Genomic DNA, 54367 nt, shown 5'->3' with positions numbered 1-54367 from the left:
CACGCGGTCGATATCGAACTCGACGTCGTCCTGCAATTCGAGCCCGAAATCGTGGACCCATGCATTGGGCGCGCCGGTCGGCTCGATCAGATACGGACGCTCTTCATCGACGCGCACGCCGAGATGTTCGAGCATGGGCAGGCTGTGCGACAGCGCGATCGGATCGCCCGCGCGATACACCTTGAAGCGGAACGCGCGCTTGCCCGCTTCGATCGGCCGATACAGGCTCATCGAGAGACCGCCGGGGCGCGTGTGCGTCGCCTCGATCAGTTCGATGTCGCGCACCGCCGTGCGCGCCGGATAATCTTCGCGATAACCCGCCGGGAACGAATCGGCATAACGTTGCAGCAGCCGGTTGCCGGCTTCCTCGCCGTGGCTGTCGATGAGCGCATCGGCGAGATCGTCCTGCCAGCGGCGCGCGACCTGCACGATGCGCGCTTCGAGTTCGCGTGTATCGACTTCGGGCATCGCGCCTCGTTCGGCCCGCACGACGATATGAATGCGCGCGAGCGGCGATTCCGAGAGCAGCGGCGTGAATTCGATGCTCTTGCCGTTGAACGCCTCCATCAAGACCTTGCTGATGCGGCGGCGCAAGTCGGTGTTGAACTTGTCGCGCGGCACGAAGACGAGGCACGACACGAAGCGGTCGAAACGGTCGCGCCGCACGAACAGGCGCGTGCGCTGATGTTCCTGCAGGCGCAGCACGCCGAGCGCGATATCGAAGAGCACATCTTCATCGGCCTGGAAAAGCTCGTCGCGCGGATACTGCTCCAGCACGGAAATGAGCGACTTCGCCAGATGCCCTTTCTCGAGAAAGCCCGCGCGCCGCACGATGTTCGCGCACTTGCGCCGCACGATCGGGATTTCGGAAGTCGGCACGAGATACGCCGTCGACGTATAGAGGCCGAGAAAGCGCCGCTCGCCGGTCACCTTGCCATCGGGCGACGTGCGCTTCACGCCGACATAGTCGAGATAGCCCGGCCGATGTACCGTCGCGCGCGAATTGGCCTTCGTCAGAAAGATGGGCGCCGCGCCTTCGATGATCGCGGCCGCGCCCGGCGGCAGAGGCGTCACGTCGCCTGCCGATGTCGCGCGCAAGGTCTCGCGCAAAATGCCCAGGCCCGAGCCCGGCACGCCGCGCAACGCAAACCCGCCTTCGTGCTCGACCAGTTCGTAATCGCGGCAGCCGAGGAAGGTGAAATGATCCGCGACCATCCATTCGAGGAACGCGCGGGACTCGATGCCATCGGGCGTGGTGTCGCGCGCCTTCAGTTCGCCGATCGCGACGCGCGCCGACTCGGTGACCTTCGGCCAGTCCTCGACCGCCGCGCGCACGTCGCCCAGCACGCGCGCGATGCTGTCGCGCACTTCCTCCAGACGCTCGCCGTCGCTGCAGCGGTCCACTTCGAAATGGATGAACGATTCGAGCTCGGAATGCGTGTCGCCCGCTTCGGCGTGGCCCTGCCCGATGCGCTCGATCTCCCCCGCATGCGCGCCCTTGCCGGCACGCCACACGCGAAACACCGGGTGAATCGCCGAATGCAGCGCGAGGCCGAGCCGGTTGAGTTCCATCGTCACCGAATCGACGAGAAACGGCATGTCGTCGTTGACGATCTCGACCACCGTGTGGTCCGAATGCCAGCCGTGCTGCTCCAGATTCGGGTTGTACACGCGCAGGACTTCGCGCCCGCGCACGAACTTCTGCGCTGTCTGCCAGTGCGCCATCGCGGCGCCGTAGAGATCGGCGACATCGCGGCTCGCGATGTCCTCGACGTCGACCTGCTCGTAGTAATAGCGAAGGAGCGGCTCGATGACCTTGAAGCTGGCTTCCGGTAATCGTGCTTTCGCAAACTCCAGAAGATCGTTGATGAGGTGTTCGACCCGCGCTTCGTTCTTGACCAGCATGGTGTCCTCCCGAGGCTTTCGGTTTCGATGCGGTTGCGGCACGCTCTTCGAATCAAGGAGATTATGCGCCGGCCCGGGGGTTTGTCCGCGAGTCGGCCATGTGCGGTTGCACAACGAGGGTGCGCAGCTTCACGCTACGTTAGCCGTGTCGCGTGACCTTTGCGCGACATCGGCTTTCGGCTATTGTCGAGGGCGACGCATCGAGCCGATGGAGGCATTGCCATGCAGAACAGCACGCAAGAGTCAGCGCAGCAAACGGTCGTCACGGTGCGGCCGCAGCAGGAAATCGCGACGGTTCAGCGCCTGCCTTATTTCATCGGGTTGTCGGCGGCGACAGCGGGCACGCGCGGCCTCGCGATGCATCTCGTCGTCGTCCCGCCGGGCGGGCATGGCGAGCCGCATGTCCATGTGGGCTACGAGACGGGCATCTACATACTGGAAGGACGCATCGAGACGCGCTATGGGCCGGGACTGGCGCAATCGGTCATCAACGAGCCGGGCGACTTCGTGTTCATTCCGCCCGGCGTGCCGCATCAGCCGGTCAATCTGAGCGCAACCGAGCCCGCCCGCGCCGTGATCGCCCGCAACGACGCGAACGAAGCGGATCGCGTCGTGCCGTACGATCCGAAGGAAGTCCCGGCATCTCAGTAGCCGGACGCGCCCATGCCCGGCAGATCGACATAGCCCGAGTCGGAGAAGCGCGCGCCGCCGAACGCGCCGCCCGCGAGCTTGCCGCGCACCGCATACGACACCTTGCTGACGGTGTCGCCGTTCGCGAAGCCGAACGCCTGGCGCGCGACCGAGAACGCCGACACCGTCACCGGCACCGACACGATCGTCTCGCCGAAACGCGGCACCGTGCCGCGTTGATCGCTCACGCCGCTCGCGAACGCACGGCCATTGAGGTCGAGATCGAGCGCGACGCCGTCGAAGTCGATCGGCGCGTCGTTCGGGTTCTGCACGCGCAGTTTCACGGCAAAGCGCATTTCGAGCCCTTGCCCTTCGAGCGGCTCGATGCCCGCGACCGACACGCGCATCGCATCGCGATTGAAGAAGCCTGCGCAGCCGTCGAGCGCGAGCATCGCGAACAGCACGGCGAACAAAAGGATGAAGCGACTGCGCGTGTGATTGGTTTGCATGACGGCGGGTCTCCTCGCGTTATCGTTCAGAAATGCAGCGCGTTCAGCAGCATGCGCCCATACGCATGATGAAACCAGACATCGTCGATGACGAACAGCGCCGCGGCCCACGCAGCCATCACGATGATCAGATCGCAGTGGCCGCTCGTCCACAGTCTGAGCGAGTGACGCCCGGCGATCCACGGCACGCCGAGCGGATTCGGCCAGTCGGCGAGCAGATGCATGATGCCGCCGCACGCGAAGCCGAACGCGACCGGCGCCGCCGGATGCCGCCCGAGAAAATGATACGAAAGCGCGAGCAGCGCCGCCCAGCCCACGCCCCAGTGCGTGAGCGTGCGATGCGTGATCCAGAGCCTGCGCGCCCGCGTCCACCAGGCGACTTCGAGCCAGTCGGGCGCGGTGGCGCCGGCGACGCCCGCCAGCAATGCAAGCACGCCCGACACCATGTCCGCGCCCGCTGTCGTGGCCGGATGCACCACGACCGCCGCCGCGATGATGCCCGCCGCCCATCCGGTCGCGTGATGCGCCTTGCTCGATGCCATGAAAAACCCTGCCTTGTCACCCGTGCCGAAAGAGCGCGCATGTTCGCACGGCGGGCACATCCGGAACCGGGCTGAAACATAAACTTACGGAATTGCGCGCATCGAAACACGCTTGTGATCACAACGGCGGCGAGGCGGCGCGGCGTTGACTAGAATGGTTGCTAGATTGCTGCGCAATTCTCGCTGCGGACGCTGCCCGATGCGTCTCACGCGTGTCCGCGCAGCGCGCATTGAACGTATCCATTCAAATCCAGCCGTCATGCAACAACTGAAATACCTGAGCGCCTACCCGAACACGCTTCAGGACAAGGTGCGCCGACTGATCGCCCAGCAACAATTGGGCGCTTATCTCGACGCACGCTATCCGAACAAGCACGCCGTCCAGTCCGACCGCGCGCTCTACGACTATTGCTCAGACCTGAAGCAGGAATTCCTGCGCGTCGCGCCCGCGATCGACAAGGTCTTCTACGACAGCAAACTCGACGTGCTGCGTCACGCGCTCGGCCTGCACACCGCGATCTCGCGCGTGCAGGGCGCGAAGCTCAAGGCGAAGAAGGAGATCCGCATCGCGTCGCTGTTCAAGGACACCGCGCCGGAGTTTCTTCGGATGATCGTCGTGCACGAACTCGCGCATCTGAAGGAAAGCGATCACAACAAGGCGTTCTATCGGCTATGTGAGTTGATGCAACCGGGCTACCACCAGACCGAGTTCGATCTGCGGCTCTATCTCACGCATCGCGATCTCATCCGCACCAGGGCGGCGTGAGTTGGCGTGAGCGTCGCTGCGCCGCATCAATATGACCACGCGAGCGCGGCGGCGTATCTCGAAGGCGCGTCGAGCGCGATAACGTCGAACGCGCCTGCTTCGCGCGTGATCGAATAGAGAATGCCATCGCGCGGCAGAACCGAAAAACCGCTCATCGTGATCGCACCGCCGCCGATGCCGTGGCCGTGCGCCTTCAGCACCGCTTCCTTGGCCGTCCAGCAGTCGAAGAAAGCGCCGATTCTGGCGACGTCGTCGGCCATTGCTTCGATTTCCTTGCGGTCGATATCCGCGAGCACGGCGGGCGCCAGTTCGCGCCAATGGAACGTCGCGCGTGCCTCCTCGATATCGACGCCCACGCGCCTCGCCCGCGACACCGCGATCAGGCCATGATCGCCCGAATGGGACACGTTGAAGTCCGGCGCGTCCGGATGCGCAAGGAACGGTCTGCCTCTTTCGTCGGCGTCCAGCACGAGGTTCGCGGCATCGCGGCCCGTCTCGATGGCCAGCACATGGCGCAGCGCGCAGCGCACGGAGGCGAAACGGGCGGCGTCCGCGTGACGCAGAAAGCGCGCGGCGCGCGCGCGCTCGCTAGCGTTCATCACGGCGTACGCCGCGTGGTCGAGCGGCATGGCGAAATCGAAATCGATCCGCCACACACGCACGTCACTGGGCGCATCGGCGGGAAGCGGGATGGGCCGGAGGTCGAAGGGAATCGTCGTTTCGGTCATTTGGGCGCGTACTGGGCCTCGCCGTTGCCGAAGGACCAGTTCTCCTTCTTCACTTCGACGAGGCTGATGAACACGTCCTCGCGGCGCAGCTTGAGGCGCTCGTGCAGACCATCGGCGATGGCCTTGTAGAACGCGCTTTTTTTGGCGAGATCGCGGCCTTCATTGAGCGTGACCTGGATCACGACGCAATCGTCGGTGCGGTTGATGCCGAGATACGTGCGGTCGATGATGAAATCCGTCGCGCCATGTTCAGCGACGATCTGAAAGCGGTCGTTCTCGGGCACGTCGAGCGTCGCGCGCATCGCCTCGTAGACCACGTCGCCGATGGTGGCGCGATACGCGCTGTCCTTGCCTTTCTGCAGATCGATTCGAACGAGCGGCATGAGCTTCTCCTCGTAGATGGTTTCAACGATGTTCCGGATGCAGCAGCAATTGCGGCAAGCCCGCGCGATCGACGTACACGACGGCGTTCTGCCCGAATTCCTTCATCAGCGCATCGGCGCTCGCGTGCGTTGCGCCTGGCACGAAGAGACTCGCTTCGGCCAGCCAGATGTTCATCGGATCGAGGCCCTCGCCGCGCAGCGCGCGCAGCCCCAGTTGTCCGACGCGCTCGATCAGCTTGCGCTGCCGCGCCGCGTTTTCTTCGGGCGCGAGCACATGACCGAACGGATTGAACGCCGTGACGAACACAGCGCTCTCGACCTCGTGTTCCGCAAGCAGCGACGCCACCGCGCTATTCGCCACGCCGATCCTCATGTCGATGACCGGCTGCGCTTCGATCCGGTAGATCGCGCTGCGATACGCATCGAGCGTCGCGGCGGGCAGTCCGTGCGCGCGTCCGAGTTCGATCGGCTGGCCGTGCGGCGTGGCGCGCGCGGCCTCGTCCCATTCGACTCGCCTCTGCGCGAGCGTCTCGATGCTCACGCAGCCCTTCTCCGTCGTGAGCCGTTCCAGCGCGCTCAGCCAGTGCGTGTAGTAAGTGTCGCCGTGATCGGGATCGCCGGATGCCTGCGCGTCCCTGATCGCCACGCTCAGCGCGTGCGCCCACTCCTTCCACGTGAACACGCCGCGCTCGTACAGCGCGAGCGTCATCGCGAAAGCCTGCGCTTCCCACGGCTCGCGGAATACCGGGCCGTCATCGTCGAAAGGCAGTTCGGGCAAGGCGGTGCGCAGTTCGTGCAGCTTCGGCTTCGGGTCGTTCGGGGTCATGTCACGCTGCATCGAGATACGGTTCCCAGCAATCGACACACACCGACGACGCCGTCGTGTCCGGTCCCCAGAGTTCAGTCGCATCGAAACGCACTGTGTAGAGCCAGTGCGGATGCTCGCCGTGGCCGAGCGCGTTTTCATCGGGAAACACATGCGTGCCCCGCACCGCGACGATGCGCCCCGCCTTGCCCCGGCAATAGCGCGGCAGACGCGTGTGCGTCGGTGGATTCATCAGCTTCGTGCGAACTTCATCGCCGACGGCAAAGCGCGCGAGCGATGTCGCCGGACGCTCGACCGGCGAGCCGCGCAACAGCGCAGCGCTCACGTCCGCCGCCTTCAGCACGCGCACGTCCGGCTTCGCGGCGGCTTGCGAATGGCCGCTCGCGATTTCATCGGCGCTTGCGAGTCCTTTCGCCATCAGGAGCTTCTTCAAGCCCTCGAACCAGATTTCGTAATAACTGCTGCCGAGATATTGCGCGGGCGGCAGGCTCTCGCGCGCCGCGCGCGAGGTGTCGATATTCCATTGACCCGTTGCGCCCATCGCGAGCGTGACGGCCAGCACGCGCCGCTCCCAGTCCGCATGAAAAGGCGATGCGCCCGGCGCGTCGCACGCGTCGATCTCGACGGGACCGAACGCCTGCATGCCGCCCATGTCGTGCGCCGCGTTCATGCCGATGCTCCCATCGCCTGCGATGGCGAAACCGCGAGGCCCGTGCCGATCATCGAATCGCGCGTGACGAGGTCGGCGAGTGCGTCTTCGTCGAGATGATCCGTGCCGGCGGGACGCTTCGGCACGACGAGGTAGCGGACTTCGGCGGTCGAATCCCACACGCGCAATTCGACCTGCGCGGGCAGTTCGACGCCAAAGTCCTTCAGCACGCCGCGCGGATCGATCACCGCGCGCGAACGATACGGCGCCGACTTGTACCAGACGGGCGGCAGCCCGAGCACCGACCACGGATAGCACGAGCACAGCGTGCACACGACCATGTTATGTACGTTCTCCGTGTTCTCCAGCGCGACCATGTGCTCGCCTTGCCGCCCGCTAAAACCGAGCGATGCGATAGCGGCGGTGGCGTCGTCGAGGAGCCACGCGCGAAACGCCGGATCGCGCCACGCCTTCGCCACGACACGCGCGCCATTGCGCGGCCCGACCTTGTGCTCGTACGTTTGAACGAACACATCGAGCGCCTGGCGGTCGATATAACCTTTCTCGATCAGCAGTGATTCGAGCGCGCGCACGCGCAGATCCATCTCCGGCAGCGCGCTGCCGGCGTGATCGTGATCGTGATCGTGATGATGGGGATGATCGTGGCTCATGAGCGGGCTCGCGAATGGCACAGACGTCACACGTTACCGGAGTGTGCGCGTGCGTGCAAACGCCGTCACGACCCGCTCGCGCGCCGCCTATACTTGGATCAGCGTCTCATGTGAGGAGGATGCCATGACACGCAAATATATCGATTGCCGCGAGTGCCCGAGCGACGTGAAGTGCAGCGTCGCGCTGTGCGCGGACAGCGAGGACGAGTTGATGGAAGCGGCCGTGCAGCACGCAGTCGCCGTGCATCAGCACGCCGACTCGCCCGAACTGCGCTCGCAACTGAAGACCCTCTTCCACGACGGCACGCCGCCGGCCTGATTGCCGCATTTGCGCGGTCAGCCTAGCTCGAAAGTCGTCACGCCGAAGATATTCGCAAGCGGCACGTCCGGCGCCGCTCGCGTGTACATGCGCGCCGTTTCGAAGACGCTTTGCATCGAATGCTCGACGGCGAGCGCGACAGCCGCGGGATTGCTTTCGGGCACGTCGAGATACACGGTTTCGCCCGGCAGGACCGACACGAGCGCGCGGAACAGCGAGCGCGCGGCGGACAGATCGTCGGCGAAGAGCGGACCGATCTTGTGGCCCGTGCCGCAGCGCCGGATCGCGCCGAATCCGCGCAGCGCGTCGCCATCGAGCGCGACGAGTGCGCGCGCGCTCGCAGGCGGCTGCGCCAGCCACGCGCGCAGGAAAGCGGCGCGCTCGCAGGCGAACATGCGCGTGTCGTAATCGAGCAGACGTTCGAAGGGAATCTCGCGCGCGTCGACGATTTTCACGCCGTCGACAGGTTCTTCGTCCGAAGACGCGACGCCTTCATAGCGCACATTGCGATACGCCAGCACGAAGCCTGATTTTCGATAGTTGGGCTGCTGCGCCAGCACGCCGTCCAGCCCGACGTTGCGTGCGCCGAGATACGCCATGCCGTGGTTCCACAGACGCATGCCGAAGCCCTTGCCGCGCCATTCCGGACACACGATATAGAGCCCGATGAAACCGAACGCGTCGCCATACGCGACCGCCGAGATGCAGCCGATCGGCGAGTCATCCCAGGTGCCGACGAAGAAGCCGTGCGGATCGGCGGCAAAGAAAGCGCGGGCATCGTCGAGGCCGGGGTTCCATCCTTCGGTCGCAGCCCACGAAAGCGCGACGTCGACATCGCGCGGCATCATACGGCGCACGGCGAAGCGAGGGTCATCGGGAATCGCGTAGGACGGACACGGAACGGACGACATGGAAAGCGCCTTGTCGAAATGCGAATGCGTTCAGTGTCGCGCGTTTCTGGTGCAGGGGAAAGGTGCTGCGATGGGTGGGAACACGAGGGGAGAAGAACTGCAGAGGAAGATCGGGACGGATGTGCGCCGTCCCGATCAGGAATAGCCCTGACGCCGCTCGCCGCGGCTGAAGCTCTGGCGCGAGCGCCAGTCTTCCGAGCGCAACACCTGTTCGCCGTCCTCGCGGGCTTCTTCTTCGGATTCGAAGCCATCGTCGCTATACGCGACGACCTTCATGCCGCCGCCCGCTGCGCGTTCTACAGTGATGCCCCAATGCCACCCGCCTTCCTGATGAAAGACGTGCAGCGCCGGTTTCGACGATGTGGTCAGTTCCATAAATGCGGCTCCTTCGAGCAAACGCCCGTCACGCTTACCGGCGCCGCCCGATGAGACACTCCCTGCTACCGGCGCTTGAATATTTGTATGGATGCGCCGTTGCATGAATGCTTGGACGTACCCGCCAAGGACAGCATACGCAATGCGATGCTGCGTTGCAACACGAGGTTTCCCTAGGCGTGGTGCGAATGGCACGGGAGTCACAAGAATTAACAGGAAAGTCGTCACTGTTACGCGCAATAGACGCGAGATGTCAGCAACGACCGTTACCTGACATGTTCATGCCCGCTTCATTCGCCATCCCAGTAGCCGAGTGAATCGCTCGCGCGAAACACGGCGCGCAAGCCTTTCACGCCGGGCTCTTCGGCGACGAGCACGGCCTGACGGCCCGTATCCGGATACTCGACCACTTCCGGCGACTGCATCGTACTGACAGCGAGATAGCGCAACGATTGCGCACCCGTATTAACGATCTGATGCGCCGTTGCTGCATCGCCCGGCGGACAGGCGATCACATCGCCCGCGCGGATCGCATGCGACTCCTCGCCGATGCGTACTTCGCCCTCGCCTTCGATGACGAAGAACATCTCCTCGTTCACGCGATGATGATGAAACGGAAACGCCCTCTTGCCCGGTTCGAGCACGATCAGGCTATAGCCCAGCTTCTTCGCGCCGAGCATGCCGCCGATACGCGCGATACGTGGCGCATAGCGTTCGGCGGCGGCGCCTGTCGGCGCGAATTCGGGCGGCAGCGGTTGCGGATCGATTACATCGAGATTGATGATGGGCGGTTTCATGGTGGATGTCGTTATCGATGTCATGCGTTTGTCACTCGAATGTCACGCTTGCGTTCGTGTTCCGCGAGCCATGCGGCGATCGCGTTGCATGTCCAGTCCGCATCGTCGTGCGGCAGATCGTGGCCGGCCCACGGATGCACCGCATGCGCGGCGCGCCATTGTCGCGCGATACGCACGGAGCACACCGGATCGACCATCCGGTCGGCCGCCGACGACAGCAGCAACACCGGACAGCTCGGCGCATCGCGGCCCGCGCGAAAACGCGCTGCCGCCAGGAGTTGCCGCAACGCATTCGCCGCGCTCGCGCCATGCGTGCGCCGTAGCGCCGCCCATTGCGCGATGTCCGCATCGCGCGTGTCATCGCGATTGCAGGTCAGGCGATGAATCAGCGCTTCGCATCGCTCCGGTTGAGTCCAGTACATCGCGATCCTCGCGAGCATCGGCCATGCCGCGGGACGCAGGCGCTCGCGCACGCGCGCGAACGGACGCATGCTCGTGTTGATCAGCACCAGCCGCTCGATCTCATCGGGATGATGCGTGACCCATGCGGTCGCGACCATCGCGCCGAGCGACATCGCGAGTACGCGGCACGGCAGGCGCAGGTTCAGCGCGGCGGCACGGGCGCGCACGAGGTTCATCATCGCGATGACGGATTGCGGCGCGGCATCGGAGCGCTCGATGCCATTGCCCGGCAGATCGATGCAGACGAGACGCTCGCCCGTATCGACCAGCCCGTGCGCGATGAACGCGGCGTCGAACGCGCCCCAGTGACGCGCTTCGCGTGTAAGGCCGCGCAGAAAAACCCAATCGCTCATGATGCGCCCGCGCGGCGCCAGTGTTCGCGCGCGCGCCGCAACAGGTCCTCGCGAAATTCTCCGGCAGGCAGCCAGCGGCGCGACGAAAACGCGGCGCGCGTGAGGAAATCGAAGAAGTTCGGATGACGCCTCAGCACGCGCCGCGTGCGGTGCGCCTTGATCGGATTGAAGATGCCGAGGCGCGAGAACAGCTGCATCGGATTCTTGCGAATCCAGCGCCACGAGCCGAGTTCGAGCGTCATAGGCAGAAAGATGTTCGGTGCGCGCGAGCGGTCATACGCGAAGTCCCACAGATCGCCGTGCAACAGATATTGATGGCTCTGCGGTTCGAATGCATAGCCGTGATGCGGATACGACTCCTCGAACATCGTCTTCAGCAGATACATTTCTGGCAGATGCGCCATTTGCCGCTCGGTGCGCGCATAGGGAAACCAGATGCTGTCGTCCCAGCCGAATCCCGAGTGGCAGTCGAGCGCAAAGCTCAGCGGACGGGACATCAACTGCTCCTCGACCACCGACAGCAGCGCCGCGCTCTCCGTTTCCATGCGGCCGTCGACGGGCCCGCGATACCACGGCAGCCACGGGCCGATGCGCTGCCCGCCCGCGAGAAACGGCACGCGCCCTTCCGCGCTTTGCGGCGCGTTGCGCATCAGGTCGACGCCGTTCGGATTCGCGCGGGTGCGCGCGAACATGCCGCCGGGATTCACGATCGGCATGAAGATGAGGTGGATCGCGCGCAATTGCTGATGCAGCGTGTCGTCCCATTCGAGGCGGCGCAACAGCGCGCGCATGTACTCGAGCACGAGTTGCGTGCCGATGCATTCGAGCCCATGCACGCCGCCGAAAAAGCCGATCGCGGGCGCTTGTGGATCGTCCGAGCCGATCGATGCGGTCAGAAGCGGAAACGCATGCTGGCGCGCCTGCACTTCGCCGATCGTGCGCCACGCGAGACGCGCGCCGCCCGCGACGCGAATCGCGTTCAGTTCGTCCATTTCAGGAAAACTGCTGGTGATGGCAATGCTCGAAGGGCTCATGACCGCGGCCTTTTTTTGTCGTATTCGCTATCCCGGGACGCCTCGCTCGGGACAGTCGAGTATAGGGCGCAACGTCAGTACACGGCACATGGCATGCGATATGCGCTCCAGCCGAAAACGTCTCCTGCTGTTTTGCGTTCTGTCACCTAGAATGAGATGACCGTGCTGCACGGTATGAGGTATTCGTCATGACAACCACTCCCCGTATCATTCTCGGCGCGCTTGCATTGTGCTGCGCGGCTTCCGCGTTCGCACAACCGCAGGCATCGCCCAGCGATCCGAATGCGCCCAAAACCCGCGCGCAAGTCCGGCAGGACTTTCTGCTCTGGCGCTCGGCGGGCTACGATCCGAACGACTGGCTGAACTATCCGGACAACGCGCTGCGCGCGAGCCGCATCATCGCGCAGCGACAGGCTCGCGGCGAGATTACCGTGCAGTGAGCCGGTAATCGGAGCATTCGTCAGGCGGATCCTGCGCGCGTTTTGTCCGCGCGCAGGATCCGCCGTGCGATGCTCCAGCGATGCACTTCCGACGGACCGTCGTAGATCCGGAATGCACGCATGTCCGCGAAAATCCGCGCGACGACCGTTTCATGCGTGACGCCCTGACCGCCGAGCATCTGCACCGAGCGGTCGACGACACGCCACAACGCCTCCGACGACACCACTTTCGCGATGCTCGACTCGTGCTTGCCGAGCACGCCCTGATCGAGCACCCACGCGCAATGCCAGATGGCGAGGCGCGTCACGTGCAGGTCCATTTCATTGTCCGCGAGCATGAAGCCGACGCCTTCGTGCTCGCCCAGCGCGCGGCCGAACGCCTGACGGTCTCGCGCATACGCAGTGGCGATATCGTGCGCGCGTCGCGCGGCGCCGAGCCAGCGCATGCAGTGCGTGAGACGCGCGGGCGATAGCCGCACTTGCGCGTAGCGGAAGCCTTCGCCCGGCTCGCCGAGCACGTTTTCCTTCGGCACGCGCAAGCCCTCGAAGCGCACGACGCCGTGGCCGCCGGGAAAGCACGTGTCGAGCGAATCCATCGCGCGTTCGATGACGATACCTGGACTCGTCATGTCGGCGAGGAACATGGTCGCGGGTCCGTCGACGAACTTTGCCATGATGATCGCGACCGACGCGCCGTCCGCGCCCGTGATGAACCATTTGCGGCCATCGATCACGTATTCGTCGCCATCGGGCACGGCGGTGGTCTGCAGCATCGCGGGATCGGCGCCCGCGCCCGGCGGCGGCTCGGTCATGCAGAAGCACGAGCGGATGTCGCCCGCCGCGAGCGGACGCAGCCAGCGCTCCTTCTGCTGCGGCGTGGCGATCGCTTCGAGCAGATGCATGTTCCCTTCGTCTGGCGCGGCGATGTTCAGCGCGACCGGGCCGAGCGGCGAATAGCCGGCTTCCTCGAACAGAATCGCCTTCGCGACGTGATTCAGTCCGAGACCGCCGAACTCCGGCGAAACGTGACTCGACAGCAAGCCCGCCTTGCGTCCTTTCGCGATCAGTTCGGCGCGCAGCGCCTCGTTCGGACCGTGCGGCGTGCAACGCGGATCACGCTCGAAAGGCACGATCTCCTCGGCGATGAAAGCGCGCACGCGCGCCTGCAGTTCGGTCAACTCCGGCGAAAGCGAAAAGTCCATCGGCAATCCTCTAAGGGAAACGGGCTGAAGGCCAAGCTTAACCGCGCGAGCGCATCGCGCGCCAGTGGCTTTGCTTACTCGTCGTATTCGGTGTATTTGCGCGCATCGCCCTTTACCTTGTGCGCCGGATACTTCGACCGGTTCAGCGCCATCTTTTCGATCAGCGCGCGGTGCAAATCGACGTCGAGCGAATCCGCCAGCATCACCAGATACGCGAGCACGTCGGCCATCTCGTGACTGATGGCACGCAGTCTGGTTTCGTCGAGTTCCGTCCTGTCGCCGGTTTCGAGCCACGTGAACGGCTCCAGCAGTTCGCTCGCCTCGACGGAAAGCGCCGCGGCCAGATTCTTCGGTGAATGAAAGCGGCTCCAGTCGCGCTCGCGCACGAACTCGCGCAGCATGTCGCGCATCTGGATCAGTTCGCTTGCGCCTTCCTGCTGATTCTGTTGCTCCATGAGCTTTCCTCCGACGGTTCGTTGCGTAGCTTAACGCGATGTCTGGTTCCATTCCTCTTCCGATTCGAACTACGCTCCGTCTTATCCCAGATGTCCAGAATTCGCATCCTTCCGTCCGGAATCCGCGAATTCGAGACATTGTGTGCGGCACATCGTAAACTTCTTGCTCTTCTTAACTACGACTCATAGAATCGTAGTTAAGCAATGACGACGACGAACGTCCGTCGAGCGATCCCATATCGAATTCCAAGGAGCATCGAGATGTCCAAGCGTATTCTGGTAGTCGGAGCCGGCTTCGCCGGCATGTGGAGCGCCCTTTCCGCAGCGCGTCTCATCGATCAACACGGCAGGACGGATATCGAAGTCGTGCTGATCGCGCCGGAGCCGCATCTGCATGTGCGTCCGCGTCTTTACGAAGAAAACGCCGCGCGCATGAAGGCGCCGCTGCTGGACATCTTTGCATCCACGGGTGTGCGCTTCATTCAGGGTACGGTTTCGCGCATACACGTCGAACGCAACGAGGTCGACGTGCTCGGCACGGACGGCACGCCGTCGACGCTGAACTACGACCGTCTCGTTCTGGCCACCGGCAGCCGGCTGTTCCGTCCGCAGATTCCGGGGCTCGCGCAACACACGTTCAGCGTGGATCAGGTCGAAGAAGCCGCCGCGCTCGAAGCGCATATCAGGAATCTCGCGACGCGGCCGGATACCCCTGCGCGCAACACGGTGGTCATCGCGGGCGGCGGATTCACGGGCATCGAAACGGCGGCGGAAATGCCGGCGCGCCTGCGCGCGGCGCTCGGTGAGAACGCAGATGTGCGCGTCATCATCGTGGAGCGCAACAAGGAGATCGGGCCGGACCTGGGAGCCGGTCCGCGACCGGTCATCGTCGAGGCGCTCGAATCGCTCGGCGTGCAATGGCGGCTCGGCGCGGCGGTGACGTCCGTCGATGCCAACGGGCTCACCACGTCCGACGGCGAGCGCATCGAAGCGAGCACGGTCATCTGGACCGCCGGCGTGCGCGCGAACGCGCTGACCGCGCAGATTCCCGCCGAGCGCGACGCGCTGAGCCGCCTGCATGTGGATCGCAATCTGCGCGTGCTGGGCGTCGATACGGTCTACGCAACGGGCGATGTCGCCTACGCCGCCACCGACGACGAAGGCAATCACGCGATGATGTCCTGCCAGCACGCGATGAACCTCGGCCGCTCGGCGGGCCATAACGTTGCAGCGGATTTGCTGGGCGATGCGCCGATTCCGTATAGCCAGCCGAAATACGTGACGTGTCTCGATCTCGGCCCGTGGGGCGCGGTCTATACGGAAGGCTGGGAGCGTGAGGTGAAGATGTCGGGCGCGCAGGCGAAGGAGCTGAAGACGCGCATCAACACCGAGTGGATCTATCCGCCGAGCGCGGCGCGGGCCGAGGCGTTCGCCGCCGCGGACCCGCTGCGTATCGTCGTCGCTTGAAGCAGATTCAGGCCGCCGGATAGAGGCCCAGCACGCGCGCATGCAGGCGCGCGAGTCCGAGCAGGGCATCGGTGAACGGCGTCGGCACGCCGGTCATCGTGCCCAGCTCGCGCACCGACGCGACCAGCGCGTCGAGCTCGACTGCCTTGCCCGCCTGGACGTCCTGCAGCATCGACGTTTTCATCGCGCCGAGCTTGAGCGTCACCGCGTGACGGTCTTCCGGCTGCTGCTCGATCGGAACGCCGAAGCGCGCGCCGATGTCCTTCGCCTCCAGCATCACGTTCGTCACGAAACCGCGCACGAGGTCGTCGCTCAGGATGCGGTCGGTGGTGGCGCCGGTGATCGCGCTGATGGGGTTCATCGTCATGTTGCCCCATAGCTTGAACCATACGTCGCGTTGAATCTGCTGCGAAAGCGTGGCGTCGAAGCCCGCCTTCGCGAAAAGCGCCACGAGCGATTCGGTGCGTGCGGTCGGCGCACCCGTCGCCTCACCGAGAATCAGGCCCTTGCCCTGATGATGCCGGATGACGCCCGGCGCTTCGACGAAGCAGCTCGCATGCACGACGCAGCCGACCGTCTGCGCGCCGAGAATCGCAGCCGCGATCGCGCCATGCGGATCGACCGATGTGAGGCGCCTGCCCGTGAACGGCGCGCCGAGGCCGTCGCAGAACCACCAGGGCACGCCGTTCATCGCGGTCAGCACGGTGGTTTCACCGACAAGCAGCGGCGCGATGTGCGCGGCGACCGATTCCATCGCGGGCGCTTTGACCGCGACGACCACGAGATCCTGCGCGCCGAGATCGGCGGGTTCCGCACTTGCCGCGACCTTCACGGTGTGCGTCGCATCCTTCTCGACGAGTCGCAGACCGTCTTGCTTCAACGCGTCGAGCGTCGCGCCGCGCGCGATCACGCTGACATCGCAGCCCGCCTGCGCGAGCTTCACGCCGATCCATCCGCCGATGGCGCCCGCGCCATATACGCATACTTTCATCGTCCCGAACCTCGCTGATGTCGATCATCCGGTCATCATTGTAAGAGCGGGACGCGGCGCGCGTCGCAAATTCAGTGCGCGATGCCCGTGGCGAACTTCGCGACCGCCAGCAGCGTCAATCCGAACGCGCCAGCGAGCATCACCGCGATGACCGGCAAGAGCGGCAGCTTTACCTGCGCGAAGTCGGCGTTGTGCGACGCGCGCTTGCGCACGCCGAAAAAACTCCATAGCACGATGCGAATCATCTTCAAGAGTTCCATGAGCGGCTCCTTTGCGTCGGTGAACGGTTCTTTTACGCGTCCATGATGAGCGCGGCGGCGGGCGAAAAACAGCAGCAGTTGTGGTGTATTTGGCTGTAGCAGCAGGAGGCGCGGGGTTCGCTGCTACCGTCGAAATCATCGCAACTGCTGCTTGTCGGGGTGCCGTTCGCGCTCTATCGTTGGCCCTCTCTCCGCTACGTCGCCACTTCCATGTACCGATACACCGAGTTCGACAAGGCATTCGTGAAGAGCCGTGCCGCGCAATTTCGTGATCAGCTCGAACGCTGGCAGGACGGCCGTCTGAGCGAAGACGCGTTCCGTCCGCTGCGCCTGCAAAACGGCTGGTACGTGCAGCGTCATGCGCCGATGCTGCGCGTGGCCGTGCCCTACGGCGAATTGTCGAGCGCGCAGTTGCGGGTGCTCGCGCGCATCGCGCGTGAATACGACGACCCCGATCCCGAGGTCTACCGCTCGGCGAGCGAGGCGCAAGGCAAGCTCGGCACGCAGCGGCTGCCGACCCATTGCGCGCACTTCACGACGCGCACCAACGTCCAGTTCAACTGGATCCCGCTCGATAAGTCCGCGGACGTGATGGACCTGCTCGCGACCGTCGACATGCACGGCATCCAGACGAGCGGCAATTGCATCCGCAACATTTCCTGCGATGAACGTGCGGGCGTCGCGCCCGATGAAGTGGCCGACCCGCGTCCGTTTGCCGAGATCATGCGTCAATGGACGACGCTGCATCCCGAGTTCGCGTTCCTGCCGCGCAAGTTCAAGATCGCGATCACAGGCGCGAGCGAGGATCGCGCGGCGACCGCGTGGCATGACGTCGGCCTGCAACTCGTGCGCGACGAAAGCGGCGCGCTCGGCTTTCGCGTGAGCGCGGGCGGCGGCATGGGACGCACGCCGGTGATCGCCACGCTGATGCGCGAATTCCTGCCGTGGCCGCACATCATGAATTACATCGAGGCGATCGTGCGCGTGTACAACCGCTACGGCCGCCGCGACAACAAGTACAAGGCGCGCATCAAGATCCTGATGAAGGCCGAAGGCCAGCGCTATATCGATGACGTCAACGAGGAATTCCGGCAGATCGTCGAGCATGACGGCGCGCCGCACCTCATTTCGCAAGCGGAACTTGAGCGCGTGAGCGCGTCGTTCGTGCCGCCGGCATTGCACGCTTCACCTGCGACGTCCGATGGCGTCGTACCGGAGGCGCATCCGCTTTTTGCGCGCTGGCTGCAACGCAACGTCGCACAGCACCGAGACCCCGCGTTGCGCATCGTGACGCTGTCGTTCAAGCGTCTGCTCCAGTCGCCGGGTGACGCGAGCGCCGATCAACTCGACATCGTCGCGGATCTCGCCGATCGCTTCTCGGCGGGCGAAGCGCGTGTCACGCACACGCAGAACATCGTGCTGCCGTGGGTGCGCGCAAGCGAACTCTTCGCGCTGTGGCAGGCGGCGCGCGATGCGGGCCTGGCGAGCGCGAACGTGCATCTTCTCACCGACATGATCGCGTGCCCCGGCGGCGATTTCTGCGCGCTCGCCAATGCGCGCTCGCTGCCGGTGGCGCAAGCCATCTCAGAGCGCTATCAGGATCTCGACGAACTCGACGACATCGGCCCAATCGATCTGCATATCAGCGGCTGCATCAACTCATGCGGGCATCATCACAGCGGACATATCGGCGTGCTGGGCGTCGACAAGGACGGGCGCGAGTGGTATCAGGTCACGCTCGGCGGATCGGACGGCAGCGCGGCGAGCGGCGCGGCGCAGCCGGGCAAGGTGATCGGGCCGTCGTTCAGCGCGGCGGAAGTGCCCGACGTCATCGAGGCGATCATGACGACCTATCGCGACGCGCGCGAGCGTCATGAGCGTTTCATCGATACGGTGCGACGCCTGGGGATCGAACCGTTCAAGCTTGCCGCAAACGCAGCCCGTGCGAATGATGAGGTGACGGCATGAACGAGATTCGAGGCATGTGCATTCTCACGCAGCAGGATCATGACGCGGATACGAATGAACGCGTCGCGATCCTCGCGAACGACGCCGATCCGCACACGCTGAAGGGTCAGCTGGCAGCACTCGATCGTATCGAATTACATTTTCCGCATTTCACCGATGGCCGCGCGTACAGCCAGGCTTATCTGCTGCGCAAGCGTCTGGGTTTCGCGGGAGATCTTCGCGCGACCGGCGATGTGCTGATCGATCAGCTCGTGCAGATAGCGCGAACCGGGTTTTCGAGCGCGGTGCTGAAAGACGGGATGGACGTCGCGGATGCCCAACGGCAGTTCGCGCGTTTCGCTGGCTATTATCAGGGCGATCTGGCGTCACACTGAACCGCCCATTCGAACCGATGTAAGCCCTCTTCAGCGCCTTTCAAGCCCCGCCCCGAGAAAATAAATCGCACTGGAAACATAGCGCTCCGGTATTGAAACGATAGCCTTCGCACCTACTTTGGATGCATAGGCAGCGACACCCCGCGCTGTCGTTTCAACTTCCTGCTGCCGGCCTCGTTGGCCGCATTATCGGAGACTGGACCATGAGCGACTTTTATTTTGGCGGCGACGTTTTCTCGGAACTGGACCGCGTGCAGCGGCAGGTGTCCTCGCTGTTCGGCAATCTTCCTTCCAGCATTCGTTCGAGCCGTGCGGATGCGTTCCCTCGCCTGAATATCGGCAGCACTGACGATGCGATTCACGTCGTCGCGTTCGCGCCCGGTGTCGAGCCTTCTTCGCTCGATGTCACCGTCGACAAGGGCACGCTCACCATCAGCGGCGAGCGCAAGCAGCAAGCCGTCGCGCAAGGCACGCGAAGCTATGCGAAAGAGCGTTTCGCCGGCGGTTTTCGTCGCGTGATCGAGCTGCCGCAGAACGCCGATACCGACAAGGTCGAAGCGCGTTACGAAAACGGCACGCTGTCCATCACCATCGGCAAGCGCGAAGCGTCGAAGCCGCGCGCGATCAACATTCAGTAAGCGAGAGCACATCATGACCGACAACACGCAAGTCGCAGCCAAGGACACGAACGAAGTGACGCGCAAGAACGAAGACACGACGCGCAGCCCGACGGTGACGCCCGCGGTCGATATCGTCGAGGACAGCCACGGCATCACGCTGTGGGCCGATCTTCCCGGCGTGCCGCGCGAGAAGCTCGACGTGAAAGTGCACGATGCGCGCCTCACCATCGAAGCCGAAGCGCAATTGCCCGTGCAGGGCGCCGTTCGCGTGCATCACGCCGAATTGCGCGCGCCGCGTTTCGCACGCGCCTTCACAGTGAGCGACGACTTCGACACGACGAAGATCGATGCCAATCTCACCAACGGTGTGCTCAAGCTCACGATTCCGCGTCGCGAGGAAGCGCGTCCGCGTCGTGTCGACGTGCGGGCGGGCTAAGCACCACAAGCAATTGAAATCAGTTCTGTTCGAACGGCCGCGACTTTTTCGCGGCCGTTTTTTATTGCGCCCAATTCCCGCCTTCTATAATCTTCAACGGCGGCTCGTGCCGCCCATATTCATAACTCATAGATTGAAGGGACTATCGTGAAGAGGCTGTTGACGGTGTTGTTGGGTTCGATGCTGACCGTATCGATCGGAGCGCATGCAAAGGAATGGTCGACGATCCGCTTCGGTGTCGATGCAAGTTATCCGCCTTTCGAATCGAAAGCACCCGACGGCACGCTAGTCGGCTTCGACATCGACGTCGGCAACGAACTGTGCCGGCGTCTCAACGCGAAATGCGTGTGGGTGGAAAACGCATTCGACGGCATGATTCCTGGACTCAAGTCGCGCAAGTTCGACGGCGTGCTCTCCACGATGTCGATGACGCCCGCGCGCGTCAAGCAGATCGCCTTCTCCAGCAAGCTCTTCCACGTACCCACGCGGCTCGTCGCGAAGCGCGATTCGAGCATCCAGCCGACGGCGCAAGCGCTCGCGGGCAAGACGGTCGGCGTCGAACAGGGTTCGATGCAGGAAACCTATGCGAAGGTCCACTGGGGCGCGCAGGGCGTGAAGGTCGTATCGTATGCGGATCAGGATCAGGTCTATCAGGACCTGCTCGCTGGCCGGCTCGACGCCTCTCTGCAAAACGCCGTGCAGGCCGAGCGCGGCTTTCTCGACACGCCGCGCGGCAAGCCCTACGGCTTCGCAGGCGGCGCGCTCGAAGACAGCGCGATCTTCGGACCCGGCACGGCCATCGGCCTGCGGAAGGAAGACACCGACCTGAAAGAGAAGCTCGACGGCGCCATCGCCGCGATGATCAAGGACGGCACGTACAAGCGCATCGAGCAGAAGTATTTCGACTTCGATATCTACGGCGAATAACGAACAACGGCCATGACGCAGCCCGCGAACGATGAATCCGCTGTGCATCGCGCAGCCGCGCAAGGCTACACGGCCAACGCCGACAGCTACGTACGCGGGCGGCCCGATTATCCGCCGCAACTCGCTGGCTGGCTCACGGATACGCTCGGGTTGAAGTCGGGCGCGAGCGTCGTCGATCTCGGCGCGGGCACCGGCAAGTTCACGCCGCGTCTCGTGCAGACGGGCGCGCGCGTGATCGCAATCGAGCCGGTCGATTCGATGCGCGCGAAACTCGCCGCCGCCCTGCCCGGTGTCGAGGCGCTCGCGGGCACGGCGCAATCGATACCGCTCGCGGACGCATCCGTCGATGCGCTCGTGTGCGCGCAGTCGTTTCACTGGTTCGCGAGCCGCGCGGCGCTCGATGAGATTCATCGCGTGCTGAAGCCGGGCGGACGGCTCGGGCTCGTATGGAATCTGCGCGATGCGCGCGTGCCGTGGGTCGCGAAGCTCGACGCCATCGTCAACCGATACGAAGGCGATACGCCGCGCTATTACTCCGGCGCATGGCGCGATGCGTTTCCGCATGAAGGCTTCGGTCCGCTCGTCGAAACGCATTTCTCGCTCGGGCACACGGGCGCGCCCGAAGACGTGATCGTGCATCGCGTGCGCTCGACGAGCTTCATCGCGTCGTTGCCCGAAGCCGCGCGCGCCGCCATCGATGAAGACGTGCGCAAGCTGATCGATGCCGAACCCGAACTGAGCGGCAAACGCGAAGTGACCGTGCCTTACGAGACCGCGGCGTTCGTCGCGATCAGGCAATGAAGTGAAGTTCGTCGACAAAAAAGGAGACGGCGATGGCGACGCTCAAACAGATGCAGGCCAGGTTGAAGAAACTGCGCGCACAGGCCGAAAGCCTGATCGCGGATCGCGCGCAAGCCGTGCTCAACGATATCCGCGCGATGATGGAAAGGCACGGCCTCACGACTGACGATATCGAACGGCACGGCAAGAAGGCCAAACGCGCCGCAAAGCCGCAGGTGGCCTATCCGGCGCCGGCGGGCCGCCATCAGGCGATGACGAAGCTCGCGAAGAAAGGCAAGCTGCCCGCGAAGTACCGCAATCCCAAGACGGGCGAAACGTGGAGCGGCTGGGCGCGGCCGCCTGCGTGGATCGCGAACGTGAAGGATCGCAGCAAGTTTCTGATCGATGCCGAAGGTGCGCCGAGCGCGGCCAAACCGAAGCCGGCGGCCAAGAAAGCGGCGGCGAAGAAGACTGTGGCAAAGAAAGCGGCAACAGCGAAGAAGTCCGCGCCGGCCGCGAAGAAAAAAGCGGCGATACCTGCAGCGAAGAAAACCGGCGCCACGGCCAAGCCAGCGGCGAAGCGCAGCGCGCCGCGCAAACGCGCAACGAAAGCTGCGACCGTGTCCGTGCCGGAGCCCGCGCCGATTATATCGACGCCAACGACGACCGACGAGGCATCCACGTAAGGCTCAGCCTTGCCGTTTTTGCATGAAGGCGCGAAAGAATCGACATGGGTGCGCGAGCGAAAGCCGCGCACCCGCGAGGCGCTTCGGCATCGGCACAATGCTTGCGTGGATATCGACGCACATGCCGAGAACGTCGAGGACATCATGCATCATTCGATCGAATCCAACGAACTGACTCATATCGATCTGGCGCGATTCCAGGTCGTGCAGGTTTCCGACGGCACCTTTACCGTCGTGTTGTGGGAAGCGCCCGGGCGCGACGAGCAAGCCTCCACGCTGACGATTCGTCTATGCGATCCGCTCAATCCGGTGCGTCGGAAAGACGTCTGCGAACACTTGCGAGCGCATCTCGCGGTGTCGCGACGGACAAAGCGGCGCGCGAAGCCGTGATCTGATCGCGCGCGGCGTCATCCCATTGTTTGAGATCGACGAAAACTCAATTGGCATTTGGTGGGATTAAAAATCGGCGAAGGACTTATAGACTGCGTTCACATGTCGGGGCCGTTTCGTAGCAAACAACGCGCTTTCCGATTGCCGCATGTCCCTTTCTCTTCGTCGGAGCATTCTCGTGAACAAGCGATTCGTCGTAGGCTTTGCCATTGCATTGAGTTCTGTTTTCGCCGGTTCGGCATTTGCAAGCGGATATGGTCCGGCGCCGCATTATCGTCCGGATGTCGGTGCGCCTGCCTCGCAGCACGGCGTGAGCGCGCAGACCTTCGCGGCGGAAGAAGCCGCGCAAGGACGCAGCGATTTCAACGCGACTCCGCGCACCGCGCAGACTCAGGACGGGCAGGTTTCGGCGTCCGTCAATTCTCAAGTATCGCAATAATTTTCGAATGAGCGGACATGATGTTCAATCATCGTGTCCGTTTCAATTGGCCTTAATTGTTTTTTCCAGAAAATCCCAGAGCGCATCGTCCACTGAATACGGGACGTTGAATCGAAAGCAATTGCTTTCCGCGTCATTCGGACGGAAATACGAACCCGGCGCGAGCCATACGCCGTGTTGCAGTGCGCGCGTGGCGACCACGCTTCCCGCTGCCGGATCGATCGGCAACGCGCCCCACACGAAAAGCCCAGCGCGCGGTCGTCGAAACAGCTCGACGCCGAGTGCGTCCATGCGTTCCTCGACGAGCGCATGCGCATCCTTCAGCTTCTCCACGACGAATTCGACGTGTCGCGCATAGCGCCCTTCCGTCAGCACTTTCTCGACGATGCGCTCCGTCGCTTCCGATGACGTGAGGCCCACGGCCATCTTCGTACGCGCCAGCTCGCGCAACACGTCGCGCTCCGCCACGACATAACCGCAACGCAGCGCGGGCGTGATCGTCTTCGCGAAACCGCCGACGTACAGCACGCGGCTTAAGCCCTCCATCGCCGCGAGCAAGGGCGCGCCGGGCGGCGCGAGTTCGCGCGTCACATCGTCCTCGACGACCCACAGACCGTGACGCTCCGCGATCTGCATCAGACGGAATGCGGACGCCATGCCGAAGGTCGCGCCCGTCGGATTCTGCAAGGTCGTGTTGAGAAACACCGCTTTCGGCCGATGCTCGATCACGATGCGCTCGAACACATCCGTATCGATGCCCGCCGCGGTGCGCGGCACGCCGTGCACCTGCAGGCCCGCGAGCCGCAGAATCTGCAGCAGATTGCAGTAGCCGGGATCTTCTACGACGACCGCATCGCCCGTCCGCAGCAACGTCCGCACGATCAGATCGAGCGCCTGCGTCGCGCCCGCGGTCAGCAGGACATTGGACGATGCATCGACCGGCAGGCCATGACGGTCGAGCTGTTCGGCGATCCGCTCGCGCAGCGGCGCGAAGCCATACGGATGCCCGTAGTCCGCGATGCGCGCCGCCGGCACGCGACTCACCGCGCGCAGCGCATGTTGCAGGCCGCTTTCATTGATCCATTCGTTCGGCAGCCAGCCGCAGCCGGACTTGATCGGCACGGAGTGATCGGCGAATACATCCGATAAAAGCCAGGTCGCGGTGAGACTCGGCGGCTGCCACTCGACGGCGCGCACCCGCTCGCTGCGCCCCCGCAAAGCCACGCGATAACCCGAGCCGCGCCGCGCGGTGACGAGGCCCATCGATACGAGCCGGCCATAGGCTTCCGTCACCGTGAAGGTGCTGAGGCTCTCCGCTTCGGCGAGACGCCGCACAGACGGCAGCAGCGCGCCCGCGCGCAGCGTCTGCTCCTCGATCGCCATGGAGAACGCGCGTACCAGTTGTTCGACGAGCGTCGGCGCCTGACGGGAGCCGCGCTCCAGCTTGAGTTCGATCATGGATTCGAGAATAGCGCGACAACCACGCGCTGACCAGCACAGTTGGCAGCATTTTGCCAGCACAGTTAGCAGCGCAGTGAAACAACTGTCTATGCCGTGCAATTTTGCCGAGGAATACAGTGCAGTGACCGTTCTTTCCGAGGAGGAGACCCGCCATGAATGCACGCCCCGTCATCGACGACCTTTCATCGTTCTGGATGCCGTTCACCGCCAATCGCCAGTTCAAGGCTGCACCAAGGCTGCTCGAAAGCGCGAAAGGCATGTACTACCGCTCGACCGATGGCCGCGAGGTGCTCGACGGCACGGCGGGTCTGTGGTGCGTGAACGCAGGCCATTGCCGGGAAGAGATCGTCGATGCGGTGACGAGGACGCTCGGCACGCTCGACTTTGCGCCGACCTTCCAGATGGGCCACCCGATTGCGTTCGAAGCCGCGACCAAGGTCGCCAGCCTGATGCCCGAAGGACTCGATCGCATCTTCTTCACCAACTCGGGCTCGGAGTCGGTCGATACGGCGCTGAAGATCGCGCTCGCCTATCATCGCGCACGCGGCGAAGGCCAGCGCACGCGTCTGATCGGCCGCGAGCGCGGCTATCACGGCGTCGGCTTCGGCGGCATTTCGGTCGGCGGGATCGCGCCGAATCGCAAGACGTTCTCGGGCGCGCTGTTGCCGGCGGTCGATCATCTGCCGCATACGCACGATCTCGCGCACAACGCGTTCACGAAGGGGCAGCCCACGTGGGGCGATCATCTCGCCGACGATCTGGAGCGCATCGTCGCGCTGCACGATCCGTCCACGATCGCCGCCGTGATCGTCGAGCCGCTGGCCGGTTCCACGGGCGTGCTGGTGCCGCCGCAGGGCTATCTGCAGAAGCTGCGCGAGATCTGCACGAAGTACGGCATTCTGCTGATTTTCGATGAAGTCATCACCGGCTTCGGACGTCTGGGCAAGGCAACGGCGAGCGAGTACTTCGGCGTCACGCCGGACCTCATCACGATGGCTAAGGCGATCAACAACGCAACCATTCCGATGGGCGCGGTCGCCGCGCATCGCAACGTGCACGACACGGTCGTCAACGCGGGCGCGGCCAACGCGATCGAACTGTTCCACGGCTACACGTATTCGGCGCACCCGGTCGCGACCGCCGCGGCAATCGCGACGCTCGATCTCTATCAACGCGACAAGCTGTTCGAACGCGCGGCCTCGAAGGCCGAAAAGTTCGAAAGCGCCGCCCACGCGCTGCGCGATGCGCCTTACGTGAAGGACATTCGCAATCTCGGTCTCGTCGCGGGCATCGAGCTGGATTCGCGCGACGGCGCGCCGGGCGCGCGTGCGTATGAGGTGTTCGTCAAGTGCTTCGAGGCGGGCGTGCTCGTGCGTTACACCGGCGATATCCTCGCGTTCTCGCCGCCGCTCATCATCGAAGATGATCAGATCGATCAGATCTTCGGCACGGTGAGGAAGGCGCTGGAAAGCGTGAAATAAGCGGTTCTCTTCGCGTCGAAGGCCCGGTTTCCCTGACGAGGAACCGGGCTTTTTTATCGTTCCATGACGAGCAGCGTCGAGGTCGCCGATGCGAACAGCCGGCCGCTCGCGTCCTTGAGCGTCGCTTCGGCGAATGCGGCGCGGCGTCCGATGGACAACACGCGCCCCTCCGCGCGCAGCAGTCCCGAATCGCGCGTGACCGCCTTGTGATACGCGACCTTCAGTTCGAGCGTCGTGTATGCCTGCGTCGCCGTCAGGCATGAATGCACCGCGCATCCGCACGCGGAATCGAGCAGCGTCGCAGCATAACCGCCGTGCACGGTGCCGATCGGGTTATACGCATGATCGCCCGGCACGCCCGCGAATACCGCCCTGCCCGCTTCGACCTCGATGAAATCGAAATCGAGCGACACGAGAATGCCCGGTTTGCGCTTTGATGCGATCAGCTTGCGCAGTTGCGCGAGACCATCGAGGCCGGCGGCCGTTTCTTCGATCAGGCTCATTGGGTCGCCTCCATCTTCGCAGTAGCGGTCTTGATCACATCGTCATCGCCGGTCACGCTCCAGCCGCCGCCGAGCGAGCGATACAGCGCCACCGCCGCGAGCGCATGCTCACGCTTCGACTGATTCAGCGCATCGGCATCGCGCAGATACGATTGCTGCGCGTCGAGGACATCGAGAAAGCTGGCCGCGCCGCCCTTGTACAACTGCGTCGACAGCGTGAGCGATTGATCGGACGCGGCGAGCGCATCGGTCAGGCGCGCGGTCGATTCGGTCGTGCTGACGAGATCGCTGCGCGTATCCTCGACGTCCTTCAGCGCTTCGAGCATGGTCTGACGCAGATGCAATTCCGACTCGCGCATCCGGCTCTCGTTCTGCTCGATCTCCGCCGTAATGCGGCCCGCGTTGAAAATCGGGCTCGTCGCGTTGAGCGCGGCGGAGAAGAGATTGTCGGTGAGCGTCGGCAAACCGAGATACGACGACGCCAGCAAGCCATCCGACAATCGCAGCGAAAACTTCGGATAGCGCTCCGCCCGCGCGACGCCCACTTCCGCCGCGCGCTGCTGCACAGTCGCATACGCAACGAGCACATCGGGGCGGCGCAGCAACGCTTCGGATGGGAGCATCTGCGGCGCGCCGCTCGCCGGCACAGGAATGACGGGAGCCGCGCCCGCATTCGCGAGCATCAGCTTGTCGACGGATTCCGGCGTGCGGCCCGAATACACCGCGATCAGGCTCAACTGATGCTGAATCGTCGCCTGCGTGCGCGGGATGCGCGACAGCAGATCGCTCAGCTGATTCTGCGCGCGCGCGACATCGAGCTTCGTCGACAGGCCGTATTGCAGGCGGCGTTGCGTCAGCTTCAGCGCGCGCTCGCGAATCTCCTGGTTGTCTTGCAGGATCTTCAGTTCGGCCTGCGCCCAGCGCAGATCGACATACGCAGCGGCCGTGTCGGCGGCGAGCGCGAGCCTGATCTGATCGGCGGCGTGTTCGCGGCCGACGAGCTGCGCCTGCGATGCCAGCAACTCCAGACGCTCGCCGCCGAACACATCCGGCGTCCAGCTAAGCGTCAGGCCCACGCCCGCCTGCTTCACATAGCCGAGCGGCGGCGGCGTGTTCTGGCGCGTGTAGGCGCCGCCGGCGTTCGCGTCCAGTTGCGGGAGCAGCGCGGCGCGGCGTTGCGTCGTCAGCGCTTGCGCCTGTTTCACGCGCTCGACGGCGGCCTGAAGATCCAGGTTGTCATCGAGCACCGACGCAACGAGTTCGTGCATGACCGGATCGTTGAACTGATTCCACCATGCTGTGGGATCGACGGCCTGCTTCGGCGCATCGACGCTCCAGTCGGCGGGCGCGGTCGCGTTCACGGTCGCGGGAAGATCGGCGTGCGTGGCGGGCGGCACCGCGCACGCTGCGAGCGTCATGCATGCAAGTATTTCGACGAGAAGTTTTTTCATGATGGTCAATGTGCATCGGACGAAGGCGGCGCGCTCGTGATCGGCTTCGCGAACATCACGGTCATCAGGCCGAACAGGAAGCACAGCGCGAGCACGTAGAAGCAATCGGCGAAGGTCAGCACGAGCGCTTCGCGCATCACGAGCGCATGCAACGATGCGAGGCCCGCTTGCGACGCATTCAGCGCATCGCCCGCGGCGGATGCGAGATGCGCCGAGCTGCGCGCGAGCAGATCGTCGATGACGGGACGGCCCACCGTCACGTTCTCGTTCAGACGCAGATAGTGCAGGTTGAGACGATCGTTGAGCATCGTCGCGCTCACCGCGATACCGATCGCGCCGCCGAGATTGCGCATCAGATTGAACAGTCCGCTCGCCGATTTGAGGCGCGACGGCGGCAGCGAACCGAGCGCCATCGTGACGATGGGCGGCACCGCGAACTGCTGGCCGATGCCGCGCAACGCCTGCGGGAGGAGGAACTGTTGCCAGCCCCAGTCGTGCGTCAACGGCGTATAGAAATAACAGCCCGCGCCGAAGCAGATCAGACCGAATGCGAGCAGCACGCGCATGTCGATGAAGCGCGACGCGAACGCATATACGCCGATCGACAGCAACTGGAAGCAACCGACGGAAAGCAGCACGAGACCCGTATCCAGCGAATCGAAGCCGCGCACGCGCGCGAGAAACACCGGCGTCAGAAACACCGACACGAAGATGCCGATGCCCGTCACGAACGACAGCAGACTGCCTATCGCGAAGTTGCGCACCGCGAGCGCGCGCAGATCGACGATCGGATCCTTCGCCGTGAACGCGTGCACGAAAAACAGAAAGCCGCAGATCGCCGAGATCCATGCACACACGATGATCGCATCGTCGCCGAACCAGTTCTTTCGCGGCCCTTCTTCGAGCACGTATTCCAGGCAGCCGAGAAAGCCCGACATCAGCACGATACCGAGATAATCGCCCTTCTTCAGCAGCGGAAGATTCGGCTCGTCGACGTGCACATACTTCGGCACCAGCAGCGCGACGACGAGGCCCGGCACCACGTTCAGATAAAAGAGCCAGTGCCATGACCATTGATCGGTGATCCATCCGCCGATCACCGGCCCGACCGCCGGCGCGAGCGACGCGAGCGCGCCGATCGTCGTCGATGCAATCAATCGCTGCTTGCCGGGGAACAGCACGAAGGCGGTCGTGAAGACGGTCGGGATCATCGCGGCGCCGGCCGCGCCTTGCAGGCCGCGAAAGAGGATCATCGAATTGATGTCCCACGCGATGCCGCACAGCATGCTCGTGATCGTGAAACCGATCGCCGACGCGACGAACAGCCAGCGCGTGGAGAACACTTTCGAGAGCCAGCCCGACATCGGAATGACGAGGATCTCGGCGATCAGATACGAGGTCTGCACCCAGGACAATTCGTCCTGACTCGCGGACAGGCCGCCGCCGATGTCCTTCAGCGACGACGCCACGATCTGGATATCGAGCGTCGCCATGAAGAAGCCGAGGCACATCAGCGCGAACGCGAACACGCGCTGTTTGATCGGCTGGCTCGTGGGATCGAGGGGAACGGTGTGGGTCATCGCCGCGCCCCTCAACCGTTCGACTGCTTGGCGAGATGAACCTTGACCGTCGCGGAGAGACCCGGACGCAGCACGGCTTCCATGCCCTTCGGCACGTCGAGACGGATTCGCACGGGCACGCGCTGCACGATCTTCGTGAAGTTGCCGGTGGCGTTCTCGGCGGGCAGCACGCTGAAGGTCGCGCCGGTCGCGGGCGCGAGGCTCTCGACATGGCCGGTGAGCGGCACGCTCGATGCATCGAGTTCGACGTCGGCTTCGTCGCCCGCGCGCATCTTCTTCAGTTGATCTTCCTTGAAGTTGGCGTCGACCCAAAGACCGGTGGACGGCACCACGGTCAAGAGCGACGTGCCGACATTCGCGAGCACGCCCACGCGGGCCGTGCGATTGCCGACGTAGCCATCGACGGGCGCGCGGATCGTGGTGTATTCGACATTCAGCTCGGCGACGCGACGCGCGGCCTCGACCGTCGCGACACGCGCCTGCGCATCCGCGATCTGCGCTTCGATGACGCTCAACTGACGCTTCGCGGCAACCAGCGACGCGCCGCTGCGATCCACCGCCGCCTGCGCCTTCGTATAGTCCGCGTCCGCCCGCTCGACGATCTGGTTCGATACGGCGTCGTCCTTCACGAGTTCGCGATAGCGCACCCGGTCCTGCCCGCTGCGCGTCAGCTCCGCCGACGATGCGCGCACTTCCGCCTGCTGCTGATTGATCACGGCCGCCTGCAGCGCATCCTTGGCCTGCAGCTCGACGACCGCCGCGCGGGCGCTCGACAGTTCGGCATCCGCTTGCGCGAGGCGCGCGTCGTAGTCGCGCGAATCGAGGCGGATCAGAACCTGACCCGCCTTGACGCGCTGGTTGTCCTGCACGAGCACATCGGTGACGAAGCCGTTCACCTTTGGCGCGAGCACGGTGACATCGCCGCCGACGTAGGCATCGTCGGTCGTCTGAACGAAGCGCAGCACGAGCGCCCAGTATGTCGCCGCAGCGATCAACGCAATCCCGACCAGGCCGAGCGCGAGCAGCATCCAGGGAATCTTGCGCGCCGGCCGCGCGAGGGCGGGCGCGGCAACCGAGGGGAGATCCGTCACAGGAGTCGTCATTTGTGATTATAGTGCATATGCACAATCTAGATTGAGAGAAAGGGCAAATCCGCTGCCCGTCATAGCCCGGAAGACTAATTGTGCATATGCACCAAGTCAACTGTCACCGGACGCACGAATGAATAACGCTGCCGGAAAGAATCGCGCAGCGCCTTATGCCGTAAGGCTTCGCGTGTCGGATAGCAGGCTGTCGCCGGCGCAAAACTGCACTGCGTGCTCGACGAACGCCCGCACCTTGGCCGGCAACAGCGCGCGCGTGCTGTACGCGATGCGAATCTCGATGGCCGCATCGACGCGTTCATAGGCATCGAGCAGCGTGACGAGCCTGCCTGCCGCCACCTCGTGCGCGACCAGCGCGGTCGGCAGCACGCCGATGCCGAGGCCTTGCAGCACCATCTCGCGATTGAATACGGCGCTGTTCGACGCGATGTCGTGATTGAGCGGCACGCGCACGTCCTCGCCGCCGATGCGAAACGTGAGCGCAGGCTTGCGGATCGACGGAGACATCGGCACGAACTGATGATCGACCAGTTCGGACGGATGGCGCGGCGCGGGACGCTGCGCGAGATATGCCGGGCTCGCGACGAGCACGAGCGGAATGGTTTCGAGCAGACGCGTGACGACGGTATCGGTGGAGAGCATGAAAGGCAGCACGATGGCGAGATCGTAGCCTTCGCCGACGAGATCGATGGGCCGCTCGGTCAGCGTGACGTCGAGGCGCACCTGCGGATGCGCGCGCCTGAAGCTGGCGACGAGCGGCGCGTAACGGCTCGTCATGACCGTCGTATGGGCGACGAGCCGCAGCAGTCCAGTTGCTTCGCTTGCGCGGTTCGACGCGCGTTCTTCCATGGCCTGGAGTTCGTCGAGCAGACGCGAGCAGTCGATGAAAAAACGCTCGGCGGTTTCGGTCAGCGAGATCTGCCGCGTCGTGCGATTGAAGAGCCGGCTGCCGAGCCGCTCTTCGAGGCCCGCGATCGCGCGCGACACGACGGGCGGCGACAAGCCGAGTATGTCGGCCGCACGCGCGAAGCTCTTCGCTTCGACTACCGTGCAAAACACCTTCAGGCTCGTCAGATGATCCATGTGCGTGATCGTGATGCGTGCGGGAGCCTCGATCATGGCATGAAGCGGCGCGCCATGCCCGACACGATGAGACGATCGCGCGGTTTTACGAGCCGCGCGAGCATTCACGCGGGAGCGGCGCGCGCCTAAAGTTCACCCATGCCATCCAGATGGCCAACCAGTGAACCAAGGAGCACACCATGTCACGTCTTTCCCAGATCAATGTCAACGAAGCCACGGGCGTCACCGCCGATCTGTTCGCCGCGATCAAGAAGGCAGTCGGCCGAGTGCCGAACGCCTACGCGACCATCGGCACGCACAGCCCTGCCGCGCTCGGCGCCACGCTCAACGGCGATGCGATTCTCGCGAAGAGCAGCCTGAGCAAGGCCGATGTCGAGGCGATCAAGCTCGCCGTCAGCGAACTCGCGGGTTGTGATTACTGTGCCGCTGCGCATACGGTCGTCGGGAAGATGGTCGGGCTTTCGCAAGAGGAAACGCAACAGATCCGCGCGGGTGAAGCGACTGGCAATGCGAAGCGTGATGCGCTCGTGAAGTTCGTGCGCTACGTTACGGGTTCTACCGGCACGATCGACGCGGCGCGTCTGGGCGAAGTGCGCGAAGCTGGCTACTCGGAAGCGCAAGTGATCGATGCGTTGTTCGCGATGAGCGTCATCAACTTCACGAACCTCGTGAATCGGGTGAACGACACGACGATCGACTTCCCGGCGCTCGTCTAAGTCTTCGCGGTACCCTTGGAAAGCCGGTCGATCACGGAACTCACGAGATCGATCGGTATCGGAAAGACGATCGTCGAGTTCTTGTCGCCGGCAATCGTCGTGAGGGTTTGCAGATACCGCAACTGCATCGCCTGCGGCGCCTGAGCGAGCATCTGCGCCGCCTGCAAGAGTTTTTCGGAAGCCTGCAACTCGCCTTCCGCATGAATGATCTTCGCGCGACGCTCGCGCTCCGCTTCTGCCTGCCGGGCAATCGCACGAATCATCGTCTCGTTGATGTCGACGTCCTTGATCTCCACGTTCGACACCTTGATGCCCCACGCGTCCGTCTGCGAATCGAGCACGCGCTGGATGTCGCTGTTGAGACGCTCGCGCTCGGACAGCAGTTCATCGAGCTCGTGTTTGCCGAGAATCGCGCGCAAGGTGGTTTGCGAGAGCTGGCTGGTCGCCTCGAGAAAGCGCGCGACCTGAATCACCGCCTTCTCCGGATCGACGACACGAAAGTACACGACCGCATTCACCTTCACCGAGACGTTGTCGCGCGTGATGACATCCTGCGGCGGCACGTCGAACACGACGGTGCGAAGGTCCATGCGCACGACCTGCTGCACGACCGGAATGATGAGCACGAGTCCCGGTCCTTTCACTTTCCAGAAGCGCCCGAGCATGAACACGACGCCGCGTTCGTACTCGCGAAAAATCCGCACCGCCGACGCCACGATGAAAATAACGAGCGCGATCAGAATCCCGCTGAAACCAAAAGTAAGCCCCATTTTTCAAGCCTCGTTGTCGATGTGTTCAGGAATGGCCGGCCTCGCGCTCTCCTTCGAGCGGCTCGACGGTCAGCGTGAGACCGTGACGCGAAATCACCCGCACGCGCGCGCCTTCGCCCGGCAATGCCGCCTGCGCGGCCGAGCGCACGCGCCAGCGTTCGCCCTGCACGCGCGCCCAGCCGTTGCCAACATCGGGCGCCGCGCCTTCGTTCGTCAGCATCACGCCGACACTGCCGAGCATCGCTTCGGCGCCGCTCACGACGGGCCGCTTGCGCGCCTTCAACGCGACGCCCGACACGGTGAAGACGAACAGCGCCGTAAAGAGCGCGAGCCCGATGACGACACCGATCGGAACGCCGAAGCCGGGAACATCGGTATCGATCAGCATCAGCGCGCCGATCGCGAACGCGATCACTCCGCCGATGCCGAGCGAGCCGAACGTCGGCAGAAACATTTCCGCGACCAGGAAGCCCAGTCCGAGCACGATCAACCCCAGTCCGACGAAATTGATGGGCAAGAGTTGCAGAGCGAACAATCCGACCAGCAGACAGATCGCGCCCGCGACGCCCGGCAGCACCATGCCGGGATTGGCGAACTCGAAGAAGAGCCCGTACATGCCGATCATCATCAGAATGAGCGCGACGCTCGGGTCCGTGATCGTCGCGAGAAAGCGGCTGCGCCAGTCCGGTTGCAGCGCGAGCAGAGGCGCCTGCTTCGTCGCGAGCACGTGAGCCCCGCTCGCGGTGGTCACGCGCCGGCCGTCGAGTTTCGCGAGCAGATCGGGCACGTCGCTGGCGGTCAGGTCGATCACTTTCTGCTCCAGCGCTTCCGTCGCCGAGAGCGCCACCGCTTCGCGCACCGCGCGCTCGGCCCATTGCACGTTGCGCCCGCGCAATTGCGCGAGGCCGCGTATGTAGGCGGCGGCGTCCTGCATCTGCTTGCGGGTTTCGGTCGACTGTGCGGTCGCGGCCTTGCTCGCACCCGCCGGCTCGCGCTCCGATCCGCCCAGGCCGAGCTGAACCGGCGACGCCGCGCCGAGATTCGTGCCGGGCGCCATCGCCGCGATATGGCTCGCGTAGGTGATGTACGTGCCCGCGCTCGCCGCGCGCGCGCCGCTCGGCGCGATGAACGCGGCGACCGGCACCGGCGACGCGAGAATCGCCTGAATGATCGAGCGCATCGAGAGATCGAGTCCGCCCGGCGTGTCGAGTTCGAGCACGGCAAGTTGCGCGTGTTCGTCGGCGGCGCGGGCGAGCGCGCGCACGACGAAATCCGCGCTCGCCGGGCCGATCGCGCCTTTGAGCGGAATCACGACGACCGGCGCGGCGGCGGCTGCGCTTATCGGCGTGCTTATCGGCGTGATCAGGCACGCGAACAGCAGCAGCGCGCGGCACACGCGCCTCCACAGCCAGTCAGCGAGGTTCGTTCTCATCGGCGAAAACCGCGGGCGCGGGCGCGCCACGGTTCCTCGTGTTCGGTCTCCCTTTCAGCTTAGGCCAATTACGCGATCACGGCCGCCGTGTCGTGCGGTCGATGACCTTTTCGACATCGGCCGTCTCGCCGAGCGCCGATACGAAGCGCGCCTCGTCGAAATCGCGCGACACGCAGCCGTCGAGATAGATGAAGCGGCGCTGCAGCGTGAGCCACAGGCTCGTTTTCTCGCGCCACTGCAGCGACGCGTTCAGCGAATTCAGACGCCGCGTCACGCTTTCGGCGATTTCCTTGTCGTAGTCGTAGCTGTTCGCGAGACGGCAGCGGCCCGCGATCCAGCAACTGTTGCCGCGCTCGATGCGGTAATGCGCTTCGTCGAGCCATTCCTGCGTTGTTTCGAGCGGGCCGAGCGGCGCGGCGCAATCCGCAATCGCGCTCGATACGTGCAGAAAGGGATCGTTGCCGCGGTTCTCCCGCGTGTCGTCGGCGCGCGATGCGAGCGATGATGCGGCCAGCACGGCGAGCGCGAACACCGTTCTGCCTTTTGAAATCCTCTTGTTCATCGTGCGCGCCTCTGAACGAGCCATCGTCCAGACAGCATAACGTTGCGCGGAGAAGCCGGTAAACTCTCCGTGTGGCCACTTCTCGCAGCGAGACCGACATGAAACAGGCACTTCATCATCTGACGGTCGCGACAGGCTCGCGCGGCCTGCACGAAGTCACCCGCGACATCGATCACTGGATCGATCTTCAGGACGTCCGCACCGGCCTGCTCACGCTGTTTTGCCGCCATACGTCGGCATCGCTGCTGATTCAGGAGAACGCCGACCCCGACGTGCGTGCGGACCTCGAGCGCTATTTCGAAACGGTGGCGCCCGAGGCGCCCGGCCGTTACGTGCACGACACTGAAGGTCCGGACGACATGCCCGCGCATCTGCGCACCGCGCTCACCAACGTGCAGTTGTCGATTCCGGTCGAAGCCGGCCGGATGGTGCTCGGTACGTGGCAAGGGATCTACGTATTCGAGCATCGGACGGCGCAGCAAGATCGCGAACTCGTCTTGCATCTGATCGGCGAGTGACCTAGTATACGCACCGCGTATATTCTGGGAGCGGTGACGGTGACTCAAGATCTCCAGCAGCAAACGATTCTTCGCGACGCCATGCGGCGCCTGAACATGACTCGCGACGCGTTCGCAGCGCGCATCGGCGTGACGCGGCGGGCGCTCGATACGTGGCTGCTGCCGGACGAATCGCCGGAATCGCGCGCGATGCCGGAAATCGCGGCGCGCTATGTCGGTGAGATTCTGGGCGGCATGCCGGACGCGTCCGCATATACGCAAAGCGCATATCCGTCGATCGAATTCGAAGGTCGGCCGCAACTGCTCTCGATCGACCAGTTTTCGCGCGAATCGGCTGAAGCGCTGTTCCGCACGGCGGACATGATGCAGCCCATCGCGCGCCGCAAGAAGATCACGCGCGTGCTCGAAGGCGCGGTGCTCGCCAATCTGTTCTTCGAAGCCAGCACCCGCACCCGCGTGAGCTTCGGCGCGGCGTTCGCGCGGCTGGGCGGTTCGGTCTGCGACACGACCGGCTTCACCTTTTCGTCGATGGCGAAGGGCGAGTCGATCTACGACACGAGCCGCGTCATCAGCGGCTATGCGGACGCGATCGTCGTGCGGCATCCGGAGCAAGGCTCGGTCGCCGAATTCGCGCGCGCAACGAATATTCCCGTCATCAATGCCGGCGACGGTCCCGGCGAGCATCCGAGCCAGGCGCTGCTGGATCTGTACACGATCCAGCGCGAGTTCTCGCGGCTCGGAAAAATCGTCGATGGCGCGCATATCGCGATGGTCGGCGATCTCAAATACGGCCGCACCGTGCATTCGCTCGCCAAGCTGCTCTCACTCTACAAGGGGCTGAAGTTCACGCTCGTGTCGCCGCGCTCGCTGGAGATGCCGGCGCATATCGTCGATCGCATCACGCGCGGCGATCACGTGATCGAGCAGACGAGCGACCTGCGCGCGGGACTCGTGGGCGCGGACGTCGTGTACGCGACGCGCATTCAGAAAGAGCGTTTCGCCGATGAGTCCATCGAAGGCTATACGCCGGATTTCCAGATCAATCAGGCGCTCGTCGACGATGCATGCGGTCGCGACACGCTCATCATGCATCCGCTGCCGCGCGACAGCCGCCCCGGCGCGAACGATCTCGCCACCGACCTGAACCACGACTCGCGCCTCGCGATCTTTCGCCAGACCGACAACGGCATTGCGGTGCGAATGGCGATTTTCGCGGTGCTGCTGGGCGTCGAGCATCAGGTGCGCCATTCGATGCGCGACGCGGCGTGGAAATCGCCCGCTTCGATCGGCCCGGACGATGCCGTGTTCCAAGGCTTCGATTGATACGTTTTTTACACGCCGCACCCATCTCTTGGCGTGACGTTTATTAAAGGCGGCCTATGCTTCTACACAAGGAATACGTGAGGGAGCAACAGTCATGGATATGTCGCTTGCATGGGTTGCCAGCCGTGGAAAATTACATGCTGAAGGTTTCAGCGCGTGCCAGCGGGTTCGCATTCTGGCGCTGGCTCGATTCGCGGATAGCGAGGCGTCGCGAGAGCGTATCCGCGCGCTGTTTCATTCGCCGCTCGGAATTTATGTGAGTCAGGCGCAGCGTGAAGGCTGCGAGTTGCGGCTCGAATTCGATACGGCCAGAGAGGACCTCGCGTTCACGCTGCGCACGTTGAAACGTGTGCTGCCGGAAGCGTGTGTCGAGGAAATCGCGCCGCGTGTGTTTGCGCATCGGGCATGCACGCGCGGCGCGGATTGACAGCTCATGCTTTCGATGACTCGATCAGATCCGGATGATGCTCGCGCATGAATTCGGCGTATGGCTTCATCCGTTTGAAGTCTTCGTCGGAAAGTTCCCATGTGTCCGGATCCAGTGCGATCCCTCGATTGATTTCTTCATTCTCCTCGGGCGTGGGAAGGATGAAGCCATTTACGGTTCTTTGCATCTCGATTTACCTCTCGGTCGTTTGCGCGGCGCAGGCTGATGATGCGCCGCGCCTCGTTTCTCCACGTGAAGACCACGCAGAATATTCGGCCGCGGATAGGCGTGTAGCCCACCTCACGGACCTCTCCATAATCCCGACGATCGTCTACCTCCAGCACGACATCGTTCCATGCAATCTCTCTCGCAAGGCCAAGCGATACGCCGTGCTGTATCCGATTGATCGCATCCTTTAACGGGTCAAACGTGATGTCGAAGTGCATTCATTGTGGTTCCCAGAAATAGAAATGACAAGGCGCGAAAGTTCTGATTTGCGGATTGCGATTAATCCGAAGTCCGAACGATTCGCGTCACTTCATTCTTCTGAAAACCTCAATGCTTTTCTATAGACCGATTGGCTAACGAGCACGTATGCTTCTGCAACTTTTCCGACGACGCTCAGTTGCCCGTTTGGAGCGCATGTTGACGAGATCACGCGTGTGTTTGCGCGTCGATCAAGCACGCGCGGCGCGGGTTAAACGTCACGCTGCCGACGGCTCGCTAGCCATCGACCGCTCTTGCTGATAACGGGGGGATATTTTCAGTTTCAGAAAGTCATCGTAGGAAAGATTCCACGTATCCGGATCAAGTTCGATGCCTCGCTGAATCTCGGCCTCTTCTTCAGGCGTGGGAAGGATGTATCCTTTATACGTTTGGCGCATATCGGTTTATCTCTCTTTTGTTGGCACGGCGCAGACTGATGATGCGCCGCTTTTTGCTTCTAAGCGTGTACACCACGCAGAAAATGTGGCCGCGAATCGGCGCGAATCCAACTTCGCGAACCTCTCCGTAATCGCGACGACCGTCCAGCCTCGGCACGACACCATCCCATGCGATTTCTCCCGCAAGGTCAAGCGACACGCCATGCTGTATCCGATTGATCGCGTCCTTCAACGGGTCAAACGTGATGTCGAAGTGCATTCATTGTGGTTCCCAGAAGTAGAAGTGACAAGGCGCGAAAGTTCTTATTTGCGGATTGCGATTAATCTGAAGTCCGAACGATTCGCGTCACTTCATTCTTCTGAAAACCTCAAGGCTTTTCTATAGACCGATTGGCTAACGAGCACGTGTGATCCTGCAGCTCTTCCGACGACGCCCAGTTGCCCGGCTGGACGTGATCGTTGAGCAGAAAGAATGCAGGCGCGCCATCGCCGCGCACGGCGCCTGCGAGCAACAGCGTCTGTTCGCCCATCGTCTGGCCGCGACGGGCGGCATAGGGTGCGACAAGCTTGAAGGGATCGGTATGAGCGAGATCGGCGTCGTCGATGCGGATCGCGCTATAGACATGGCCGCGCAGCCGCACCGGCAGCGGCGCCCACTCGGTGCCGATGCCCGGCCCCACTTCGCGCAGCGTCTGCGCGACATCGGACGCGAGGCAATCGATATGGATATGCAACTGGTTCTGCGTGCGCCCGCTCGCGGAATTGATCGCGAGCGAAACCTCATCGCGCGGCAACGTGCGACGCAGCGCTCGATCCACATACACGCGCGCATGCCACGCATCGCGAAAGTAGTTCGGCGCATTCGGCTGGAGCAATTCGGGGCTTTCGATGCCGCTCACACGCGCCGTCGGAATCAGCAGATACTGCGCGATGCCGACGATATCCTTCAGCACCGCATAGCCGCCCGGAAGATTCACGTCCGCGCATTTCTGCCGCACGTGCGCGCCCTCGGCGGCAGGCTCGCAATAATCGTGGACGATCTCCCATAGCGCGTTCGGATTGGCCGCGCACGCGAGCGGCAGACAGAGGACGCCTAGCGCGGCGAGGAAGCGGAGTGTCGTTTTGCTTTTCATCGGCATGATCGGGCGGCGAAAGATAAACAGCCTGCCGGATTATGCTTGCAAGCGCGTGAAAGCGCTTCGAAACGCGACAAAGCCCCGCGTCACGAGGACGCCGGGGCTTTTTCGGCAAACGCGACTCAGGCCGCTTCGGCGCGATTCACCGGATGCGGTTCCTTCAGCTTGTTCGCGACGCGCGCCGCCTCGAAGTACGACGCGTTCGGCGGACGCTTCAGATACTGCCCGGCGCCGCGCTCCGCGCGCAGATCGCCGTTCGCCCATGCGAGCGCGCCGCGCGTGAGCGTGTGCGTCGCGACGCCTTGCACCGTCATGCCTTCGAAGACGTTGAAGTCCACCTTCTGATGATGCGTCTTCACGGAGATCGTGCGCGTCGCCGCCGGATCCCATACGACGAGGTCCGCGTCCGCGCCCACCTGCACCGCGCCCTTGCGCGGATAAAGATTGAAGATCTGCGCGGCATTGGTCGAGGTCACGCGCACGAACTCGTTCGGCGTGAGACGTCCCATGTTGACGCCGTGATGCCACAGCACCGACATGCGATCCTCCACCCCGCCGCAGCCGTTGGGGATGCGCGTGAAGTCCTCGCGTCCCATCGCCTTCTGCGATGCGCAGAACACGCAGTGATCGGTCGCCGTCGTATGCAGTTGACCCGATTGCAGTCCGCGCCACAACGCCTCGCGATGCTCGCTCGTGCGAAACGGCGGGCTCATCACGTGCGCGGCGGCGCGCGTCCAGTCCGGATCGCGGTACACCGATTCATCGATCACGAGATGTCCCGGCAGCACTTCGCCGAACACGCGCAGCCCATCGTTGCGCGCCTTCGCGATCACATCGACGGCATCTTTCGCCGACACGTGCACGATATAGAGCGGCACGCCGAGCACTTGGGCGATGCGGATCGCTCGATTGGCCGCCTCACCCTCCACTTCGGGCGGACGGGAGAGCGGATGCGCTTCCGGCCCTGTGAAGCCCTTCGCAAGCAGTTGCTTTTGCAACTGAAAGACGAGCTCGCCGTTTTCCGCGTGCACCGTCGGCAGCGCGCCAAGTTCGAGCGAGCGCGTGAAACTGTTCACGAGCACTTCGTCGTCGGCCATGATCGCGTTCTTGTAGGCCATGAAGTGCTTGAAGCTCGACACGCCGTGTTCGTGCACGAGCAGGCCCATGTCGCGATGCACGGACTCGTCCCACCACGTCACCGCAACGTGAAAGCCGTAATCCGCCGATGCCTTTTCGGCCCAGCCGCGCCATTCCTTGAACGCGTCCATGAGCGGCTGCTTCGGGCTCGGAATCACGAAGTCGATGATGCTCGTCGTGCCGCCCGACAGCCCCGCCGCCGTGCCGGTGTAGAAATCGTCGCTTGCTGTCGTGCCCATGAAGGGCAGTTCCATGTGAGTATGCGGATCGATACCGCCGGGCATGATGTACTGGCCACCGGCGTCGATGATCTGTGTATCGGCGGGGAGGTCGAGATCGGCGCCAATGGCGAGGATCGTTCCGCCCGCTTGCGGGTCTGCGCAGAGCACGTCGGCGCGGTAGGTGCGGTCGGCGTCGATGATCGTGCCGCCGCGGATCAGGATAGGCATGAGGGTCTCCTGGGGTTGTTCGGTTGCTTGGTTCGGTTTCTATGGAATCAAAAAAATCTCAGGCACTCAAAACGCCGGCCCGCGGGCTCCCCCGCAACTTCATCCACGACCCATAGACGATAGCGGCAAGCACGAGCCCCACGAACCACGCATACGTGTAGAGCGTATTGAAGAACCCCGGCACGCCCGGAAACGAAGCCGGAAACGCGGTATGCAAAAACCCCGGCAAATTCGGCAACACGCCGACCAGAAGCGCGACGACCGCTGCGATATTCCAGCCGCCGCTATACGAATACTCCCCGTCTTCATCAAAGAGTTCGCGATGATCGAGCTCTGTGCCGCGAATGAAAAAGTAATCGACCATCATGATGCCCGCAACCGGCCCGAGCAGCGCCGAATACCCGACGAGCCAGGTAAAGATATACCCTTGCGTGGTCGCGAGAATCTTCCACGGCATCATGACGATGGCGATCGTCGCCGTGATCATGCCGCCCGCGCGATAGGAAATCCCCTTCGGCCAGAGACTCGAAAAATCATAAGCAGGCCCGACGAGATTTGCAGCAAGATTGCAGCACATCGTATCGAGCGTGAGGATGACGAGCGCGACCCCCACGCCGATGCCCGTCATGCGGCTCGTAAGGTCGATCGGGTCCCAGATCGCCTTGCCATAGATCACGACCGTTGCCGAGGTCACCACGACCGAAATCACCGAAAGCAGCGCCATCGGAAAAGGCAGCCCGATCGATTGCCCGATCACCTGATCGCGCTGCGAACGGGCAAAGCGCGTGAAGTCGGGAATATTGAGCGCAAGCGTCGCCCAGAAGCCGACCATCGCCGTGAGGCCCGGCCAGAACGTCGCCCAGAAAAGGCCTTCCTTCTTGCCGCCAACAACGAACTGCGAAGGCGCCGAAAGCATCGAGCCGATGCCGCCCGCCTTCGTCGTCGCCCACCAGACGAGCGCGACGCACATCACGACCTTGATCGGCGCCGACCAGCTTTCGAGCCAGCGAATCGAATCCGTGCCGTGCCAGATGAAGTAGAGCTGCAGCGCCCAGAACACGAGAAAACACGCGAGCTGACCGAGCGAAATATCGATCAGGGGCAGCGCCGCGCCGTGCATGGCGTTGCCGGTGAGGATATTCAGGAGCGTATAGATCGCACTGCCGCCCAGCCACGTTTGAATGCCGTACCATCCGCACGCGACGATCGCGCGCAGCAACGCCGGCAGCTTCGCGCCCTGCGTGCCGAACGACGACCGCACGAGCACCGCATACGGAATGCCGTGCTTCGCCCCCGCGTGGCCGATCAGCAACATCGGCACCAGCACGATCACGTTGCCGAGCAATACCGTCGCGACCGCCTGCCACGGCGACATGCCCTGATCGGTGAGACCCGCAGCCAGCATGTACGACGCGATGTTCATCACCATGCCGACCCATAGCGCCGCGAAGTGATACCACTTCCAGGTGCGCTGCGCGGGGCCGGTCGGTGCGAGATCCTCGTTGTACAGACTGCTCGTCTCGACGTTATGCGCTGTCTGATTCATCGGATGCACTCCGCTTGAGTGTGCTGTTGATCATGGAAAATTCAACGACGACGAGCGCTGCTTATGATCACGCCGCTTTCGCGGGCTCCTCTGCCACGACGCGAGCCGGATTGTTCGGATGCGTGGTCCAGTTCGCGTATTCGCCGGCATCGACGCGTTCCATCGTGATGCACTGCTCGACCGGGCACACATGCATGCACAGATTGCAGCCGACGCATTCCGAATCCACCACTTCGAAACGCCGCTTGCCGTCCTTCTCCTTCAGGATCGCCTGATGCGACGTGTCCTCGCAGGCGATATGACACAGCCCGCACTGGATGCACTTGTCCTGATCGATGCGCGCCTTGATGTCGTACTTGAGATTGAGATACTTCCAGTCCGTCACGTTCGCCACCGCGCGGCCGCGAATGTCGTCGAGCGTCGCGTAGCCTTTCTCGTCCATCCAGTTCGAGAGGCCATCGGCGAGATCGGAGACGATGCGAAAGCCGTAGTGCATCGCCGCCGTGCATACCTGTACGCTGCCCGCGCCGAGCACCATGAACTCGGCCGCATCGCGCCACGATGAAATTCCGCCGATGCCCGAGATCGGCAGATTCGGCGTCTCGGGATCGCGCGCGATTTCCGCGACCATGTTAAGCGCGATCGGCTTCACAGCCGGACCGCAATAACCGCCGTGCGTGCCCTTGCCATCGACGGTCGGCATCGGCGCCATCTGATCGAGATCGACCGCGACGATCGAGTTGATCGTGTTGATCAGCGACACGCCATCCGCCCCGCCCTTGAATGCCGCGCGCGAGCCCATGCGGATATCGCTGATGTTCGGTGTGAGCTTCACGAGGCACGGCAGCTTCGTGCCTTCCTTCACCCAGCGCGTGACCATCTCGATGTATTCGGGCACCTGTCCCACTGCCGCGCCCATGCCGCGCTCGCTCATCCCGTGCGGGCAGCCGAAGTTCAGTTCGACCGCGTCCGCGCCCGTATCCTCTACCTGCGTGAGAATCCACTTCCAGTCACGTTCGTTGCACGGCACCATCAGCGAGACGATCAACGCGCGGTCGGGCCAGTCGCGCTTCACCTGCTCGATCTCGCGAAGGTTCACGTCGAGCGGACGGTCGGTGATCAGTTCGATGTTGTTCAGCCCCGCGATGCGCTGCCCGTTCCATTGCACCGCGCCGTAGCGCGAACTCACGTTGACTACGTGCGGATCGAGCCCGAGCGTCTTCCACACGACGCCGCCCCAACCCGCCTCGAACGCGCGGTTGACGTTGTAGGCCTTGTCGGTCGGCGGCGCGGACGCGAGCCAGAAAGGATTCGGCGACGTGATGCCGGCGATGTTGCAAGTCAGATCGGCCATGTTTTTTCGCTCCTTTATCGGTCAGGCGGCTTTGATCGCAGTCAGCTCGAACGAGGCGTCGATGGACGCCGCCGCGAGCTTGCCGTCCTGCACGGCCTGCACGGTGAGATCGAGTCCTTCATGGGTCGCGCAATCGCCGCCGGCCCACACTTTCGCGAGCGTCGTCTGACGGTTTTCATCGGTCACGATGCGCCCTTCGTCGAGCGTCAGAAGCGCCCGATCGACGCCGATCGGCACGAGCGTCTGACCGATCGCCTTCAGCACCATGTCCGCTTCGATCACGAAGCGTTGCGCGTCACGCTCGAACTCGACGCCGGTCACGACACCGTTATCGCCGATCAATCGCACGGGCTTCGCGTGCGTGACGATGCTCACGCCGTTGGTCTGCGCGAACTCGCGCTCGGCCCACGTCGCGCTCATGTTCTCGACGCCGCGCCGGTACGCCATCGTCACGTTGGTCGCGCCGAGCTTCCGGCTCTGTACGCACGCATCGACCGCGGTATTGCCACCGCCGATCACGACCACGCGCCGTCCGACCGCCACGCTCGCGAGGTCATCGGCCTGACGCACTTGTTCGATGAAATCGACCGCGTCCATCACGCCATCGAGCGATGCGCCTTCGAGCGCGAGCTCACGCACGCCCGCGAGACCGAACGCGATGAACACCGCGTCGTACTGCTTGCGCAACTCGTCGAGCGTGAAGTCGCGGCCGAGGGACTGCCCCGCTTTGATCTCGATACCGCCGATCGAATATAGCCATTCGATCTCGCGCTGCGCATAGTCCTCGACCGTCTTGTACGCGGCGATGCCGTATTCGTTGAGGCCGCCGGGTTTTTCCCGTGCATCGAAAATCACCGCGTGATGTCCGGCCAATGCAAGCCGGTACGCGCACGCGAGCCCCGCCGGTCCCGCGCCGACGATCGCGATGCGTCGTCCGGTCTCCGGCGCGCGCTTGAACAACGCGACGCCCTTCTCCATCGCCCAGTCGGTCGCATGACGTTGCAGCGCGCCGATCTTCACCGGTTCGTCGCCAGGATGATTGCGCACGCAACTACCTTCGCAAAGAATCTCGGTCGGGCACACGCGCGCGCACATGCCGCCGAGCGGATTCGCCGACAGAATATCGACGGCCGCGCCCTTCAGGTTGCCGTTGCCGATCTTGCGGATGAAGCCAGGAATGTCGATGCTCGTCGGGCACGCCTGCACGCATGGCGCGTCGTAGCAGTAGTGGCAGCGGCTCGCGGCGGCTGCCGCGGCAGTGGCGTCGAGCAGCGGCGCGACGTCCGCGAATTCGCATGCGAGCTGCTCGTGCGTGAGGCGATGGCTCGCGATATCGCCGGTCTGTTTCAGGGTCATGCGCGTTCCTTGTGAAGACGTACGACTACCCGCCGTCCGCGTGTCGTGACGCGGACGGTGCTGAACGTAAAAGAGAAAAGCGCTGCCTACGAAGCCGGTTCCGACGCGCGCTCCAGCATCGCGTGCAGCAGCACGTTCGCGCCCGCCTCGATCCACTCCTGCGACGCGTCTTCGATTTCGTTATGGCTGATGCCGTCGACGCAAGGCACGAACACCATCGACGTCGGCGCGACCTGCGAGAGATAGCACGCGTCGTGGCCCGCGCCCGACACCATGTCGCGATGCGAATAGCCGAAGCGCTGCGCCGCCGCGCGCACGGAAGCCACGCAAGCGGCATCGAACTTCACGGGCTCGTAGTAGAAGATCTGTTCGAGTTCGGTCGACAGGCCGATCGCGCCCGCGATGCGCTCGACGCCTTCACGCAGCGCGGCGTCCATGCGCGCGAGCACGGCATCGTCGGGATGACGGAAATCGACGGTGAAGAACACGCGGCCGGGAATCACGTTGCGCGAGTTCGGATGCACCTGCATCATGCCGACCGTCGCACACGCGAGCGGCGCATGGTCGAGGCCGATGCGGTTCACGAGATCCACCACGCGCGACGCGCCGAGCAGCGCGTCCTTGCGGCGCGGCATCGGCGTGGGGCCTGCGTGCGCTTCCTGGCCCGTCAGCGTGATCTCGTACCAGCGCTGGCCTTGCGCATCGGTCACGACGCCGATCGTCTTGTCCTCGGCTTCGAGAATCGGCCCTTGCTCGATATGCAGTTCGAACGCCGCATGCAGCTTGCGGCCGCCGCACGGCAGATCGCCCGCATAGCCGATGCGCTTCAGTTCCTCGCCGATCGTCTTGCCATCGACATCCTTGCGCGAGAGGCCGTAGTCGAGCGAGAACACGCCCGCGAACACGCCCGATGCGACCATCGCCGGGGCGAAGCGCGAACCTTCTTCGTTGGTCCAGATGACGACTTCGATCGGATGTTCGGTTTCGATGCCGCGATCGTTGAGCGTGCGGATCACTTCGAGCCCGCCGAGCACGCCGTAGATGCCGTCGAAGCGTCCGCCGGTCGGTTGGGAATCGGCGTGTGAGCCGGTCATCACGGGCAGTGCTTCGAGGTTGCGCCCCGCGCGGCGCATGAACACGTTGCCCATCTGATCGACGCTCACCGTGCAGCCCGCTTCCTTCGCCCAACTAACGATGAGGTCGCGCCCCTCCTTGTCGAGATCGGTCAGCGCGAGACGGCAGACGCCGCCTTTCGGTGTCGCGCCGATTTTGGCCATCGTCATCAGGCTGTCCCATAGACGTTGACCGTTGACCCTGATGGACGTATCGAGACCAGCCTCTCTGATTGCATCCGTTACAGCGTTCATTCGCCTCGCTCCTTACGATCTGACTTCGTATGTGAGTGACTTCGTTTCGTGCATGCCGGGCGTTCGCGGTGCAATGCCGCACGCGCCCGGTGCACGGTTTCTGTTATGCGATGAATGTTGCCGGCGACGCTTTTTCCACTGCTTCGAGCGCTCTTCAAATCCTGTCCAGTTGGACAGGTTGTAGCCGATTAAAATAAGCAAATCAACGTCTTTCGTGCGCGGGCAAACACGAAACCGTTTAAGCGATAAGCGTGCCATTGCAATGCAGCATCGGCTGGTACTGGTTCCGACGAAGATTTCGTCGCGATGCAGCGCGGCGTGCACGAACGGCGCGATTCAGGCACGATGCGGCACACACGGGACAAGAATTCGACGATGAGACACGACGACACGGCGGGCCACGTCCGGGAAAACGCGGACACTGCGCCACCCTTGCGACGGCGCAAGGCGCAGATTCGCGAGAGCAACGAAGCGCAGCTTCTGGCCTGCGCCGAAGAAGTTTTCGCGGAGAAAGGGCTGGAAGGCGCAAGCACGGCGATGATCGCCGAACGCGCCGGCTTGCCGAAGGCCAACCTGCACTACTACTTTCCGACGAAGCTCGCGCTCTATCGTCGCGTGCTGGAAGACCTGTTCGAGGACTGGCATCGCGCGGCGGACACTTTCGAATGCAGCGACGATCCCGTCGACGCGATCGGCGGCTATGTGCGCGCGAAGATGGAGTTGTCGAGGAGACGACCGCTCGGCTCTAAAGTGTGGGCGAGCGAGATCATCCACGGCGCGCATCACATGCAGGACATCCTCAACGAGCGCGTGAAGCCGTGGCTCGATACGCGTGTGACGGTGATCGAAAGCTGGATCGCGCGCGGCTTGCTCGCGCCGGTCGAGCCGGACACGTTCATGTTCATGATCTGGGCGATCACGCAGCACTATGCCGACTTCGACGCGCAGATTCGTGCGCTCAAGGGCAAGCGCGCGCTCACGCGCAAAGCCTTCGATGAACAGACGGAGGAAGTCGTGCGCCTCGTGATTCGCGCGTGCGGGGCGGTGTCTCCGCGCGTCGAAGAAAAACACGACGCGCAATGAAAAACGCCGGTCGCTCGATAGCGGCCGGCGTTCGACTTGCTGCTTACTGCGTTACTGCTCTACAACTTCACTGCGGTACTGCAACTGCATTTCTCGCAAGGTATTGCTACTGCCAACGCTTTGCTGCACATCTACCGCTACTGCCTGCTGCTACTGCCTGGTTGAGCGCCAAGTGGCGCTCCGATCAATGACCGAAGTAGACCGAGTTGCGATCCGACATCGACACGTTAGCGCGCGCCACCGGAGCCGCCGCACCCGATTGCGACGTGCCGGCCGTCGAAGGACCGTAAGCCGAAACGCCGTTTTCAGCGTTCACACGCGCTTGCGCGGCCTGAAGATTCTGCGGGTAGTTCACGCGATCTTCCGACGGGTTGTAGCCGGCCTTTTCCAGTTGAACCAGTTCGGCGCGGACTTGAGCGCGGGTCAGCGGCGCGTTGTCCTGTGCGAATGCGAAAGTCGGAGCGGCCAGAGCGCTGGCGATGACGAGTGCGGGAACGAAAGCCTTGATCATGATGAACCTCCAATAGTCTTGTTTTGAAATCGAAACCGAATCGGAAGCTTTTTAAGTAGTTTCTGATTTCGTTTCGCTTGAAAACAGTGTAGGAGGCATCGACCTTAGGGGAAACCCCAATTTTAACGAAACATAATTGTCCGGACCGCAACAATGCGTTTCGCGGCGTGATTCGCGCGATCCGCCGATCCGGACGCAAAAGCGCGGTCTAAGTTGTTGTTTTTAATGGATATACACTTTTATCGGCAGATGTGCTCAATCGTTTCCAGCGCATACCGTCATTACAGCTTCGCCAGCAATTCGCCATTCACGCGCCAGCCGCCGCGGTCGTCATATAGGCAAGCGCGGCCGTTACCAGCTCGCGCAACAGCGGCTGAACCCGACTCGCGCGCGCTTCGTCGTAAGCGAACGGCGCCGATTCTTCCATATAGCTGACTTGCGTCAGTTCGAGTTGAAGCGCGTGAACGCCCTCTCCGGGCCGGCCATACCGCCGCGTGATGTAGCCGCCCTTGAAGCGCCCGTTGGCCACCGTCGAATAACGGCCGTCGCGCTCGACGATCCCTGCGAGATGCTCGGCCAGCCCCGGCGCCGCCGACGCGCCGTCCGCCGTGCCGAAGTTGAAATCGGGCAGGCGTCCGTCGAAGAAGCGCGGCACCACCGAGCGGATCGAATGCGCTTCCCACAACAGCACGCGGCCATGCGCCTGGCGCAAGGCGTCGAGTTCGCGAGCGAGCGCATCGTGATACGGCTGCCAGTACATCGCGCGGCGCGCATCGATCTGTTCGCGCGACGGCTCGCGGCCCGGCTTGTAGAGCGGCGCCTTGTCGAAGGTATCGACCGGACACAGTCCCGTGGTGTCGCGGCCGGGATAGAGGTTGGCGTCGTCGGGCGGGCGGTTCAAATCGATCACATAGCGCGAATACGCCGGCGTCAGGATCGATGCGCCCAGATCGCGCGCGAATGCATAAAGCCGTTCGAGATGCCAGTCGCAATCCTCGACGCGCTGCGCAATCGGCGTCATCTCGGCGGCGAGCGCGCAAGGAATCTGCGTGCCCCGGTGCGGAATCGAAATCAGCAGCGGCGCGCTGCCGTGTTCCAGCGTGAAAATCGAAGATTCGTTCATGAGATGACCTTAGGGTTCAACCCAGCAAGTCGCGCAACGCGGCGCGATAGCGCGTGAGCGCCTCGTCTTCCTGCGCGTGGCGGCGCGCATCGATCACCTTGCGGCCCGACACGAAGACATCGCGGATCGGCGTCTCGCCATGCTCGCAGAACACCGCGCTCGACAGCCAGGTGTCGCGCGCATGGCCGCCGATGCCCGGATGCGCGTCGTCGAGCACGAGCCAGTCGGCGCGTTTTCCCTGCGCGAGCGCGCCGACAGGCCGCCCGGTCGCGTGCGCGCCGCCATCGAGCGCGGCGTCGAAAAGACGGTCGGCGGGACGGCTCTGCGTCGGCGATGCCAGCACGTTGCGCTGGCGACGGCACAGCCGCTGGCCGTATTCGAGCAAACGCAGTTCCGAGCGCCAGTCGACACCGACATGACTATCCGAGCCAATGCCGATGCGCCCGCCCGCATCGAGATAATCGCGCGACGGAAACACGCCGTCGCCGAGATTCGCTTCGGTCGTGAGACACAGTCCCGCGACCGCGCCGCTCGCCGCGAGCCGCGCGCATTCGTGTGCATCGACGTGCGTCGCGTGCACGAGGCACCAGCGCTCGTCGACGTTGAAGCGTTCGAGAAGCCATTCGACCGGACGATGCCCCGTCGCGGCCACGCACGCCTCCACTTCGGCGACCTGTTCCGCCACGTGGATATGCACCGGCGCATGATCGAAGCGCGCATCGAGCTCTTCGAGGACCGCCGCGAGCGATTCGCCTCCGACGGCCCGCAGCGAATGCGGCGCGACACCGTATCGGCGCGCGCCGTTTTCGGGCCGCGCGCGGGCGAGCGCGTCGATCAATGCAAGCAGCGTGTCGGGCGTGTTCAGAAAGCGCCGCTGATCCTCGCGCGGCGCGCTCTTGTTGAAGCCGCTGTATTCGTACAGCACCGGCAACATCGTGATGCCGATGCCCGCGCGCTCGGCTGCATCGACGACGCGCTCGGCGAGTTCGGCGCGGTTCGCGTAGGGCGCGCCATCGGGTGCGTGATGCACGTAATGGAACTCGCACACCGACGTATAGCCCGCCTTCAGCATCTCGATGTAGAGCCAGTGCGCGATATCCGCGAGCGATTCGGGACCGATTCTCGCGGCGAAGCGGTACATGAGATCGCGCCAGCTCCAGAACGTATCGGCGACGCTCGCGCGATATTCGGTGAGGCCTGCCATCGCACGCTGGAAGGCGTGCGAGTGGAGATTCGGCATGCCGGGCACGACCGGCCCTTTCGCACGTTCGACGCCCGCCGGCGGCGCGCTGTCCGGCGCGACGCGCACGAGCGTGCCGCCGTCGTCCCATTCGAGCAGCACGTCGCGCCGCCAGCCTTCGGCGAGGCGCGCGTGGTCCGCGAAGAATGCGTTCATCCTGTCTCCTTCTTATGTCGATGCGCGGCTGTTCGCCGTCTTTACACCCTGTCGATACCGACGTGCAGCCACGATGCGCCCTTTTTCACCTCGCAGTCCAGCGCGGTCGCACGGTCGAGACACAGCGTGTCGCCTGCTTCGAGCGTATGGCGTGCGTCGTCGTCGGCTTTGACATCGATCCTGCCGCGCGCGCAGTGGATGAACGTCAGCTCGTGAGCGGGCGTGAGCGCGCAGGAAGCGTGGTGGACATCGACCGTCGCGCGGGCGCGGTCGCGCCGCACCATCACGTTGAAATCGCGCGTCGGGCCGTCGATGAGCGTCGCGTGGATCGGCGTTTCGCCGGCGAAGCGCGCGCTCGCAAGCGATGTGTCGAGCGTGTGCGCGCGGCCATCGGCTTCGGTCAGACGCATGCCCGCGCCATCGAGCAGTACGAGCACGCGATCGACGCCCGCGAAGGTCGAGAACGCGCCGTCGGACGCCACGTCGGCGAGCGACAGACGCCACGCGAAGGCATCGAACGACGCGCCTTGCGGCCCCGCCGCGATCTCGCGCGTGACGCCGCCGCCGTTCTTCCACGGCGCGGGCGTGAGCGAAGCGGCGCGAATGATCGTCATGTTCAGAAGTGCCCGGTGAATTGATAGCGGTCGCCCGGATGCCAGAGATTCGCGACCGATGCGACCGCATCGCGCGACCACGTGCGCCGATGCAGCAGCAGACACGGCTCGTGCTCCGCCATCGCGAGCGCGGCGCGAATCTCCGCCGACGGCACCGACGCCTCGATCCGGTACTCCACGCGTTGCAGCGGCGCGGCGGCCATCAGATACTGATTTGGCGTGATCGTCGTGAAATCCTGGCGCGCGTATTCGGGTGCGAGTGCGGGATTCACATAGCGCTCTTCCATCTGCACGGGTTCGTCGTTCTCGAAGTGCAGCACGCGCGAATGAAACACCGGGCTGCCGAGCGCGAGATGCATTTCGGCGGCGAGCGCTTCATCGACGATCGATGCGCCCAGATGCAGCACCTGCGCGCGATACGCATGACCGCGCGCGACGATTTCATCGGAAATGCTGCGAATCTCGACGAGCGTCGACGCATATTTCGGCTGTGCGACGAAGGTGCCCGCGCCCTGCACGCGCGTGAGAACCTGTTCCGAGGTCAGCTCGCGCAGCGCGCGGTTCACGGTCATGCGCGCGACCTTGAACTCGCGCGCGAGCTCGTTCTCGGAGGGCACCTGATCGCCCTCCTTCCACTCGCCGATGTGAATGCGCTGGAGAATGTAATCCTTGATCTCCTGATACGCGGGCGTGTTCATGCAGGCTGTTCCGACGCGAACGAGAACGGGCTGTGCCGCGCGATCGCGCCGTCCTGCACGAGTGTCGCGATCGCGGCGATATCCGGCGCGAAGTAGTGATCGAGGTCGTAATGCGCCACTTGCGCGCGCAGCGTTTTCATGACTTCGGAGAGCGGAGCGCTGGTCTGATGCGGCGCGCGCAGATCGACGCCCTGCGCCGCCGCGAGCAGTTCGATCGCAAGGATGTTCGCCGTGTTGCTCGCGATGTCGCCGAGCTTGCGCGCGGCGAAGGTCGCCATCGACACATGGTCTTCCTGATTCGCCGACGTGGGAAGCGAATCCACCGACGCCGGATGCGCGAGCGTCTTGTTTTCGGATGCGAGCGCGGCCGCCGTGACGTGCGCGATCATGAAGCCCGAGTTGACGCCGCCGTCGCGCACCAGGAAAGGCGGCAGGCCGGAGAGCGTCGCGTCGATCAGGAGCGCGATGCGGCGTTCCGCCAGCGCGCCGATTTCGGCAGCGGCGAGCGCGAGGTTGTCGGCGGCGAACGCAACCGGCTCCGCGTGGAAATTGCCGCCGGACAGCACTTCGCCGGTGTCGGGGAAGATCAGCGGGTTGTCGGAGACGGCGTTCGATTCGATCAGCAGAACTTCGGCGGCGTGGCGCATCTGGTCGAGACACGCGCCCATCACCTGCGGCTGGCAACGCAGGCTGTACGGGTCCTGCACCTTCTCGCAATCCGCGTGCGACAGATTGATGCCCGAGCCCTTCAGCAGCGTGCGGTACGCCGCTGCGGCGTCGATCTGTCCGCGATGTCCGCGCAGTTCATGGATGCGCGCATCGAACGGCACGACCGAGCCCGCCGCCGCATCGACCGACAGCGCGCCAGCGACGAGCCCGGTGCGAAACAGGTCTTCGATCGCGAAGAGGTTGTACAGTGCGAGCGCCGCAGACGCCTGCGTGCCGTTCAGCAACGCGAGGCCTTCCTTCGCCTGCAGCATGAGCGGCTTGAGGCCCGCGACCGCGAGACCGTCGAGCGCGCTCGCGCGTTCGCCGCGAATCATCACTTCGCCGATGCCGAGCAGCACCGTCGACATATGCGCGAGCGGCGCGAGATCGCCCGAGGCGCCGACCGAGCCCTTGACCGGGATGATCGGCAGCACGTCGGCGTTGAAGAGCGTGATGAGCGCGTCGATGACTTCGCGACGGATGCCCGAGTGGCCGCGCCCGAGGCTCGACAGCTTGAGCGCCATCAGGAGACGCACGGCCGGACGCGACATCGGCTCGCCGACGCCCACCGCGTGCGACAGCACGAGATTCTTTTGCAGCAGTTCGAGTTGGTCGGCCGGAATGTGCGTGTTGGCGAGCCGCCCGAAACCCGTGTTGATGCCGTAAGCCGGATCGCCTTTCGCGGCGATCGCGGCGACGGCGCGCGCACTCGCGTCGATCGCGCCGAAGCTCGCCGGATCGAGTTCGAGCGAATCCGAGCCTCGCGCGATGCGGCGCAGTTGCGGCAGGGTCAGTTTTCCGGGCGTGAGCGTGATCATGGTTCGTCCTGTCTATACAAGTTAGACTCAAGTCTAAACGGGCTAGAAGGACGAAACAAGGGGATATCCGGGATATCACTAGGATCGCCCGGCGAATTTCTCTAACACTTGTCTATACAGATTTGGCGATTTACAGCACCTTTTCCATCACGAACTGGACGAAGCGCTGTTCCCGCACGATGACCGCCCGCGCGAGCAGCATATCGAAGCCGCAATATTCGAAGAAAGGCCGTCCGGTGACGCTCGAATAAGTGTGCAGCGTGGTCAGGCCGGCTTCGTCGGCTTCGGCTTCGATACGCGCGAGCAGCGACGTCGCCACGCTTTTACGCTGATGCAGCGGATCGACGAACATCATGTCGATGAGTCCGTTTTTTTCGAGATCGGCGAAACCCGCGAGTTCACCGTCGACGAGTCCGACCCACGTCGGACGGCTCAGGCGGGCGAGTTCCCATTCGTCGCGGTCGGTTTGCGCCCAGGCTTCG

The 54367-nt window shown here is 63.7% G+C and carries 61 protein-coding genes (2 of these 61 running past the window's edge); 20 read left to right on the top strand and 41 right to left on the bottom strand.

Annotated elements, in window-relative coordinates:
- Positions 1-1905, bottom strand: partial view of an NAD-glutamate dehydrogenase gene (locus tag BTHE68_RS15650; RefSeq protein WP_162067249.1) — the start only. Its footprint begins 2961 nt before the window's first position; 1905 of the gene's 4866 nt are visible here — the first part of the coding sequence; its start codon is at positions 1903-1905; its stop codon lies off the left edge, out of view.
- Positions 1906-2127: 222 nt separating this feature from the next.
- Here BTHE68_RS15650 and BTHE68_RS15645 point away from each other — a divergent pair, with 222 nt between their 5' ends.
- Positions 2128-2556 (top strand): cupin domain-containing protein, encoded by a 429-nt coding sequence (locus BTHE68_RS15645; RefSeq protein WP_162067248.1) that lies wholly within the window; start codon positions 2128-2130, stop codon positions 2554-2556.
- Here BTHE68_RS15645 and BTHE68_RS15640 read toward each other — a convergent pair.
- Together BTHE68_RS15640 and BTHE68_RS15635 are read right to left on the bottom strand one after the other, a co-directional pair.
- Positions 2550-3044, bottom strand: a complete 495-nt coding sequence (locus tag BTHE68_RS15640) for an LEA/WHy family protein (protein WP_162067247.1) — start codon at positions 3042-3044, stop codon at positions 2550-2552. The two genes, BTHE68_RS15645 and BTHE68_RS15640, sit on opposite strands and share 7 nt — an antisense overlap.
- A gap of 26 nt (positions 3045-3070) precedes the next feature.
- On the bottom strand, positions 3071-3586 hold the full coding sequence (locus BTHE68_RS15635) for a metal-dependent hydrolase (RefSeq protein WP_162067246.1): 516 nt from the start codon (positions 3584-3586) through the stop codon (positions 3071-3073).
- Positions 3587-3845: 259 nt separating this feature from the next.
- Between BTHE68_RS15635 and BTHE68_RS15630 the strand changes: the two genes are divergently transcribed.
- A complete protein-coding gene (locus BTHE68_RS15630) occupies positions 3846-4352 on the top strand; it encodes a M48 metallopeptidase family protein (protein ID WP_162067245.1) in 507 nt (168 codons plus the stop codon).
- Between the two features lie 26 nt (positions 4353-4378).
- Here BTHE68_RS15630 and BTHE68_RS15625 read toward each other — a convergent pair whose 3' ends face one another.
- From BTHE68_RS15625 to nthA, 5 genes are read right to left on the bottom strand one after another with little or no spacing between them, the layout of a single operon-like run.
- Positions 4379-5080, bottom strand: coding sequence for a 4'-phosphopantetheinyl transferase family protein (locus BTHE68_RS15625; RefSeq protein ID WP_162067244.1), 702 nt, complete (start codon positions 5078-5080; stop codon positions 4379-4381).
- Complete coding sequence (locus BTHE68_RS15620) at positions 5077-5463, bottom strand: tautomerase family protein (protein ID WP_162067243.1); 387 nt, start codon at positions 5461-5463, stop codon at positions 5077-5079. The genes BTHE68_RS15625 and BTHE68_RS15620 overlap by 4 nt, the downstream gene beginning before the upstream one ends.
- 22 nt (positions 5464-5485) lie before the next feature.
- The gene (locus BTHE68_RS15615; RefSeq protein ID WP_162067242.1) at positions 5486-6289 is read right to left on the bottom strand and encodes a nitrile hydratase accessory protein; all 804 of its coding nucleotides are present in this window, start codon (positions 6287-6289) and stop codon (positions 5486-5488) included.
- Position 6290: 1 nt separating this feature from the next.
- Positions 6291-6959 (bottom strand): nitrile hydratase subunit beta, encoded by a 669-nt coding sequence (gene nthB / locus BTHE68_RS15610; protein ID WP_162067241.1) that lies wholly within the window; start codon positions 6957-6959, stop codon positions 6291-6293.
- Positions 6956-7609 (bottom strand): nitrile hydratase subunit alpha, encoded by a 654-nt coding sequence (gene nthA, locus BTHE68_RS15605; RefSeq protein ID WP_162067240.1) that lies wholly within the window; start codon positions 7607-7609, stop codon positions 6956-6958. The genes nthB and nthA overlap by 4 nt, the downstream gene beginning before the upstream one ends.
- Positions 7610-7733: 124 nt before the next feature.
- On the opposite strand from nthA, the gene BTHE68_RS15600 reads away from it, so the two are divergent.
- Positions 7734-7928 carry a DUF1059 domain-containing protein gene (locus BTHE68_RS15600; RefSeq protein WP_162067239.1) on the top strand — a complete coding sequence of 65 codons (195 nt, stop codon included), beginning with the start codon at positions 7734-7736 and terminating at the stop codon, positions 7926-7928.
- A gap of 17 nt (positions 7929-7945) precedes the next feature.
- Here BTHE68_RS15600 and BTHE68_RS15595 read toward each other — a convergent pair whose 3' ends face one another.
- From BTHE68_RS15595 to BTHE68_RS15575, 5 genes are all read right to left on the bottom strand, one after another.
- Positions 7946-8839, bottom strand: a complete 894-nt coding sequence (locus BTHE68_RS15595) for a GNAT family N-acetyltransferase (protein WP_162067238.1) — start codon at positions 8837-8839, stop codon at positions 7946-7948.
- Between the two features lie 135 nt (positions 8840-8974).
- Positions 8975-9214 (bottom strand): hypothetical protein, encoded by a 240-nt coding sequence (locus BTHE68_RS15590; protein ID WP_162067237.1) that lies wholly within the window; start codon positions 9212-9214, stop codon positions 8975-8977.
- Between the two features lie 290 nt (positions 9215-9504).
- Positions 9505-10011, bottom strand: a complete 507-nt coding sequence (locus BTHE68_RS15585) for a cupin domain-containing protein (RefSeq protein ID WP_162067236.1) — start codon at positions 10009-10011, stop codon at positions 9505-9507.
- Positions 10012-10031: 20 nt separating this feature from the next.
- Complete coding sequence (locus BTHE68_RS15580; protein ID WP_162067235.1) at positions 10032-10826, bottom strand: alpha/beta fold hydrolase; 795 nt, start codon at positions 10824-10826, stop codon at positions 10032-10034.
- Entirely contained in the window at positions 10823-11860 is a 1038-nt protein-coding gene (locus BTHE68_RS15575; RefSeq protein WP_162067234.1) for a M14 family zinc carboxypeptidase, read from the bottom strand. The genes BTHE68_RS15580 and BTHE68_RS15575 overlap by 4 nt, the downstream gene beginning before the upstream one ends.
- 188 nt (positions 11861-12048) lie before the next feature.
- Here BTHE68_RS15575 and BTHE68_RS15570 point away from each other — a divergent pair, with 188 nt between their 5' ends.
- The gene (locus BTHE68_RS15570; RefSeq protein ID WP_162067233.1) at positions 12049-12300 is read left to right on the top strand and encodes a DUF4148 domain-containing protein; all 252 of its coding nucleotides are present in this window, start codon (positions 12049-12051) and stop codon (positions 12298-12300) included.
- 20 nt (positions 12301-12320) lie between these two features.
- On the opposite strand, the gene BTHE68_RS15565 is transcribed toward BTHE68_RS15570, so the two are convergent.
- Both BTHE68_RS15565 and BTHE68_RS15560 read right to left on the bottom strand, forming a co-directional pair.
- Positions 12321-13502, bottom strand: a complete 1182-nt coding sequence (locus BTHE68_RS15565) for an acyl-CoA dehydrogenase family protein (protein ID WP_162067232.1) — start codon at positions 13500-13502, stop codon at positions 12321-12323.
- Positions 13503-13576: 74 nt separating this feature from the next.
- Positions 13577-13957 (bottom strand): nucleotide pyrophosphohydrolase, encoded by a 381-nt coding sequence (locus tag BTHE68_RS15560; protein WP_162067231.1) that lies wholly within the window; start codon positions 13955-13957, stop codon positions 13577-13579.
- Between the two features lie 261 nt (positions 13958-14218).
- Between BTHE68_RS15560 and BTHE68_RS15555 the strand changes: the two genes are divergently transcribed.
- Positions 14219-15424: an NAD(P)/FAD-dependent oxidoreductase gene (locus tag BTHE68_RS15555; RefSeq protein WP_162067230.1), complete on the top strand. Its 1206-nt coding sequence runs from the start codon at positions 14219-14221 to the stop codon at positions 15422-15424.
- Positions 15425-15431: 7 nt separating this feature from the next.
- Here BTHE68_RS15555 and BTHE68_RS15550 read toward each other — a convergent pair whose 3' ends face one another.
- Together BTHE68_RS15550 and BTHE68_RS15545 are read right to left on the bottom strand one after the other, a co-directional pair.
- Positions 15432-16415 carry a 2-dehydropantoate 2-reductase gene (locus BTHE68_RS15550; RefSeq protein WP_162067229.1) on the bottom strand — a complete coding sequence of 328 codons (984 nt, stop codon included), beginning with the start codon at positions 16413-16415 and terminating at the stop codon, positions 15432-15434.
- Positions 16416-16486: 71 nt separating this feature from the next.
- On the bottom strand, positions 16487-16675 hold the full coding sequence (locus BTHE68_RS15545) for a DUF2970 domain-containing protein (RefSeq protein WP_162067228.1): 189 nt from the start codon (positions 16673-16675) through the stop codon (positions 16487-16489).
- Positions 16676-16885: 210 nt separating this feature from the next.
- Between BTHE68_RS15545 and BTHE68_RS15540 the strand changes: the two genes are divergently transcribed.
- From BTHE68_RS15540 to BTHE68_RS15500, 9 genes are all read left to right on the top strand, one after another.
- Positions 16886-18643 (top strand): nitrite/sulfite reductase, encoded by a 1758-nt coding sequence (locus tag BTHE68_RS15540; protein WP_162067227.1) that lies wholly within the window; start codon positions 16886-16888, stop codon positions 18641-18643.
- Positions 18640-19017, top strand: coding sequence for a DUF934 domain-containing protein (locus BTHE68_RS15535; RefSeq protein WP_162067226.1), 378 nt, complete (start codon positions 18640-18642; stop codon positions 19015-19017). The genes BTHE68_RS15540 and BTHE68_RS15535 overlap by 4 nt, the downstream gene beginning before the upstream one ends.
- Positions 19018-19220: 203 nt before the next feature.
- Positions 19221-19655 carry an Hsp20/alpha crystallin family protein gene (locus tag BTHE68_RS15530; RefSeq protein ID WP_162067225.1) on the top strand — a complete coding sequence of 145 codons (435 nt, stop codon included), beginning with the start codon at positions 19221-19223 and terminating at the stop codon, positions 19653-19655.
- 13 nt (positions 19656-19668) lie between these two features.
- Positions 19669-20073 carry an Hsp20/alpha crystallin family protein gene (locus BTHE68_RS15525; protein WP_162067224.1) on the top strand — a complete coding sequence of 135 codons (405 nt, stop codon included), beginning with the start codon at positions 19669-19671 and terminating at the stop codon, positions 20071-20073.
- Positions 20074-20220: 147 nt separating this feature from the next.
- On the top strand, positions 20221-21000 hold the full coding sequence (locus BTHE68_RS15520) for an ABC transporter substrate-binding protein (RefSeq protein WP_162067223.1): 780 nt from the start codon (positions 20221-20223) through the stop codon (positions 20998-21000).
- Positions 21001-21012: 12 nt separating this feature from the next.
- Entirely contained in the window at positions 21013-21801 is a 789-nt protein-coding gene (locus BTHE68_RS15515) for a class I SAM-dependent methyltransferase (RefSeq protein ID WP_162067222.1), read from the top strand.
- Between the two features lie 32 nt (positions 21802-21833).
- Positions 21834-22466 (top strand): H-NS histone family protein, encoded by a 633-nt coding sequence (locus BTHE68_RS15510; RefSeq protein WP_162067221.1) that lies wholly within the window; start codon positions 21834-21836, stop codon positions 22464-22466.
- Positions 22467-22571: 105 nt separating this feature from the next.
- Positions 22572-22856, top strand: a complete 285-nt coding sequence (locus BTHE68_RS15505) for a hypothetical protein (protein WP_162067220.1) — start codon at positions 22572-22574, stop codon at positions 22854-22856.
- Positions 22857-23034: 178 nt separating this feature from the next.
- Entirely contained in the window at positions 23035-23295 is a 261-nt protein-coding gene (locus tag BTHE68_RS15500; RefSeq protein WP_162067219.1) for a hypothetical protein, read from the top strand.
- Between the two features lie 42 nt (positions 23296-23337).
- Here BTHE68_RS15500 and BTHE68_RS15495 read toward each other — a convergent pair whose 3' ends face one another.
- Positions 23338-24753, bottom strand: a complete 1416-nt coding sequence (locus tag BTHE68_RS15495) for an aminotransferase-like domain-containing protein (protein ID WP_162067218.1) — start codon at positions 24751-24753, stop codon at positions 23338-23340.
- Between the two features lie 155 nt (positions 24754-24908).
- On the opposite strand from BTHE68_RS15495, the gene aptA reads away from it, so the two are divergent.
- Positions 24909-26237, top strand: coding sequence for an omega-aminotransferase AptA (gene aptA, locus BTHE68_RS15490; protein WP_162067217.1), 1329 nt, complete (start codon positions 24909-24911; stop codon positions 26235-26237).
- Positions 26238-26290: 53 nt separating this feature from the next.
- On the opposite strand, the gene BTHE68_RS15485 is transcribed toward aptA, so the two are convergent.
- The 5 genes from BTHE68_RS15485 to BTHE68_RS15465 form a co-directional block, all read right to left on the bottom strand.
- Positions 26291-26740: a PaaI family thioesterase gene (locus tag BTHE68_RS15485; RefSeq protein WP_061174488.1), complete on the bottom strand. Its 450-nt coding sequence runs from the start codon at positions 26738-26740 to the stop codon at positions 26291-26293.
- Positions 26737-28191: an efflux transporter outer membrane subunit gene (locus tag BTHE68_RS15480; RefSeq protein WP_162067216.1), complete on the bottom strand. Its 1455-nt coding sequence runs from the start codon at positions 28189-28191 to the stop codon at positions 26737-26739. The genes BTHE68_RS15485 and BTHE68_RS15480 overlap by 4 nt, the downstream gene beginning before the upstream one ends.
- Before the next feature lie 5 nt (positions 28192-28196).
- Positions 28197-29771 carry a DHA2 family efflux MFS transporter permease subunit gene (locus BTHE68_RS15475; RefSeq protein WP_162067215.1) on the bottom strand — a complete coding sequence of 525 codons (1575 nt, stop codon included), beginning with the start codon at positions 29769-29771 and terminating at the stop codon, positions 28197-28199.
- An 11-nt stretch (positions 29772-29782) separates the two neighbouring features.
- The gene (locus BTHE68_RS15470; protein ID WP_162067214.1) at positions 29783-30874 is read right to left on the bottom strand and encodes an HlyD family secretion protein; all 1092 of its coding nucleotides are present in this window, start codon (positions 30872-30874) and stop codon (positions 29783-29785) included.
- Between the two features lie 153 nt (positions 30875-31027).
- A complete protein-coding gene (locus BTHE68_RS15465; protein ID WP_162068215.1) occupies positions 31028-31957 on the bottom strand; it encodes a LysR family transcriptional regulator in 930 nt (309 codons plus the stop codon).
- A 179-nt stretch (positions 31958-32136) separates the two neighbouring features.
- Here BTHE68_RS15465 and BTHE68_RS15460 point away from each other — a divergent pair, with 179 nt between their 5' ends.
- On the top strand, positions 32137-32673 hold the full coding sequence (locus BTHE68_RS15460) for a carboxymuconolactone decarboxylase family protein (RefSeq protein ID WP_162067213.1): 537 nt from the start codon (positions 32137-32139) through the stop codon (positions 32671-32673).
- Here BTHE68_RS15460 and BTHE68_RS15455 read toward each other — a convergent pair.
- The 3 genes from BTHE68_RS15455 to BTHE68_RS15445 form a co-directional block, all read right to left on the bottom strand.
- Entirely contained in the window at positions 32670-33443 is a 774-nt protein-coding gene (locus BTHE68_RS15455) for a slipin family protein (RefSeq protein WP_162067212.1), read from the bottom strand. The genes BTHE68_RS15460 and BTHE68_RS15455 overlap by 4 nt on opposite strands.
- Before the next feature lie 25 nt (positions 33444-33468).
- Positions 33469-34875, bottom strand: a complete 1407-nt coding sequence (locus tag BTHE68_RS15450; protein ID WP_232078003.1) for an NfeD family protein — start codon at positions 34873-34875, stop codon at positions 33469-33471.
- Positions 34876-34951: 76 nt separating this feature from the next.
- Positions 34952-35437 (bottom strand): BON domain-containing protein, encoded by a 486-nt coding sequence (locus BTHE68_RS15445; RefSeq protein ID WP_162067211.1) that lies wholly within the window; start codon positions 35435-35437, stop codon positions 34952-34954.
- 98 nt (positions 35438-35535) lie between these two features.
- Between BTHE68_RS15445 and BTHE68_RS15440 the strand changes: the two genes are divergently transcribed.
- The 3 genes from BTHE68_RS15440 to BTHE68_RS15430 all read left to right on the top strand — a co-directional run bounded on the left by BTHE68_RS15440 (position 35536) and on the right by BTHE68_RS15430 (position 37705).
- Positions 35536-35955: a secondary thiamine-phosphate synthase enzyme YjbQ gene (locus tag BTHE68_RS15440; protein WP_162067210.1), complete on the top strand. Its 420-nt coding sequence runs from the start codon at positions 35536-35538 to the stop codon at positions 35953-35955.
- An 81-nt stretch (positions 35956-36036) separates the two neighbouring features.
- The gene (locus BTHE68_RS15435; protein WP_232078033.1) at positions 36037-37278 is read left to right on the top strand and encodes an aspartate carbamoyltransferase; all 1242 of its coding nucleotides are present in this window, start codon (positions 36037-36039) and stop codon (positions 37276-37278) included.
- A 94-nt stretch (positions 37279-37372) separates the two neighbouring features.
- A complete protein-coding gene (locus BTHE68_RS15430) occupies positions 37373-37705 on the top strand; it encodes a hypothetical protein (RefSeq protein ID WP_162067208.1) in 333 nt (110 codons plus the stop codon).
- 137 nt (positions 37706-37842) lie between these two features.
- Here the strand turns inward: BTHE68_RS15430 and BTHE68_RS15425 are convergent, their stop codons facing one another.
- The 8 genes from BTHE68_RS15425 to BTHE68_RS15390 form a co-directional block, all read right to left on the bottom strand.
- Entirely contained in the window at positions 37843-38151 is a 309-nt protein-coding gene (locus tag BTHE68_RS15425; protein ID WP_162067207.1) for a BrnT family toxin, read from the bottom strand.
- A gap of 421 nt (positions 38152-38572) precedes the next feature.
- Positions 38573-38848: a BrnT family toxin gene (locus BTHE68_RS15420; RefSeq protein WP_162067206.1), complete on the bottom strand. Its 276-nt coding sequence runs from the start codon at positions 38846-38848 to the stop codon at positions 38573-38575.
- A 109-nt stretch (positions 38849-38957) separates the two neighbouring features.
- Complete coding sequence (locus BTHE68_RS15415) at positions 38958-39722, bottom strand: CDP-diacylglycerol diphosphatase (RefSeq protein ID WP_232078002.1); 765 nt, start codon at positions 39720-39722, stop codon at positions 38958-38960.
- Between the two features lie 125 nt (positions 39723-39847).
- Positions 39848-41311, bottom strand: coding sequence for a dihydropyrimidinase (gene hydA, locus BTHE68_RS15410; protein WP_162067204.1), 1464 nt, complete (start codon positions 41309-41311; stop codon positions 39848-39850).
- Between the two features lie 58 nt (positions 41312-41369).
- On the bottom strand, positions 41370-42857 hold the full coding sequence (locus BTHE68_RS15405) for an NCS1 family nucleobase:cation symporter-1 (protein WP_162067203.1): 1488 nt from the start codon (positions 42855-42857) through the stop codon (positions 41370-41372).
- A gap of 67 nt (positions 42858-42924) precedes the next feature.
- Positions 42925-44211: an NAD-dependent dihydropyrimidine dehydrogenase subunit PreA gene (gene preA, locus BTHE68_RS15400; protein WP_162067202.1), complete on the bottom strand. Its 1287-nt coding sequence runs from the start codon at positions 44209-44211 to the stop codon at positions 42925-42927.
- 21 nt (positions 44212-44232) lie between these two features.
- The gene (locus tag BTHE68_RS15395) at positions 44233-45567 is read right to left on the bottom strand and encodes an NAD(P)-dependent oxidoreductase (protein ID WP_162067201.1); all 1335 of its coding nucleotides are present in this window, start codon (positions 45565-45567) and stop codon (positions 44233-44235) included.
- Between the two features lie 86 nt (positions 45568-45653).
- Positions 45654-46934 (bottom strand): Zn-dependent hydrolase, encoded by a 1281-nt coding sequence (locus BTHE68_RS15390; RefSeq protein WP_162067200.1) that lies wholly within the window; start codon positions 46932-46934, stop codon positions 45654-45656.
- 375 nt (positions 46935-47309) lie between these two features.
- On the opposite strand from BTHE68_RS15390, the gene BTHE68_RS15385 reads away from it, so the two are divergent.
- A complete protein-coding gene (locus BTHE68_RS15385; RefSeq protein ID WP_162067199.1) occupies positions 47310-48017 on the top strand; it encodes a TetR/AcrR family transcriptional regulator in 708 nt (235 codons plus the stop codon).
- A 184-nt stretch (positions 48018-48201) separates the two neighbouring features.
- Here the strand turns inward: BTHE68_RS15385 and BTHE68_RS15380 are convergent, their stop codons facing one another.
- From BTHE68_RS15380 to BTHE68_RS15350, 7 genes are all read right to left on the bottom strand, one after another.
- Positions 48202-48525 carry a DUF4148 domain-containing protein gene (locus BTHE68_RS15380; RefSeq protein ID WP_162068213.1) on the bottom strand — a complete coding sequence of 108 codons (324 nt, stop codon included), beginning with the start codon at positions 48523-48525 and terminating at the stop codon, positions 48202-48204.
- A 310-nt stretch (positions 48526-48835) separates the two neighbouring features.
- Complete coding sequence (gene hutG / locus BTHE68_RS15375) at positions 48836-49651, bottom strand: N-formylglutamate deformylase (RefSeq protein ID WP_162067198.1); 816 nt, start codon at positions 49649-49651, stop codon at positions 48836-48838.
- A gap of 16 nt (positions 49652-49667) precedes the next feature.
- On the bottom strand, positions 49668-51047 hold the full coding sequence (locus tag BTHE68_RS15370; protein ID WP_162067197.1) for a formimidoylglutamate deiminase: 1380 nt from the start codon (positions 51045-51047) through the stop codon (positions 49668-49670).
- A 41-nt stretch (positions 51048-51088) separates the two neighbouring features.
- A complete protein-coding gene (locus BTHE68_RS15365; protein ID WP_162067196.1) occupies positions 51089-51661 on the bottom strand; it encodes a HutD/Ves family protein in 573 nt (190 codons plus the stop codon).
- Positions 51662-51663: 2 nt separating this feature from the next.
- Entirely contained in the window at positions 51664-52359 is a 696-nt protein-coding gene (gene hutC / locus BTHE68_RS15360) for a histidine utilization transcriptional repressor HutC (RefSeq protein ID WP_162067195.1), read from the bottom strand.
- Positions 52356-53885 (bottom strand): histidine ammonia-lyase, encoded by a 1530-nt coding sequence (gene hutH / locus BTHE68_RS15355; RefSeq protein WP_162067194.1) that lies wholly within the window; start codon positions 53883-53885, stop codon positions 52356-52358. The genes hutC and hutH overlap by 4 nt, the downstream gene beginning before the upstream one ends.
- 130 nt (positions 53886-54015) lie before the next feature.
- A protein-coding gene (locus BTHE68_RS15350; RefSeq protein ID WP_162067193.1) for a GNAT family N-acetyltransferase crosses the window boundary here: on the bottom strand, positions 54016-54367 show its 3' portion. 122 nt of this gene lie beyond the right edge of the window; 352 of the gene's 474 nt are visible here — the last part of the coding sequence; its start codon lies beyond the right edge, outside the window; it ends in the stop codon at positions 54016-54018.

The organism is Burkholderia sp. THE68, from assembly GCF_009938265.1.
GTDB lineage: Bacteria > Pseudomonadota > Gammaproteobacteria > Burkholderiales > Burkholderiaceae > Caballeronia.
Note: the sequence above shows the minus strand (reverse complement) of the source record. Positions and strands in the feature narration are given on the sequence as shown.

Bases quoted from the DNA above. Each gene is read 5' to 3' on its own strand.
- BTHE68_RS15645 (WP_162067248.1), top strand. From the start codon at position 2,128: ATGCAGAACAGCACGCAAGAGTCAGCGCAGCAAACGGTCGTCACGGTG.
- BTHE68_RS15640 (WP_162067247.1), bottom strand. From the start codon at position 3,044: ATGCAAACCAATCACACGCGCAGTCGCTTCATCCTTTTGTTCGCCGTG.
- BTHE68_RS15635 (WP_162067246.1), bottom strand. From the start codon at position 3,586: ATGGCATCGAGCAAGGCGCATCACGCGACCGGATGGGCGGCGGGCATC.
- BTHE68_RS15630 (WP_162067245.1), top strand. From the start codon at position 3,846: ATGCAACAACTGAAATACCTGAGCGCCTACCCGAACACGCTTCAGGAC.
- BTHE68_RS15625 (WP_162067244.1), bottom strand. From the start codon at position 5,080: ATGACCGAAACGACGATTCCCTTCGACCTCCGGCCCATCCCGCTTCCC.
- BTHE68_RS15620 (WP_162067243.1), bottom strand. From the start codon at position 5,463: ATGCCGCTCGTTCGAATCGATCTGCAGAAAGGCAAGGACAGCGCGTAT.
- BTHE68_RS15615 (WP_162067242.1), bottom strand. From the start codon at position 6,289: ATGACCCCGAACGACCCGAAGCCGAAGCTGCACGAACTGCGCACCGCC.
- nthB (WP_162067241.1), bottom strand. From the start codon at position 6,959: ATGAACGCGGCGCACGACATGGGCGGCATGCAGGCGTTCGGTCCCGTC.
- nthA (WP_162067240.1), bottom strand. From the start codon at position 7,609: ATGAGCCACGATCATCCCCATCATCACGATCACGATCACGATCACGCC.
- BTHE68_RS15600 (WP_162067239.1), top strand. From the start codon at position 7,734: ATGACACGCAAATATATCGATTGCCGCGAGTGCCCGAGCGACGTGAAG.
- BTHE68_RS15595 (WP_162067238.1), bottom strand. From the start codon at position 8,839: ATGTCGTCCGTTCCGTGTCCGTCCTACGCGATTCCCGATGACCCTCGC.
- BTHE68_RS15590 (WP_162067237.1), bottom strand. From the start codon at position 9,214: ATGGAACTGACCACATCGTCGAAACCGGCGCTGCACGTCTTTCATCAG.
- BTHE68_RS15585 (WP_162067236.1), bottom strand. From the start codon at position 10,011: ATGAAACCGCCCATCATCAATCTCGATGTAATCGATCCGCAACCGCTG.
- BTHE68_RS15580 (WP_162067235.1), bottom strand. From the start codon at position 10,826: ATGAGCGATTGGGTTTTTCTGCGCGGCCTTACACGCGAAGCGCGTCAC.
- BTHE68_RS15575 (WP_162067234.1), bottom strand. From the start codon at position 11,860: ATGAGCCCTTCGAGCATTGCCATCACCAGCAGTTTTCCTGAAATGGAC.
- BTHE68_RS15570 (WP_162067233.1), top strand. From the start codon at position 12,049: ATGACAACCACTCCCCGTATCATTCTCGGCGCGCTTGCATTGTGCTGC.
- BTHE68_RS15565 (WP_162067232.1), bottom strand. From the start codon at position 13,502: ATGGACTTTTCGCTTTCGCCGGAGTTGACCGAACTGCAGGCGCGCGTG.
- BTHE68_RS15560 (WP_162067231.1), bottom strand. From the start codon at position 13,957: ATGGAGCAACAGAATCAGCAGGAAGGCGCAAGCGAACTGATCCAGATG.
- BTHE68_RS15555 (WP_162067230.1), top strand. From the start codon at position 14,219: ATGTCCAAGCGTATTCTGGTAGTCGGAGCCGGCTTCGCCGGCATGTGG.
- BTHE68_RS15550 (WP_162067229.1), bottom strand. From the start codon at position 16,415: ATGAAAGTATGCGTATATGGCGCGGGCGCCATCGGCGGATGGATCGGC.
- BTHE68_RS15545 (WP_162067228.1), bottom strand. From the start codon at position 16,675: ATGGAACTCTTGAAGATGATTCGCATCGTGCTATGGAGTTTTTTCGGC.
- BTHE68_RS15540 (WP_162067227.1), top strand. From the start codon at position 16,886: ATGTACCGATACACCGAGTTCGACAAGGCATTCGTGAAGAGCCGTGCC.
- BTHE68_RS15535 (WP_162067226.1), top strand. From the start codon at position 18,640: ATGAACGAGATTCGAGGCATGTGCATTCTCACGCAGCAGGATCATGAC.
- BTHE68_RS15530 (WP_162067225.1), top strand. From the start codon at position 19,221: ATGAGCGACTTTTATTTTGGCGGCGACGTTTTCTCGGAACTGGACCGC.
- BTHE68_RS15525 (WP_162067224.1), top strand. From the start codon at position 19,669: ATGACCGACAACACGCAAGTCGCAGCCAAGGACACGAACGAAGTGACG.
- BTHE68_RS15515 (WP_162067222.1), top strand. From the start codon at position 21,013: ATGACGCAGCCCGCGAACGATGAATCCGCTGTGCATCGCGCAGCCGCG.
- BTHE68_RS15510 (WP_162067221.1), top strand. From the start codon at position 21,834: ATGGCGACGCTCAAACAGATGCAGGCCAGGTTGAAGAAACTGCGCGCA.
- BTHE68_RS15495 (WP_162067218.1), bottom strand. From the start codon at position 24,753: ATGATCGAACTCAAGCTGGAGCGCGGCTCCCGTCAGGCGCCGACGCTC.
- aptA (WP_162067217.1), top strand. From the start codon at position 24,909: ATGAATGCACGCCCCGTCATCGACGACCTTTCATCGTTCTGGATGCCG.
- BTHE68_RS15485 (WP_061174488.1), bottom strand. From the start codon at position 26,740: ATGAGCCTGATCGAAGAAACGGCCGCCGGCCTCGATGGTCTCGCGCAA.
- BTHE68_RS15480 (WP_162067216.1), bottom strand. From the start codon at position 28,191: ATGAAAAAACTTCTCGTCGAAATACTTGCATGCATGACGCTCGCAGCG.
- BTHE68_RS15475 (WP_162067215.1), bottom strand. From the start codon at position 29,771: ATGACCCACACCGTTCCCCTCGATCCCACGAGCCAGCCGATCAAACAG.
- BTHE68_RS15470 (WP_162067214.1), bottom strand. From the start codon at position 30,874: ATGACGACTCCTGTGACGGATCTCCCCTCGGTTGCCGCGCCCGCCCTC.
- BTHE68_RS15465 (WP_162068215.1), bottom strand. From the start codon at position 31,957: ATGGATCATCTGACGAGCCTGAAGGTGTTTTGCACGGTAGTCGAAGCG.
- BTHE68_RS15460 (WP_162067213.1), top strand. From the start codon at position 32,137: ATGTCACGTCTTTCCCAGATCAATGTCAACGAAGCCACGGGCGTCACC.
- BTHE68_RS15455 (WP_162067212.1), bottom strand. From the start codon at position 33,443: ATGGGGCTTACTTTTGGTTTCAGCGGGATTCTGATCGCGCTCGTTATT.
- BTHE68_RS15450 (WP_232078003.1), bottom strand. From the start codon at position 34,875: ATGAGAACGAACCTCGCTGACTGGCTGTGGAGGCGCGTGTGCCGCGCG.
- BTHE68_RS15445 (WP_162067211.1), bottom strand. From the start codon at position 35,437: ATGAACAAGAGGATTTCAAAAGGCAGAACGGTGTTCGCGCTCGCCGTG.
- BTHE68_RS15440 (WP_162067210.1), top strand. From the start codon at position 35,536: ATGAAACAGGCACTTCATCATCTGACGGTCGCGACAGGCTCGCGCGGC.
- BTHE68_RS15435 (WP_232078033.1), top strand. From the start codon at position 36,037: ATGCGGCGCCTGAACATGACTCGCGACGCGTTCGCAGCGCGCATCGGC.
- BTHE68_RS15430 (WP_162067208.1), top strand. From the start codon at position 37,373: ATGGATATGTCGCTTGCATGGGTTGCCAGCCGTGGAAAATTACATGCT.
- BTHE68_RS15425 (WP_162067207.1), bottom strand. From the start codon at position 38,151: ATGCACTTCGACATCACGTTTGACCCGTTAAAGGATGCGATCAATCGG.
- BTHE68_RS15420 (WP_162067206.1), bottom strand. From the start codon at position 38,848: ATGCACTTCGACATCACGTTTGACCCGTTGAAGGACGCGATCAATCGG.
- BTHE68_RS15415 (WP_232078002.1), bottom strand. From the start codon at position 39,722: ATGAAAAGCAAAACGACACTCCGCTTCCTCGCCGCGCTAGGCGTCCTC.
- hydA (WP_162067204.1), bottom strand. From the start codon at position 41,311: ATGCCTATCCTGATCCGCGGCGGCACGATCATCGACGCCGACCGCACC.
- BTHE68_RS15405 (WP_162067203.1), bottom strand. From the start codon at position 42,857: ATGAATCAGACAGCGCATAACGTCGAGACGAGCAGTCTGTACAACGAG.
- preA (WP_162067202.1), bottom strand. From the start codon at position 44,211: ATGGCCGATCTGACTTGCAACATCGCCGGCATCACGTCGCCGAATCCT.
- BTHE68_RS15395 (WP_162067201.1), bottom strand. From the start codon at position 45,567: ATGACCCTGAAACAGACCGGCGATATCGCGAGCCATCGCCTCACGCAC.
- BTHE68_RS15390 (WP_162067200.1), bottom strand. From the start codon at position 46,934: ATGAACGCTGTAACGGATGCAATCAGAGAGGCTGGTCTCGATACGTCC.
- BTHE68_RS15385 (WP_162067199.1), top strand. From the start codon at position 47,310: ATGAGACACGACGACACGGCGGGCCACGTCCGGGAAAACGCGGACACT.
- hutG (WP_162067198.1), bottom strand. From the start codon at position 49,651: ATGAACGAATCTTCGATTTTCACGCTGGAACACGGCAGCGCGCCGCTG.
- BTHE68_RS15370 (WP_162067197.1), bottom strand. From the start codon at position 51,047: ATGAACGCATTCTTCGCGGACCACGCGCGCCTCGCCGAAGGCTGGCGG.
- BTHE68_RS15365 (WP_162067196.1), bottom strand. From the start codon at position 51,661: ATGACGATCATTCGCGCCGCTTCGCTCACGCCCGCGCCGTGGAAGAAC.
- hutC (WP_162067195.1), bottom strand. From the start codon at position 52,359: ATGAACACGCCCGCGTATCAGGAGATCAAGGATTACATTCTCCAGCGC.
- hutH (WP_162067194.1), bottom strand. From the start codon at position 53,885: ATGATCACGCTCACGCCCGGAAAACTGACCCTGCCGCAACTGCGCCGC.